Origin of the sequence: Comamonas sp. E6, assembly GCF_001010305.1 — a bacterium.
Taxonomy (GTDB): Bacteria; Pseudomonadota; Gammaproteobacteria; order Burkholderiales; family Burkholderiaceae_C; genus Comamonas; species Comamonas thiooxydans.
The window spans coordinates 1-49,188 of the sequence record NZ_BBXH01000034.1; the positions used below are offsets into that span (position 1 = coordinate 1).

A 49,188-nucleotide genomic window follows, 5' to 3' on the forward strand; every position below is an offset into this window, starting at 1 on the left:
TAGATGCTGGCCTCTTGCTCGGCCTGCTTGCCAGGCATTGCGCGACCAATCGCCATGATCAGTGCTACGGCTCCGTCAATCTTGTTGTCGTTGCCTTGCTTGATAGGGCGCACGATGTCGTCATTGCCGACCAGGTGCTTGCCGATCACATTACCCATGCACCAGCTCATGAGCGGGTTGCCGTCGTGATGAAAGCGCCCTGACATGATGGCGGCCTCCAGCTCCTTCATCGGATCGCTCATGTTGGTGTAGTTCTGCACGATGGTGATCGGCAGCAAGCCTTCGTCATCAAGCTGATGTGCCAGGTTGGTAGCCCCGTGCGGATCCATGGGCGAAGCTTCGACAGGATTGAGCCTTGCAGCATCCTTGGCTTCTTCCAGAATTTCGCGGTAGTCAATCTCGGCACCGTCGGTGGTCAGCAGGTGTCCTGTGTTGACCCACTTCTGCAAGCGCTCGGCCATCCGCCGGTTGTCGCTGTTGTGGACCGTATCCTCTGGCACCCAAAAGCGCGGCGCAATGCTGTAGTAATGGCGTTTACCGTCAATGTCGCGCCAGAACAGCCGGGCCATGCTATTCATGTCCAACTTGCGAGCCAAGTCGAACGACAACACCACAGACTGGCCCTCGAAATCCGCCAGGTTCAGCGTTTCATCCTCACACGCCTCCCACTGGGTCATGTTGAAGTAACCGGCTTTGGCCGTTACCCAGAGACCCAGGTGCTTGGTTTTGAAGGTGTTGGTGAAGCGTGCCTGCTGGATGGCCCTTCGCTGCTGGCTTTCCAAGTACTCCTGATAGACCGACACGCCGATATTGGGGTTGGCCTTGGCCAGCACCTTTGGATCTTTCCAGTCATCCTCTGGATCAACGGTCCAGATCCAGCCAAACAGCTCGTCGTTGGGAACGGTGCCGTCGAGCATCTCCACCACTTCGCGGCGTTTGTCGTAGCACGGGCCTTCGATGTTGTAGCCAGCCGTGGTGATGATGAACATCAGAGGCTGTTTGCGCGCGCCCATGCCCGTGAGCATGGTGGTGTAGAGCGCATCACTATCGTGCTCGTGGTACTCGTCCACGATGGAGCATGAGGGACTGGCGCCGTCACCGGGGTTGCCAATGATGGGCTCAAAGCGACTGCCGTCGCCTGGCTTGTTCAGGTTGGAGGCATTGACCTCGATGCCCGCAGCCTCCAGCAACATGGGTGATCGCATTGCCATCAGTCGCGCCGGCCTAAACACCTCCCATGCCTGCTTTTCTGTGGTCGCCCCAGAGTAAACCTCGGCGCCAAACTCGTTGTCGGCCGCAAACATGGCCAGGCCCACACCTGCGGCGATAACGCTCTTACCGTTCTTGCGATTGACCTCCCAGTAGCTTTCACGAAAGCGGCGAAGACCATCCTTTTTGCGCTTCCATCCAAAGGTGCAAGCCAGACCGAACTTCTGCCACGGCTCCAAAGTGATCAACTGGCGCTTGAAGCCCCATTCGCCCTTGGTGTGCGGCAGTAGCTCAATCAGAGCGATCTTCTTCTGCGCCTCCTTCGCATCGAACTCGTAGGGGTAAGTCTTGCTTTTGCTGGCCAGCAGATCATCCAGATGACGCTGGCAGGCCTGCCGGACATATCGACACGCCGGGATCTTGCCGGCAACAACGGCCTTGGCAAACTTATTGGCTGCATCCACCGCCGGATATTTAGCCATTGATGACCCCTGCAAATGGGTTGTCGCTCTGCTTCTTCTTGCCTGTCCCCATCATTCGCTGGCGACTAGACGGGTCCAGCCCCAGCATCCCGCCATAGCTGGCCATCATGGCCGTCGCCTCTTTGAGGGCTGTCGCTGCGGGGTTCTTGATCACGCCGCCCATGGCTCCAGAGACCGTCACTCCGTTCTGGGCAATATCCGCCTGGGCCATCCGAAACTGGTCATAAGCGGAGCAGTACACCTCGAGGTTCTGAATATCTGTCGCTGCCAAAATGCGCTCCTTGCACAACTGAGGCGCCACGGCTTCCCAGAGCATCCGGCCGTTGTCTCCCATCCAGTCGGGGCAATCGATATTCAGAACTAGTTCGAAGTCCGGTTCAGCTTGATTGAGAGCACGCTTGCCTGGATTACCAGCTAGCAGCTTCTTTGCCGTAGGTTTGGGGCGACGGCCAGAGCGCCCAGCAGCACCTGCCATCGGGCCTCCAGTTAAATTTCATATTTCGCGGGCGTAAAAATTCGACGAACCGGTCGGTCTAGAGGGCGGTGGTGCCCTGGTTTCGACCCTCCCCCTCCCTGCCAGGAACCACCCAAGCGGCACGTTGCAGCCTTCCGGCGAGGCGATCAGACCAAGAGCGAGGTGAACAACCCCTGTGACTCACGCGCCGTTTTGACGGAGTGACAAGCCTTGCAGATCGCCTGCAGGTTTTCTCTTGCGTCTACCTGTTCTCGGGTCCAGCCCAACCGCTTTGCCTGGGCCTTCGAGACAATGTGATCGACCTCTTGCGCGGCCGACACCGCACCGAGCTTGAGACATGGCTGACACAAGCCCGTGTCGCGTTGCATCACCCACTCTCGAATCTTTTGCCATGCATAGTCATAGCCACGCGCCTTGGCTGACTCACGCCTCGGATGATTCCAGCCGCTGGCTTCGGACTGATGGGCATCGCAGAACCCCGACGGCGAGCGCGACAGGATGTTGCAGCCTCGATGGCGACAAGGCTTGTTAGGACGCTGAGGCATTACCAACCTCTCCCGGATGCCGCATCGCCTTTGCGATGCACATCTCCACAAAACACGCAAGGGATAACACCTAGCGACCTCCTGCACCAAAAGATCAGAATGGAATCACTCATCAGAAGCTCCATCCAGAGAGAGATCACGACTGAAGTTCATTTACACCCTCTTCTATCGGCAAGTTTCAGTGAGTGAAGGGCCTACTTAGTAGGCCCTTTCTGTTGTTTGCCGCAGAACTAGGTGACGCCACCGAGTGATCCGCCCCTGAAGCAATGTGCGTGATCGTCGGGCGTGCTCGGTGGCAGCGAACCGGGAATAAAAAAGCCGCCGAGGCGAACCAGGCAGCAGATGCCGGCTTTCGGCCAGCAAGGAGACAAACGAAAAAGCCCCAGCGGCTAGGCTGAGGCTTCGGAAATTTTGGACGCAGTTATCCCGGTCCGCTTCGTATTCTGCCAAAAAATTGTGGGGCGTCAAGCATCAGAGCACGCCTTTTGCGATGAGCCCGCGCGTGAGCATGTTGCGGGCCTCCAGTAGCAGCACCTGCAGTTCCTCCCGCCGTGTTGGCAGGCGCGGGCTGCTCCAGACTTGGGCGCGGCAGGCCAGGTTGCGGGCCATGAAAGAGATTGCCGTGCGGTGTGGTTGCGGGATTGCGTCGATCACGGCATCCACAGCCTCCAGATCTGCGACCTCCCACACGCCGCCGCCTCCAGGGCCAAGGCTGCAGGACACCGACCTATTCCCGTAGCCAGACCCCACTCTGGTGTTCGAGCACCACTGGTGCCACTCTTGCAGGATCTCATTCACTACGGGGCTCGCTTCGCCTATGTCGATCTGCTGTGTTGCTGTGCTGCTCAATGCTCTCTCCTGCTTGTTGTGCTCATCTGCCTGAGACCGGGACTCGACCCATCTCGACAATGAGGCCGGCCACAGGCCAGCCTTCAGAACCTGCTCGCGCGTAAAGCGCCCGGCCTCCAGGCCGTACTCGCGGTGGGCCTCGCGCCCCCCACTCTCGAGCAGCCGGTAGTTGTCATAGGCCACATGGCAGCCCTCAATGCCAGGACGGCTGCAGCAGAGCGGGAACCCCGTTCGGTCGTCCGTCTTCAGTCCCAGGCCCTTGCCGTAATTGAGGTGGGCGTGCTGGCTGTAACCCTCAATACCGCACCACATGCATGGCAACTGCGCGACAAGACGGCGGTAGGGCTCGCTCTCGAGGACCTTCTCCTTGCGCACTGCAACGCCCGTGGCGCCAGCGCCGGGAACCATCACCACACTGGCTGGCACCATCTCTGCCGTGGCCCGGGCGCTCTCCAGCTGGCGCTGGGCACGCTCCTGCAGCCGCTGCTCACGACTGCTGGCCTGGCCGGTCTCGAAGTGGTGGCCCTCGTCCTGCTCATCACGGAGCCCTGCGCCAGCCCATGTGCCGCGAGACTTGAAACCCTTGCCGGGCTTGAGCGGGGTGCGGCGCATCAGCATGCCGCCTCCTGAAAGTCATGCACCTCCAGGCCCAAATCCAGCGCCAGCCCATGCTCGATGCGGGCGCCACGGGATCCGCGCCAGCCGGGCAGCATGTAGAGGCAGTCGCAGGCTGCGATCTGGCGCAGCGACATACGCATGTAGCCCTGCCATGTACCGCAGGCGGGCCGGGGGTTCTCCGCAGGGTTCTCAACGTGGTGCCCCTGGGCGCGCAGCACAGCAGCTGCAGCATGAAAGGCCGAGTAGTTGAACTCGGGCAGGCCGCTCATGGGCCCGGCGATGTAGATGCGCTTCACCACCATGCGCGCCCCCTGTCCTCAACTGCCACCAGGCTGCCGTAGTCATCGACCACGCAGACCATGCTGCTGCCCACCTGCACCCGGTTGCAGCATCGGTTCTCCATCCAGTGCTCGATCAGGTAGCGGCCATCGCTCAGGCGGTCATAGGTCGGCCACACCAGCCGCGTGATGCGCGAGGTACTGGGCGGCTTGCGCAGACCGGCCAGCGGCACGACCTTGCCAAAGAATGTGGGATTCAGTGCCTGGGTCATTTGATCACCCGCACTTCCCGCCCCAGCAGAGCCTTCATCAGATGGCGCTTGATCTTGAATTCAGGGGTCTCCACGCCCTTCACATCCTCAATCACCTCTGTGCCCTTCTCCAGGTACACGAAGTCTGCGATATAGCGAATGGCGGGCCGGGCGCGCCCAGCGCCAGCAAACTTCACCGACGGGACCATCTCGAACACCACCTGCCGGCGCAACTCACTGATGTGGCCGGCACGCTGCAGCATTTTCAAGTGACCCCAGCGGTTCAACTCGGCCAAGCTGTCGAACTTGGTGCCATCCGCCGTGATGACCTTCCTGTTGCCGTACTTGTGGCCAGAACGCTTTGCAAGCATCAATGCACACCCCCGTGCTGTTTGTTCATGCCCAGGGCATCCATCGCTGCCATGCGGGAGTGGCGCGTCACTGTTTGATCGCCATGATTGATGCGAGCAATGATCTTTCGAGCCCAGTCCTTGTCGTCACCCTTGAGCTCGAACGGTACGTCCAGCAGGCGCTCCACCTTGGGCGCGGGCAGCGCCAGCAGGCCGCTCTCTTCAAAGTAGGTCTTGCGGGGCGTCAGGGCCTCGCAGACCTTTTCAAACTGGGGGAGGCTCGGCGGAAACTCCGGGCATTCGCGCTTGATGCTCTGGAAAGCTGCCTCGATCACGTCATCCGTGAACTTCGCCAAGTCCGCATCCCAAACCAGCTGCGCAGCCCGCACCCCTTTGTCCTCACGGCGTTCGTTCAGTTCGCCGGAGCTGAACTTGGCCAGGAATGCTGTGCCGTAGGCGCCCTGCAGCACCACAAACAGCTTGCGGATGCGCTGCGATGCTTCGGGGCGCGGCGCCAGATGGCCTTGCTGCTGTCCGGCGCTGTGCACGGCACGAGATGCCAGGCTGGAGATTTCGTGGCTGCTTCTCATAGCTCAATCCCTTCAAAGATGGCCTTGCCGGCACCGGCGTATTTGCCGGCTGCTGCGGACGCAGGTGCCATGGATGGACGGCGCGCTGCGGGCATTTCGGTGGCTCGGCGGATCCAGTTGCGCCAGGTGGCGCCCCAGTCAGCCTTGCGCCCGTCCTTGCCCGCCTTGGCGCGCCAGTGGTCGGCAAACATCGCGGCCTGGCGGCGCACCTCTTCCTCGGTCAGGCCGGCATGTTCGGCAATGGCCCAGTCACCCCAGCTCTTGGGCAGCTTCCAGTCTTCGGGCAGACGTGTTCCTGTCGCTGTCTTGCCCCTTCCCTTCGCCTCTTCTGGCTGAGCCGGAGGCGAAGTGTCACGGTCAGCAGCACCTACAGCCTTTGAATAGTTAACTGTCTCTTCTTTATCTGTATCTATATCTGTATCTGTACGCGTGACATCCGTACCCGTCACGCGTGACTCATCCGTGACCTCATCGTGACCGCCCTCTTCTCCCTCTGAAACAGCATCTTTTTTGCGCTGGCGCTGGCGGCGTTTGCGCTCCGCTGCAGTGGTGTCGGTGTCGCTGCGCATCTGCAAAGCGGCCCACTTGGAGGGCTGCAGGGTGGCCTGTTCAATCAGTCCAACCTCAGCCAGGCGGCGGGCCACCTCTTCCAGGCTGCGCACATCCAGACCCAGCTTCACGGCCACTTTGCGCATCAGCAGCGCAGGGGCGTCGCCTTTGTCCAGCAGCCCTTCACCCTTGAGGCACAGCAGGGCAACAAAGTGCCAGCGATCCTCAAAGGCCAGCAGCTTGAGCTTGTCGTCATCGACCATCCGCGTGTAGGTTCGGAACCATGGGAGCTTGCTCATCGTTCTGACCTCGCGTTATCTGCTGCGTGCTCTGCATCCAGGGACTGCTGAACAGCGAGTAACGCAGCCACGGCCTCGGCGATCTCACGCTGCACCACGCGCTTGTCGTTGTCGCTGACGTTGTTGTCGGCCTTCGCCATCGTGGTTGCCATCAGAACGTCGGCGCATTCACGCACAGCGATGGCTGCGGATTTGGAGAGGCACTTTTCAGCACCAGGCTGGGCCTCGGGCAGCGCCAGCATGCCGGCGTTGAATGAGAAGACCGTGCCCAAGGCATGCGCTTCAGCGCTACCCGCCTCACGGCACATAGACGCAATCTCTTCAGCGTCAGCGAGGCCCATCTTGTGGCTCGGAGAAACGCCGCTCAGCTCCTTGCGCAGAACTTCATCGGATTTATTCAGACGGGTAGCTAAAGCAGCACGGCCGCCCGGGTAGTTGGCGACCATGCGTCGCAGTGCATCAAGAGCATTCATGTCGTCCGGACTCCGAGAAAAAGGACGTTGCGGGCTGTGCCGCCGAGAAAGACACTGCCTGCATGCAAACGAAAACAGGCCAGAAGAGAGGAAAAGGTGCCCGCCGCACCCTGGGCTATGCTGGAAGCTCCTACACAACCAACACCAGAGAGGGCGGACAAGAAAATGGACTGGACAGCAATCGGCGGCATTACTGCTTCAATCTCCGCGGCAAGAGACATCGCCAAGGGATTGAGTGCAACCCGCGACGCCGCCCTGATCAACGAAAAGACCTCTGCCCTGTTGGAGCAGTTGCTCAAGGCGCAGGAGGGACTCCTCGCTCACAACACCGCTCTTTTGCAGCTCCAATCGGATCTGGCCAAGTTGCAAAAGGAAAATCTGGAACTGAAGGCAACCATCGATGAGCGCGGCAAATACACGCTGGTCACGCTCGCTAGCGGTGCAGTTGCGCTGCGCAGCAATCCCGCCAACAACCCCGCTGGGGCCGCAGAGCCAGGAATCGATGAGGCGCCCCACTATGTCTGCCAGCCCTGCTTCTCCATTGGCAGATCTGTTGTGCTCCAGCGCACTTGGTTCATGGGTACCGACAACGGACTTGCCTGTCCCGTCTGTAAAGCCCAAGTCTTCGATAAGTGACATCACTCCACCTCCTTGGTTGAGGTGGATGGCTGCGCCAGCTCAGCTATTAGTTCCCGGATGTCGGCAGGTGCGGGGAACCTGCGACCGGTCTTCAGCCACTCAAAAAGTGCCTGCACTACAACTGCTTCATCGTCGCAGCCGACTGCCATGAAGAACAATTGCATCGGCTTGGCAGATGTAAAGGCTGCATGGCCAAAAATCTCACTACAGCTAGTCAGCAGCCCCATTGCCTTGGAGCGCGGGCTATTCAGAAATTCAGGAGCATTCATGGCTACATCTTTCAAAGATCACTCCGCTACGGAGATCGAAGAGACAATAAAAAAGGCTCTAGAGGAACTGCTTGGAGCACCTATTGCTGTGAACATCACGCACATAAGTCACCAGCGGCCAGAAGGTGCGGCAGCCTTTTTGACAGAATCAAAATGGAGTGCGCAGTTGGATATGTGCATCGCACATGCGCCGCCGGAGCTCTCCCCGCTCTGACATAGAGGCTTGGTCTCACTCAGCATGACGGCATGGCTGCGCCAGCTCATGGCCGGATGGTCGCGGGCGATGCGCGGCTGTAGCCTCTGCCAAGTCGATTCCGGCCAGTGCTTTGCGATATGCAGCCTTCAGATACATCACCCGAGCGCGAGGAATTCCATCCTTCTTCCAGTCGCTGACGCTGGGGGGCTTGATGTCAAAGATCCGTGCGACGGCAAACGTCCCGCCGAGCGCGTCAATTACCTTGGTTGCGGATGTGTTCATGTCTCAATTATTAGGAGTCGCTAATCACATGTCAATAGCCACTCCGAATACTCAACCTGTTAGCCTTTCCTAATGACACTTGCAGACCGACTATCTATCGCCATGGAGCACGCCAAGCTATCCCAGGCTGACCTGGCACGCGCGTGCGATGTGAAGCCACCCAGCGTGCATGGATGGCTCAATGGAAAGTCAAAATTTCTGCGTGGCGAGAATTTGCTGAAGGCTGCATCGGCGCTTGGAGTTAATCAGCAGTGGCTTGCGACGGGCGACGGCTTGATGGTTGGCGCGCGTGGAGATGCTCAACATCAGATTCATGGTCACGATGCCGACGTCAACGCTCGTGCTCTATCGGCCTATGGCGCAGTGCCCATGTATCACGCACCCGATGCTGTGATCGTCCCTCTCTTGTCGAACTGCGGCAGCATGGGCCCAGGCTCCGAATTGCTAGAGTCAGATGTCATCGTGGGTGACTTGGCTCTCTCGCCGCACTGGATTAATCAGCAAATCAGGCCGCAGAACCCCCAAGAGTTGCGCTTCATCCACGCTTACGGGGACAGCATGGCACCAACGTTCACCGACGGGGATGTCCTGTTAGTTGATACCGGTATCGGTGCGCGCGACCCCAGTTCTCGAGAGGGTGTATATGTGTTGCGCGCAAACGATCGCAATTTCATCAAACGTGTCACACCGACATTTGATGGGAAGCTGCAGGTGACCAGCGACAACCCCAGCGCAAAAACTGTTCAGACTCTCAATGGTGATCACCAAGTGGATGTTGTCGGGCGCGTAGTGTGGGCATGGAACGGGAAGCGACTGTAGAGATGTGTCCGCATTCCTGGCCCCGTCAGAGGGCGTAGCAAATTCAACCTGGCCAATTCCAAAGCCCTCCGGTGAAACACTCTGATACGATTCCCCTTAGTAACTATGGGAGATGTATGCAGAAATTTCTATTGATTGCCGCTGCTGTTGCGACCATGTCTGGATGTGCAACAAAGAACTATGGCCGCCAAGGCGAGCTGACTACATTCGAGCAGCAAACAATGACCTGCCGCGAGATTGAGCTGGAGACAGCCAAAGTTCATGGCTATCTTGATCATGTGGAGAAGGAAAGCCAGTTCGATGGCCGCTCGGTCTTGTCTTTCCTGGGTGATTTTGGAATTGGCAACACCATGGAAAAGAGTGCTGCGATGGAGGCTGCCCAAAAAAGGCTTTCTCAACTGCAACTGGCCAGATCCGCCAAGAGCTGCGGACAGGTTGCCGAGAAGTAACCACCGCCTCGGTACACATAGCCCGCCTAGAGCGGGCTTTTTTTCGTCTATGCGATTAGGCCCACGAAGCATAGGTAGCTAGTCCTTAAAAAAAAAATAATTAGCCACTCCTATTGATTTTATTCTTAGCTAGTCCTAATATTCGATCCAACGCCGCCAAACCGCTGCGCTGGGTGCCAAGTGATCGAGCCAGCACCTCAGGTCCTTAAAAAGCCAGAGATTCAATGCACGTCGTGAGACACGCTGCGCCCCGATGACTTTCCGGAACGCGCCGCGACTCTGCCGCCCCGAAGCGGTGGATGGTGCTAACCGGCGCAGATAGTGATCTGCATAAAGCTGCCAGAGCGAAGCGCAAGCCAGTGACAGTGGGAGATATGCGCCGCCACCCGGAGCGCATCCGGGGTTCAAACGAAAGCCTTGCTAGCAGCGCTTTCGTTTGAGTACAGTGAACCTATGACACGCATAAACACAACCGAAATCTGGGAGCGGCACGGCTACAAAGTCGAACGCATTGAGCAAGTGATGGGCGCGCCCCAGCGCAATGTATATGGGCCCGACGGCGTGCTGCTGATCGAGGACGCTGAGTACACCCAGGAAACCGAAGCGCTGCGTGACCTCGGTTTCATCGACTGATCTCGGCCACAGCTGCGCCAACATGGCTGGTGTCTATTTTTCAAGGGCACCGTTTAAGGTCATTTAAAAGAGTACGGTGGGACAAGGCAGTCAATCTTGACCAGCCACTTTAGACCGGAGGTCTATTTGTCAGGTAACCCCATTCCCATCTCTACCCCATCCTTTTGGGACACCTTGAAGCTGATGTTCTTTTTCACGGATGGGCTCCCTGCCCCACAGGAACAAGGCAAACCGCGCGTACCGAAAAAAAGGAACGAAGAAGAGCAGCGGCAGCAACGCAAACAGTAGCGATATGGACAGACGTTTTGTCGCGTCAGGGCTGGGATGGTTGCGTCGAGCAGCCGTTTAGAAAGAACGGCCAAGCCACCTTCTCGGTTGTTTTCCAGCAGCGTTTAAGGTCTTTAAAAAGCGTACTGTGGACACATGCAAGTCATCTTGATTTGCTGCTTTAGACCGGAGGTCTATATGTTTCCACTCCTTGTGTACCAGAGGTACGTCGCATTCTGGCGCGACATGTGGTCGATCATCCTCGAGCCCATCTCTGAGCTTCCGCCAAGCCCTTCAAGTTTCGAACAAGAGCCTTCCGCCAAGCCCGAAGCGCAGCAGCCCGCGCACCATGCAGAGGCAACCACGGACAAGGCCTGACTCCACGGCTGCTTAAGCCTGAAGAGCAAGAAATCCGGATCCTGAGCCACCTTTCAAGGTGGCTTTTTCGTTGTGGAAGCGACTGCGAATGACGCCCCGCGGTTCATTCCTGACGTGGGCTTTGAGCGCGCCGTTTAAGGGTATTAAAAGGAGTACTGTGGTGTGAGACGGCCTATCTTGGACCGCCAACATAGACCGGAGGTCTATATGTCTTTCATCGACAAAACCATCTTCAGCATCCGCTCCCGATGTCCCGACGTAAAACAGGAAGTCGAATCCCGGAACGTGGCGGATGACGACCGAATCTTTCACACGCCATTTCAAACGGATGCACAGTTGCAGGAGGACTCTCCTGAACAGATGCTGCGAAAAAAAACGAACCGCCTCTTGCTGCAAGCGGTCCTCAACAAAATCTCCGCCACTTAAGCAAGCATCTGATCGGAGGTTTATATGTTTTCACTACTTGGCTACAAACGACAGACCGAGTTCTGGCGCGATATGTGGTTGATGCTTCTTGAGCCAACCTCAAAGATTCATCCTATCCCATCCAATCTCGATCAAGCCCCTTCACCACAATCAAAAGCTCAGCAGTCCGGTCCCCAGGCGCCTACCATCAACGACATGACCTGACAAAAGAGTACTTGGAGATCTGGCGAGCGCCCATAGCTCGCAGTGATAGACCGGAGGTCTATATGTTAGTAAGCCGCATCCCATCGTCGTTCCTGAAAGTTTGGAAAACAGTCAAACGAGTTTTCGCCAGGGGCGAGGATTTACCCACTCCACCCAACATCGAGCAGTGCGGGCCTCCTGAAAAAGACAAGAGGAGGCAAGAGGAGAGGCAATCGCGCATGCGCCATAGCTATCGGTACTGGTAGCAAGAGTGCTCGACAGCCCCCACGATTAAGGGCTTCATTTTCAACAGCCACCTTCTAAGGTGGCTTTTTTGTGCCCGGAGATCTTGAGATGTGAGCATTCAGCCAGCATGTGGCATACATGTGCCCTCTCCCGCAGGGCTATAGCGGGGCCATCAAGAAAGAGCGCGGTACAGAAAACCTCAACCGGGCGTGGATTTGGGCAATCCGAGATGCCGCCTCCGACTGACCGCAAGCCGGGTGTTCTGCTCTTTTTCTTGATGGTGCCGGGGGTCGGCTCCCCGGCTCTTACAAACCAGGCCTGCAAGGGCTTGGCTGGAATACTGCAAGAGGGTAATCGCACCGGTCTTAGGTGCCCATCATGACCACCCCGGGAAAGTAGCGGGGGCTATCTGGCGTGACTGCTCGAGCAGGTACGGCAGTTCAGGAATGGGCCTGGGCTGGCGGCAATCAGGAACGCGACGCTTGCGTCGTGGCGACAGTGGTCACGCCAGATGGCGAAGAGCTCGTTTGTGACCCCACGCAGATATTGATTCTGTGACTCTCTTTGGGCAAAATTTTACGCAATGAACCTGTTTTGCCGGGCCTGGGGTCACAGACTCCTTTCACTTCCTCTACTTGCCCAGGCATGACCAAATAGGTCACCGGCTTTCTATTCGCGCCCGCTGCAACCGCTCGCGGGCTTTTTGTTTTTCCACATGAGCTTGCATGCAATCGACTCCAGCCGCTATTCCTACACAAAGCCGCTGCTCGCCGCGCAATAGGCACTCACCGGCCTTGACCTCGCATGCGCCTGTCCCAGCAGCAGGGCTGAAGCGGGTTCATCAAAATAGCAAATATGTATTAATTTGCTTCTATCAATAGAAAATACTGACAGCATCAGAAATTGGTGAAAGTATTCACCTTAATTGATGTCTTTGAATGAGCGCAGCTACTCAGGTGTGAGAGAAGCCTCCTTAAGCCACCCTCCGCAGGGTGGCTTTTTTTGCCCTGAATTCAGGGGCATCTGGCGTGACTGCTCGAGCAGGTATGGCATCCCAGGAATTCGCCTGGGCCACCATCTATTGGGAGCGCGGCGCGGCTTCAGCGTCGTGAGCGACAGTGGTCACGCCAGATGGTTCTACTCCTCTTTGCTGTAAGACGAGCTCCTATTGATCGCCCGAAAAGCATCATGCAGAATTCGACGCCATATTCCTGTTACGCCGGGTCTGGGGTTAACTCTCCCTCCCTTTCTGACCTCTTCCCCAGGCAGGGCCCGAAAGGGTCACCGGCTCTTTATTCAAGCCCGCAGCAACCGCTCGCGGGCTTTTCTTTTGTGGTCACGAGTGCTTGCGCAAGGTACTGAATCTTGATCAGTGAAATGCCTAGAGTGCGCCCCACAATTCGACGAGGCCGACCAAGTAAGACAGCCCAATCACAAGACAGATACCAGATGACACGAGCCAGAAAGTCTGCGTGTTTGCAGGGAACACCGGTTTGAGAAGTGGGAAAGCAACTGCCCGCGCAAGATACACGGCACAGATAGCGGTGAGAGCGAGTTTGGTCAGCGGCAGAGGCTCAATGACGCCAGCCCCGGCCAATGCGTAACCCGCCCAAATGAACAAAATCATTGCAATGAAAAGAGTTATCAATGCTGGCCGAGGTTTTCCTTGCTCGGCAGCTCGAACCATCCGCTCACTCGCTCCCATCACCCGGTATGCGGGAGTGCCAATTGCGATACACGCCAAGTGAGCTACTGCGGCAAACGCGCTCAATGCTCCGCCGACGACTAGCGCGATTGATCCCAAACTAGACATAGTCCTCCCCCCATTGATTCTGATGAATTGTCAGCATATCAAGTCGCTATTCCCGATTGATTACGGCAGCTTCAGCGGCGCTGATAGAAACTTGACCGCCTAATCACCACGAGAAGCACCTCAACTCAACCAAGGCCCGCAGCACCCGCTCGCGGGCTTTTTCTTTGCCCTCAGGAGATTCCATGCATTCGACTCCATCCCCTGCCCACACCACAAAGCTGCTGCTCGCGGCGCAATGGGCGCTCACCGGCTTCGGCCTCTTCTGCCTGGTTGGCGCGGCCGTAGTAATGGCGCTCACGCCGGAAGCATGGCCCCTTTAAGCAGCAACCGCTCTATTGAACAGGAGATCCTTATGCTAAAGACGATTCTTGACTCCCTGCTGGTCATCGTTGGCGCCCTGCTCCTCGCAGCCTGGCTGTCCGCGCCCGATGCCCAAGCCGATGAACCCCAAAGCATCACACAGAGCATGCGCGACGAGTTCGCCTGTCCGGGCATGCACGCCGAGTGGCTGGACGATAAGACTGTGCAATGCTTGAAGGAACGCCCGTAATTTGACATCCACAAGACCTCACCGAAGAAGGTGCTTACTTCTTCATCGCCCCAAAACATAGACAATAAACATTGAAGCATTCAGCGCAATAGCTTGGTTCAAACCTAATTTCTCAGCCCCTTGTCTGAGAACCCGCACTCAAGCAGTCCACTAGCGAGCTGTAGACCTCAAGGTGTGCGATGAATGCGATTGAGTTCACTCCAATTAAAAAGAGACAGAGGCTTATGACCAAGCCACCAATCCAGCTTGTGCACTTACCGTCGAGGCGAAGTAGGAAGCGCAACCTGTCCCTCGTTCGAGGCTTCATACTGAGCGGCCTCGCGATCCTTGCGACCTGCGTAGTTTTAGCAGGCTGCAAAGCTGAATCAGGAACGGGACTCGACAAAACTGCTGCGTCCTTCAAAAAGGCAGCCGTTAGTGCCTGGCAGTGCCCTGGAATGAAAGCTATTTGGCTCAGTGAGAATATCGTGAGGTGCGTCAGAGAAGAGCCATAAGCAAGTGAGTCGCGCGCCCTGGCGAAGCGCTGTATAGAAGGATTCGATCAGCAAGAAACCACCGGCACGACGATGCATGTCTCATCCGTTCTGCTTGATTCGGGCAGGAATCAATACACGCTATATGTTGCTACGAACAAAGAACGGACCATCTCCGCCAGTCCATGGCTGCCGATCAGGGCCATACATCCATCGACCAATGTCCCCTCCCATGTTCATGGATCCCATTGCACAACTGGATCGCTGATCAGCCATCGAGACAAATTCAGGCCTCGACAACGCTGCACAGCCAGTAAGCGTAGTGGCGAGGATGGAAATCACAAGAAGCACTTTCATGGCGTCCCCAAAGAAAGTTGAGCCTCTAGGCTACTCACTCCAAAGCCAGAGTGAGTTCTTGTTGGACCGCTTCTTGGCTAACTAGTTCATCTGACAGCTCGCATGCACGCGGGCTATTTTGTTGATGGAGGCCCGATGCTCAAGAGCATGATCATTGAACGCACAGCTGACAGTTAGAGAGTGGCTCAACGAAAAGAACTCCCGCAAATACAGCCGTGAGTTCATCGTGCGCGGCTGCCATTTCTGCCCCTCGGCATGCCGAGAGGCTGGGTGAGAATACCGTGCAGCGTCTGAGGTAGGCTCCTGCCGAGAGCTATTGACCGCTGTAGATCACCTTTTCCTGCTGGGTGCTCAAGATGCTGTCCATCATTTGCTCTACGGCATAAAGGTACTGGACATTGGACACAGGGCCTCGAGCATTCGGCGATAGCCATGCATGGGCGCGCTCCATGGATGCTGATGTGAAGAAATACTTGTCAAGCGCGGTATCTCTGCGGCCTCTAGTAGCCGCAATGCGCTGAGCTGCAACGTCCAAGTAGAGGCAAAAATCACGCGGCTGTAGCCAGCATTCAGCCACTGACTCTTTCAACCCGGCTAGTCCATGTAGTCGATAAGTCTTCAAAGACTCAGAGGCTGCTTTGTTGACTTCACTAGCGACAGCATTGGAGTTTTGCCCGAAGCACTCCAAAGCAAATGACGAAGCGCACATTGCCGCGACGCCAACCGCAATAGCTTTAGTTTTCATGGCCTGCAACGCCTCACTAAAACGCGATTTAACTATCTTATTTTGATAGCACCCAAGACATTATCTAAAGCCTAGCAGGTCGAAGCATCTCAATTCTTAGTGGAAAACCATTGCCCGCCATATGCGGGCTATTTTTTTGGAGCTTCAATGTTTAAGAACATGATCATTTACCGCATTGCCGAGAGCTGGCAAAGCGATCTGCAGGTGCTGGAGAATGCACTGCAAAAGACAGTCTTTGAGGAGTGCGGCGCCACACAGGAGCGCTCCGTGGGCTGGGTGCCGCCGCGCGGCGAGCAGCACGGCCCGCTGGTCGAGTCCGTGGCCGGTCAATGGGTCATGCGCTTCATGACCGAGGCCAAGGTGCTGCCGGCCAGCGTGCTCAATCGCAAGGTCAACGAAAAGGCCGAGCACATCGAAAAGACCGAGGGCCGCAAGCCCGGCAAGAAGGAAAAGCGCGAGCTCAAGGACGAGGCCAAGCTGGATCTGCTGCCCATGGCCTTCACCAAGCAAGGCAGCATGTGGGTCTGGATCGACCCTCAGGCGCGCACCCTGGTGCTCGATACCAGCGCCCAGGGCCGCGCCGACGAGGTGGTGACACTGCTAGTCGAGGGTCTCCCCGGCTTCGCCCTGGCACTGCTGGACACGCAAACCAGTCCACAGGCCGCCATGGCACATTGGCTGATGACCCAGGAGCCGCCCGCAGGCTTCAGCGCCGACCGCGAGACAGAACTGAAAGCCTGCGACGAATCAAAGGCCGTGGTGCGCTACGCCCGCCACCCGCTGGATATTGATGAGGTGCGCCAGCACATCGAGCACGGCAAGCTGCCCACCAAGCTGGCCATGACCTGGGACGACCGTGTGAGTTTTGTGCTGACCGAAGGCCTGCAGATCAAGAACATCGCGCTGCTCGATGCCGTCATGGACGGCAACAGCAAGGATGACAGCGGCTTTGATACCGATGTGACGATTGCCACCGGTGAGCTCTCGCGCCTGATTCCGGATCTGATCGAAGCACTGGGCGGCGAAGGCCGCAACCGCCTGGGCGACCTGCCCGCCTCGCTGGCTGGCAGCGCCAGCAACTGATCACCCATTCATAGATCTTTATGAGCAGGGCTAAGTGCCCACATCAATGAATCGACTGCTCGCCAATGAGCGGGCTTGTTCTTTGGAGGCCTCCATGAGTCTGACTTTTGTGAACCACAACGGCGATCCGATCTCTGCCACTCGTATGGCCACCATGCGAGCCCAAGGCGCGGAGCTCGAGCGCCAGCGCCGCCTGGCGGCCAAGGCGGATCCTGTGTCCGTACACAAGGGCTGGCGCGTCTCAGGTATCGCGCCTGGCCTGCTGGATGAAGCAAAGCAGGCGCACGAGCGGCTTTGCCAGATGGCGCAAAAGGCCGGAGGCAAACCGCTAGAGCGCCTTTGATGAACCTGCATGGCTGCGCACCGCCAAGCGCACTGCGGTGCGCAGCAAGCCCTACCTCCTTCAAGAAGCTGCGCAGCAATGCAAAGAGCTGGCCGTCAAGGCGGGCTGGCTTGAGGTGCAGATCCAAGAAATCAAGAAGGTTGTTTCTTAAGCGATGCCGCAAAAATCACAGCCCCGAGCAACGCTGCCGACACGGAAGACTTTTAGACCCTCATAGCACCTGCTAACTCCCATACAACAGACGAGTGTGCAGGTTCACAGCACAACATCTCGTAGGCCATTCGAGGTGGCATGTCAGCTGAGGTGAACCGGAATTCAAACTGTATTCATTCAGATGAGGATTTAGTGCATTCGCTTTGGCCACCGAAATAAGCGTTAACTGGCTGGGAGGCGCCAACTGGCAACACTTTGAGCAATCACAAAATCCAAACAAAAGACGCTTTTATCTAGTTCAAATCGATAGCACATCGTAGCCTGGCGTCACACTTCATATGTGAACGCCCGAGCTTGGACTACAACTCATGAAACTTCCATCGCTTACTCTGAACTCCCCCTTTGTTCAATCAGGAGTCCTTATGAAAGTTCAAAAAGAAAGTGCTGCAGAGCTTCCACGTGATGTAAACCGGTTACTTGATGATTTGCGGAACGTTCTAGCGTCGAATGGGCATGATGCAGATCCAGCGGCATCGATGCTTTTCAGCAAGGCTGCATCTACCTTGGAAAAGGTGAAGACGGCTTCTGCCAACGCCATTGGTCAATCAAAAGCCCTAGCACTATCCGCAGATTCCTATGTGCACGCGTCCCCCTGGCGGGTAGTCGGCGGAGCCTTGGCTGCAGGCACGCTACTCGGATTTGCGCTTACTAGAGGTAAAGCTGGTCAAGCCGAAAAAAGGTAGCCTCTATCGACTCACTTAGCTGCCCAGCAGTGCAAAGAGTAGGCAGTGAAGGCTTGATGGCCAGATCCAGGAAATCAAGAAGGTAGTCCCTTGAGCGTACGGATGATCCTGCCTATTGCTAGCTCTACATGCCATAGATGCAAACGTATCAATGGTCACAATTCCTATGTAAGTGTTTGCGTTAAAACGGTTTTTTCCATGAAATGGGCGTACCGTAGGGACAAGGCAATTGGTCAAATAACCTGCCTGTATAGATCCGAAACCTACAGCTCTCAAATCGATTGAGCGGCTTGAACTCTCCTGATTTCAAGCATGCCCGAAATCGAGCTAAATCAAAGATGGGCAAGACGTGGCGCAGTCAATTGACCATCTAAGTGAGCTTCTGCCTCTTGTGCTTGCTCAAGCCTAGTCCCCTTTCGGAACTGCTTTCTTTTCCACTGAAGCAAAGCGAATCCTTGAGGATTGCTCAACTGACAAGACCGGAGACTTAATGCAACGTGAAGATCTAGCAATCACTATTGCTCCAGCGCCACAGGCGCTGCAACCAGAAATCATCAGTCACTCGATTTCTCACGATGACCATGCACGGTCGCCGAATGTGCCTATGAAAAATAGCGATGTGGACATCGACGATCCGGACGCAAGGTCAGCGCAACCCTCCAATGCTATGCAGCTGGAGGCAGAGCATGGTTGGGATGTATATCCAGATCGAATGACGTAAGGAGTTTTTATGCATGAACTTTCTCAACGCAAAGTTCACGGCTTCTGGGCAAACCTGAAGTGCATGTTTTTCCCGTGGCCAAAAGAAGAAGAGCCGGAAACGAGCGCATCCCAAAAAACAGAAGGCAATAAGTTAGCCGGCTTTCAACCAGGAAACACTATTGCAGGAATCATGCTGACGCTTGCAATCTTTGGCATGATTGCTGCAGGCTACTTTGCTTACAGGTATGGGGCTTTCTGAAAAAGCCTTCTTTCTATTTCCAGGGAAATTTGCCATAAATAAGATAGCAAATATCTCCAATCTAGAGAGGCCCGCCATCGAGCGGGCTTCTTTAATGGAGCAGGGCTGAGAAGTCCTAAATTAGTGACAAGAGCAAGCGCTCAATGCCCATTCTTATTCTTTCAAGCCTGTCCCTGAAGCTCTTTCCCTCTTCCACAAGCCGCGCTAGATCGGACTGCAGCCTGGCCTCTTTAAGAGCCGCAAGATGCAGATCCAGCTTCTCCCGCCGCATAGTCGCCTGCTCTAGCAATCGCTCTATCTCCGCCTGATCAGACGCCTTTGCGCTCGCTTTCTGTGCACGCTTCATAAGCAGGTCGATATGGTCCAGGCTAGCTTCGGATTCGCGGATGTGTCTGTCAGCCATCTGCTCTATCGTTTCCATCACGACCTCCTTGCAGTGAACCCACTGCCTTGCGAATCCAGCTGGCCTGCCTAACAGAGCTGACTCCTTAAGAAAGAGCAGGTCAAAACTACCAGCAAACCTTTCCCATAAGGTACTGCAACGGACCTACTGATGCCAAGAGATGTGTTGCCATCCTTCAAGCAGCTGCCTAGCAATGCAAAGAGCTGACCATCAAGGCGGGCTGGCTGGAGGTTCAGCTTCAGGAAGTCAAGAAGCTTGTCTCTTGAGTTGCTCTTGCGGGAAGAGAGGCTGCAAAAGAAAAAAGCTCACGCTTTTGGCGTGAGCCCTTCTTACAGATCGAAGAAGATTATTTGCGTGGACGGGCCAAAGCCACTCCCAGTGCGCGACCACCAAGCGGCTGGTCATTCAGTGTTTCGATCGCTTTCTGGGCCTGCTCTTGAGTGCCCATTTCAACGAAGCCGAAACCGCGCGAACGGCCGGTGTCACGATCAATGATGACGTCTGCAGCGACCACATCACCGCAGCTGCCGAAATGTGTGCGCAGGGCTTCGCTGTCGATGGAATAGCCGAGATTGGTAACGTAGAGATTGGATTGCATTGTGTTCTTTCAAAGATTGCTCACGCATGTCAGCGATGAGCGGTTACAAGATTGATAAGGGTCAGCGGCGGCGCTTGAAGGCAGGTTTGGCCCCAGTAGCAGCACCAGTACGAGGAGGAAGATGGCGAAAGGTCACACGCCCTTTGTTCAGGTCGTAGGGCGACATTTCGACGGTCACTTTGTCACCAGCCAGAACACGAATACGATGCTTGCGCATCTTTCCGCCGCTGTAAGCAATGAGCTGATGGCCGTTTTCCAGAGTCACGCGAAATCGCGCATCCGGCAGCACTTCATCAACTCGTCCTGACATCTCGATTAGTTCTTCTTTTGCCAAGTTAGCTCCTGTGAGTGAAGGATTCAGCCGCTCAATTCAGACTGTGGTTCAAGACCATGTTTCGCCCTTCAGTCAGGGCATAGCTAGAGGCAAGCGACTCGTTAGAAAACTGGGGAACAAATCGAATGACGCGGTCATATGCACCGCGGCGAATGGAAACGGCAGCCAGGAATTGGCCGCTGGTGCTCGGCTGTGTCAGAGGTGTGACCACGTAGCGGCCAATCTGCTCTGTAATGTTTTTGTGCAGCATGAAAACGGACGGCCGCACGCACGATTGCGCAGACCATCAAGTGAGATAGGGAAGGCCCGCTGTGAATGCAGGGGGCAACGCAGATCCATAAGGATGTTCAGGATCTGGTGAGTTCGCCTAGAGGGGAGTGACCACCGCGTGCTTTGCTAGAAGAGCGGCTACCTGCGGCCAAGGGGCGGCATTGGTGTCAGACAGGCACTGTTGGGGCGAACGGCCTTAACAGCGAGTGAGGCCAGTATAGGTGAACCGAAAGACCTTTGGTTGGAAATCTTCCGCTCTCCCGGCCTGACGTCCCTCACATCAAAGCCTTCAAAAAATAAATTGATAGACCACTAAGGATTAACCATGTACTGTGGACCTAGCGTTCGGATATTTACAGAGAGCCTCACCAATGACGAAAACTAAAAAATCACCCGTTCACCATGTCGTGGAGGCCAAGCGATGGGAGCTCAGTCGCGAAAAAGAGCGCATCACCTACCCTCCTGAACATGCCGGCCCAGTGCAAATGGAATGGCGGAAGCGAGAAAACTACTCCGCCACAGACCTCGACTACCGAGGCCGCAGCAAGATTTAGAGAGCCTCCACAAAATTGCCTTTGCCCGCCATTGAGCGGGCTTTTTTATGAGTTTCACCAGCATGACAAACACCACCACCGATAAGCGTTGCGGAAGCTGCGGCGCGCCGCTGCCTCAAGACTTCAAAGAGGAACAAGGTCAGCCACTTCCTTGCGGCCACTGACAACCTCAACCTTGACAACTTTCCGGCCCGCCACTGAGCGGGCTTTTAAGACCAATAGCCGCCTTACTCGGGGCTTGGCGACTCAAGACACTGATCTACCCAATCGATTGGTAGCTCCTTCATTAGCAAGATGTATTCCGCAGCGAGCTGCTCAGCGTGCAACTCCGTCTCGGCTTCCCCGACTTGAAAGTAGTGAGTCTCTCCACCCTGAGAACAGACCCCTACCCTGGCCGCATACATCGAATCGATTCCTGTCAGCAAAGCCGATGAAAACACCTGTAGACCCTGAATTGTCCGCTCCATAACCACTCCTCCCCAAAAAGAGGTACATCCTACTGTGATTGCCCCAGCCACCGAAGTAAGTCCACGCGATCGCTGGCAAACCTTTCCGACCATCAAGCCCGCCGCCGCGGGCTTTTCTCATTCTGGGAACCACCTATATGCAAGACAAGACCTCCAACCACGCCCCCATTCCCACTGAACTCAACATTGCACCGCGTGGGAAATCGTGGCTTCATGGGCAGCTCATTGATGGCGAGCACGGCCATCCCACCAGGCAGAGCATGGAGAGCGCCGAGAGCGCACAACCGATCAAAGCGCCTGCAGCCGTGGCAGTGCCTGATGCAGTGCGCGACGCTGAAAAGCTGCTGCGAGCCGAAGCGGCTCGGCTGGATCGCATCTATGGCGCGGGCAAATGGTACGGATTCAGCGCAGAAAAGGCTTCGCACCTTGAGCACCTGCGTGTCGCTGACGCGCTTGCCGCCACCCCGGCAGCCGCGCCAGTGGTGCTGCCTGAGCCTGTGGCCTACAGCCTTGGACTCGCAAAGTACGCCCACTCGTCCAACATCATTGCTGCAAACGAGTTCACACCAGATGCCGAGCATGCCGACGAATGGGAAAACCTCTACACAGAGGAGCAGCTGCGCGCCCTGTTGGCTACTGCTACCGGACTTCCCGCGCAGGCGGATACGCCCGATAGCTTCCGCGAGTGGTTTGCAAAGAACTATCCGGCCGACACCATCATTGTTGACCCGGACTGGCATGCGAAAAGCATTTTCCGCATGGCGCAGGCCCATGCCCGGCTCGCAGCACCCCAGGCGCAGGCAGACGAGCGGGATGCGGATGTCATGTACTACCTGCAGGATGCTCGCTGGAGCGCAATGGTCGGAAACTGCCCGAGCTTCTGGCGCTCAGGTGGGGGCTACACGACGAGCTTGGACGATGCAGAGCGCTTCACCTTGGAAGCCGCAATGAAGCAGCACAAGTGCCGCGAAACCGATCTGCCTTGGCTCTGCTCGGAGTTGGATAAGTTGCGCCGCCCAACAGTGGATTGCCAATACATGCCGCGCAGCTGGGACGCTCAGCGCGCCGCTATCGCGGCCCAAGCAGCGACCAAGGAAGGAGCGCAGAAAGGATGAGCAAGCGAGCCCGCGACCGAGGCGACAAGCGCGACAGATGGCGCGAACCTATCAACCACCCCGAGCCCCGCTGATGCGGGGCTTTTTTATGGAATTAATGATCATGAGCACGTTCTTAACTCCAGATGAAATCAGGGAACTCACTGGCATCGCGCGCGGCAAGGCGGGGAAGACCCGTGAAATGCTTCAGGCAGCCGCGCTGCGCAGCATGAAGATTCCGTTCTATCTCAACGCTGTGGGCCGGCCTATCGTGACTCGTCACTCTATAGAAGGCCAAGCCATTCCAGAGGTCAGTACCGCAACATGGGAGCCTGCGTTTAGCCATGGTTAAAGCAATGCCAAACTTCCGGGCTCGCAAACAAAAGTCCGGCACAACCTACTACTACTTCGACACCGGAGCCAAGCCGCGCAAAGAGATTCCTCTGGGCAGCGATTACAGAGTCGCTGTGCAGAAATGGCTTGAGCTGTCTGCCATGCCTGCACGGCCAGTCTCTGAGAACTTCGCAGAGTTGGCGGACAAATACGAGGCAGAGGTCATCCCCCTCAAAGCCAAGTCCACGCAGGCTACCCAGCTAGGTGATCTGAAGAAGCTGCGCACCTTTTTCTGCAACCCGACGCCGGCCCCACTGAATGCCATCAAGCCCAAGCACATCTATCTGCTGCTGCAATGGGCCAAAGACACCCCCACCACAGCCAACCGGCTCAAGCGCGTGTTCTCACACATGTTCAACATGGCCCGGGCCTGGGGCTGGACGGAGAACGAGAACCCTTGCACGGGCATTGAAGGCCACTCGCTCGGCAAGCGCGAAGTCTACATATCCGATGAGGTCTATCGCCTGGTCTACGAGCATGGCAACGTGGCATTGAAGGACGCCATGGACCTGGCCTATCTGACTGGCCAGCGGCCCGGCGATACCCGGTCCCTTACCGACCACGACATCATTGACGGCTACCTCGTAATCAAGCAGAGCAAGACCTCCGCGGCGCTTCGATTCATCATCGAAGGCGAGCTCAAGGCCCTGCTGGATCGTATCGAGGAGCGAAAACGATCACACAAGACTTGGAGCGCAAATCTGCTGGTCAGCCAATACGGCAAGGCCATGTCCAAACAAATGCTTCGCAAAGCGTTTGAGACTGCGCGATCTGACGCCGCCGACGAGGCTGATAAGTCAGGCAATGCCGCGCTGGCCGCGCAGATCCGCGCCTTCTGGTTCTACGATTTGCGCGCAAAGGCCGCTGACGATGTTGCCGACGAACGCGGAGAACTGGCTGCGTCCAAGCAATTGGGGCACACGTCTGTGCAGACGACCAAGCGCCACTACCTGCGCCGAGGCACTAGGGTTCAAGCTACGAAATAGAGGAATTCTTGCTCCGCAAAGGCTTTAGCTGCAACACGTTTGCGTCATTTAAACACTGTTTAAACATACAGCAAAGCGGAGCATAAAACCTCGGGAAACCCGCTTGTGCGCTTGATTGTTGGGTGAGCTTAGAAGGCTGTTGCTCTATCCAACTGAGCTACGGGCAGATGATTGAAACAACCCAGCATGTGCTGGGTTGTTGGGAGATGGTGGACTGGCGGGAAGTGAACCCGCGCCCGTCCCTTATCCTAAGCGGCCCTCAAGGGGGGTGTGAAATCGGTGCGATTTTTCACCCCACCCACGACACGACAAAGCACCGACAGCGTCTCGTGCAGCACCATACCCATGGTTTTTTTGCCGAAAATCGAGCCTCAACAGCATGTGGTTGCAGGCTAGTTGCATCAAATTGCACATGAATTTCTGAATTCCGAGCCCAATTTCAAGTTACATTAACAGCCTTCGGAGCGTAGCGCAGCCTGGTAGCGCATCTGCTTTGGGAGCAGAGGGTCGCGAGTTCGAATCCCGCCGCTCCGACCAAATGACAAGGGGTTAGATCGAAAGGTCTAACCCCTTTTGTCTGTCCACACTTACGTCTCATGGACTTCAAAGCGCTCCCATCTACTTGTGAGTTGAATAGACTGAATCCATGCTCACCCCGCTTCTGCCTTATCGTCAGCATCTCAGACGGAGGCACCCTGACCACCCGATACGGAGACCAGGGCAACACGAACGGCTCAAGGCAAGACTGCAGGGCATTGACGCCCCTGAGCGCAAGCAACCTTTCGGGGAGCGTGCCCGGCAGACACTGGCCAAGCTGACATTTCAGAAAGAGGCTGAGCTGCGCAGCACCAAGACAGACCGATACAGGCGACAGGTCTGCTTTTGGGTCGCTCCTGCGTCAGCACCCATTGGGGCCACAAACTCTCGATGTTGGCCTGGCCATGATCACCCAAGGCATGGCTTGGTGGTACCACGCCTATGCCCACGAGCAGTCTCCCCACGAGAGTGGCGATGGCGTGACAACCACAGCTTTCCAGTTTCGGAGCGGGTGAACAACCTATTGGTACGTCATATCTAGCTGCACCAGTGTCAACTAACTGCATTAGCCGTCGTTCAAGTCGCAGGCTAACAATGGCCGCAACCGAGAGCCGCCAGTGATCTAAGGCAGCTCTCGACTGTGGATTCAACTAGTCAATGCAACACAATGACCGCCACTGGCGCAAGGAGTGTTGGCACGAAGCAAAGACCGCGGATTGGTGCACTCAAGCTCAGAAGGCCCTGATGTGGGATCGCTGGAAAGCTGGCGATACCTTGCACAAGATCGGCAAGCTGCTTGACCGACCACACACCTCCATTCACACCATCCTGAGCGCGACGGGTGGCATCCGACCAGCGGCTAGGCATCGCTCTCGTCTGGCATTGACCATGCCTGAACGAGAAGAAATCTCCAGGGCGTTGGCCGCAGGTGAATCTATCCGCTGCGTTGCCAGCCGCTTGAAACGAGCTGCATCTACCATCAGCCGCGAGCTCCTGCGCAATGGAGGCAAGACTGGCTATCGAGCAGCCAAAGCGGATGAGGCAGCCTGGACGCGAGCACGCCGCCCCAAGACATGCAAGTTGGCCAGCAATCCTGCATTCTTTTCACCATAATCTGCGAGGTAATGGACTGAGAGCAGCTCTGCTCAGATGCACCGCTCTGTGCGTTCAATATTTGGCCAGCACAGAAAAACCCGGATCTGGAGTACCCCAATTGAAATCGACCCCAACACCATGGGCATGATGATTGCGCTTGATAAGACGGAAATGCCTTTTGTGGAAAGCTACTGAGAAGGCAGCGGCATGAGCCCCCAGCAACAGTTGAAAACATGCAACCAGGCCCGCCGAGGCGGGCCTGGTTGCAGGATGTGAAGGAATTGCTAGCGCTTCATCTGATCACAGGTGCTTTTTTGTTTTGCTAGGGTCATGGAGCCCCATTTCTTCTTGAAGTCAGATGCGTAACCGGCATACATCTTGTCGTAGCTGACGGGAGCAACACCAAGATCTTTGATGGCCGCGTCGCGTTGCTTGATGCGGCCAGTCTCCACATCCTGAGAACTCATGTGCCCACAAGCCAAAGCGAGTTCATTCATGTTCGCGGCCATATTGATGGCTCCTGAAGCTATGGCTGCTTTTGCCTCGTCGGCATGTGCAGAAAAAACCATGCCTGCCGACATCAATGTGGCCAAGATCATCAGTGCTGCTTTCATGAGTATTCATCCCTTTGAGTGTGAGCAAGGATCGTACTGACTTCATCGCGTGCTGCTACCCCTCTCTAGAGGGGATAAGGTGACATCTGCGGCCTGACTGCCATGTTGGAATACAGAAAGCACCGAATGAAATCAATCTCCTCTGCAACAAACCCCACGCAGTAAGGATGATCCACCCAAAGTCTGATCCGTCACCTCCCAAGCAGCACCAGCCCCTGAGCGACATCAGGGCGCAAACCGGAGCGTCTTGAGTCTTGATTCAGGGCGTTGCGGTTTGTCTGACCATGGCACTCGCTAAGACCTGATCAGCCTGGAGACTGCGGCTGCGCCAGGTCCTTGATCCTGAGCCAGGTGCTGAATCAGACTGTCCCGATCAGCGGCTGTGCGCTGCTGGGATAAGAATCGCTTGCCGCATAAGTTTTCTATGTCCACCTCGAAGCCGATGAGCCGCGCCGCCACAAATCCCAGGAACTCGGGATCCGCTTGAGTTGGTGACCATGCCTCTTCCCTCAACACCTCTTGGGAATGGGTTAAGGCATCCAGGTGCTCGCGCATCCACAAAGCATCACCGATAAATCAAATGCGGCCTTGCGCTTGAACGGCCATGTAGTTCCAGCTTGGTGCATTTCGCCCGCTTCGCTGCCCATTGACATACCACTGAGGAGAGATATAGGCATTCGGGCTTTGGAAGATCGCAGTCACGGTCTGTATGCTGCGGCCCTTTGAATACAAGTTATGACTCTTGCTCACGTGTCCGGTGAGCCGCCCCAACGAGCCCGCCTTCACCAACAGCAGTGGCAGCAGATTGATTTCCACCTCGCCTGCGCCTCCAGCAATCAGTGTTGCGAGCGGATAGCTATTCATGACCTGCTGCAACTCACTGACCTCAGAAATGGCAAAAAGCGGCTGTATGTACATACCATGTAGCTTTCCTCAAGTGCAGCGATCAGCGTCAAGCATTCACTTGTATCCGAAAGTCGCCTCTGCGTCAGTCTTAGTGGCAGCAGTTGTTAAAACCAAGGCCTTGCTTGCAGGGCTTCAATTTGAGTAAAGTGAACTAATGACACGCATCAACACCACCGAGATATGGGAGCGGCACGGCTACAAAGTCGAACGCATAGAGCAACCCATGGGCGCGCCCCAACGCAATGTGTATGGGCCTGACGGCGTGCTGCTAATCGAGGACGCTGAGTACACCCAAGAAACAGAAGCACTGCGTGAACTCGGCTTCATTGATTAACCAATACCTGCCCTGAGCGGTCTTTCTTTGACCGGCCACCTTTGAGGTGGTTTTTTTGCACCCGGAGATTTTGAGATGCGAGTTTTTAACCAGCATGCGGCATGCATATGCATTTCCCTGTAGGGCTCAGCGAGCCACGCGGAACACATCCGGGTTTAAAACTAGAGCCTTGCATACAGAGCTGCAGTTTGTTTCAATCTCAGCTTTATAGCTGCGAAGGAGGCGGCTCGATTTGAAGTTATCGAAGAAACACAAGACCAGTTTGGCAGCGGTAGCTGCTGCCTTTGTATTAGCGGCATGCGGTCAAAAAGTGGAGGTTCCGCCTGCGCACGTTGGCAAGATCATGACCAAAGACGGCTATCAGGACAACCTGATCCCAACCTCCAAGTTCCGTCTGGGCAAGTGCTGGGCCTACTGTGATCGACTAGTCTTGCTGGATGTGTCTGACAAGGGCTATGAAGAGTCCATGAGCATCTTTATTCCCGAAGACAAGCTCAACCTGGATGTGACCATTCGCGCAACCTTGAGCATCAACTCCAAAAAGACGGCAGAGCTTTTTAATGCTGTCGCGCCAAAAGAGGTTTCGGACTATGTGTCCACGATTGCCAATGAGCAGGTGTACCGCACCTATGCCAGCCAGATTATCCAAGCCGAGGTACGCGAATATTTGAGCAAACTGTCGATCAGTGAAATCGCCTCGAGCAACGAGAAAATCAACTCTGACTTGCGCGTACAGCTGGGCAAAGCCATTGAAGCGCTTACACCTTTCTCGGTGCGCTTTGTTGGTATTACCAACCTGCGATACCCAAAGATCATTACAGATGCTCAGGAGTCCGCTGCTGAACGACGCGAAGCTATCCAAAAGGAAGAAGCGCAGCTGGCCATCTCCAAGGCTCAGTTAGAGCGCGAATTGCAGGAAGCTCGTCTGCAACGTGCGATTGACAAGGAAAAGGCAGAAACCGAAGCCATGTCTCAGTCCGTACTGGCTCAATCCGTCGATGCGCGAGTGCTGCAACTGCGCAAGCTGGAAAATGAGCGCGCCTGGATTGAAAAGTGGAATGGCCAGCTCCCCACTACCTCCCTGGGCGATGCCGTTCCAATGGTTAACATTGGCAAATGACCCTGCTCATCAACCTGATCCCACTCTTGATCGCTGCCATAGGCTTTGGCTTGAGCTGGAAGCTTCGTAAGCTATGGGTTGCTGCAGTCACTGTGGCCACCCTATTCCTCTACTTCCAGACTCAGCCTTCTTATATGCCTAAAGGGCAGGTTACACGCTCGGAGCCTCCGGCCTTCACCGAGTCTGAGGCCAGGATCGAGGATCGCAATAGCAAACCAATGCCCGGGGATGAGCGGGACCAGCGTATGCGAGATGCCGTCAGACAAGGACTGGACTTCAAGCAGTAGCCCTATCTAATCACCGGTAAAGCCACCTACGGGTGGCTTTTTTGTGCCCGGAGATCTTGAGATATGAGCGCTTAGCCAGCATGCTGGCATACATGGGCCTTCCCACGCAGGGCTTTAGCGAGGCCATCCGGCGCGACCACTCAAGCAGGTTCGGCAGTTCAGGAATTCACCTGGGCTGACGTCAATTAGGGGCACGGCGCGACAGCCGCGTCGTGGCAACGGTGGTCACGCCAGATGGTGTATCACCACTTTTAGGTAAGCAGAATTCGTCTTGTTTGCGCCAAAAGCGTCATGCAGAATTCGACGCAATCCACCTGTTACGCCGGGCCTGGGGTTTGCTCCTCCCCCTTCTGACCCCTCCCCAGACACGACCCGAAAGGTCACCGGCTCTTTATTCAAGCCCGCAGCAACCGCTCGCGGGCTTTTTCTTTACCTACAGGAGACGCCATGCATTCCCCCCTTCAACAAAACTGCTGGTCGCTGCGTAATGGGCACCAACCGACTTCGACCCCTTCTGCCTAGTCGGAGCGGCCGTGGTGATGACGCTCACGCCAAATGCATGGCCGATGTAACGCGAGCAGCCATCAATACTGATAACTACTCGCGCTTTCCACATAAGCGCTACGAAGCAAAACCATGACAAAGCTACTTGAGGGCCTGATCTTGCTCGTTGCTATCTGCGCGGAGACTGGCCTGACTGGCCGTGCCAGATGCCCAAGCCGATGAGCCACAAGGCTTCACCCAGAGCCTGCGCGACGAGCTCGTCGCCCGGGGGCATGCATGCCGAGTGGTCGGAAGACAAAACAAAGCAGTGTCTGAAGGAGGCACCTACCAAAACTACTGACCGCTGTGAATCATTTTTTCCTGATGGGAGCTCAAGAGGCTGTCCATGATTTGCTCTACCGCCTGCAAATACTGAACATTGGCCTTGGCACTTCGCGTATTCAGCGACAGCCATCCATGGCCCCGCTCCATCGCTGTGGATGTGAAGAAATACTTGTCAACAGCAGTGCCACTGCGATTCGCGGTTGCTGCAATTCGCTGTGATGCCACGTCAAGGTAAAGGCAGAAATCACGCGGCTGTTGCCAGCATTCAGACACAGCACCCTTCAGCCCCGCCATGCCATGTCTTCGATAAATCTTCAAAGATTCTGAAGCTGCTCTATTGACTTCACTAGCGACAACATTTGAGTTTTTCCCGAAGCAGTCCAAAGCAAGTGAAGTAGCGCAAATAGCCGCGATACCAACTGCTATAGCTTTAGTTCTCATGACCTCTAACGCTTACTTAAAAACTCGATTCCACCATCTCATTTTGATAGCACTCGGATCATTTTCCAAAGCCAATCCGGTCGAATTATTTCATTTCTTAATGAGAAACCATTACCCGCAATCAGAAGGTTATTTTTTGGAGACTCAATGTTCAAGAACATGAACACTTATCGCATTGCATATATCTGGGAAGGCGCTGCAACGTGCTTTGCAGTAGCAGGTTTCGCCATGCTTGAGCTCGCCACCTACAAGCGCCCTTGACGCTGAAATGTGTCCCTTGCTCACATGGCCCAGGATTCCCTCCATTCAAATATGAGGGGGCACTACCTTGTTTCGATTGATCATCTATGCACTGATTGCTATTGAAGCCTGGAAGGCCTACGCAACCTATCAGGCGCGGCAGCAGCAAGCCGCAGCAATTCAGCTCCTCATCAACGAGCCGCGCGCTCGTGACATTGACATGGGCCGCAGCGTCAATCCCAGCAAGCCAAAATACCAGTGCGATGGGCGCACCCATTGCTCTCAGATGACTTCATGTGAAGAGGCAACCTACTTCATACGGAACGGCCCCGGGACCAAGATGGATGGGGACAACAACGGTATCCCTTGCGAGCGCCAGCTCTGCTAGCAAGACACCTCTTCTATTCAGCCGACCGAAGCCCTCCCCACGGGCTTTTTCTATTTCTGGGGCCCTGATGTTCAAGCGCATGATCATTTGTCGTCTCGCCGAAAGCTGACAAGGAGATCTGCAGGTGCTGAAGGACGCCGTGCGGAAGAAGGCCTCCACAATATGGGTATTCCGCTTGGGTAGGCCATCCAAGCCGACTAGAGCTGACCAGTCCGCTTGTTGTGACCGGCTACGCTCTTTCACATGCGATCCTTGAACCGTTTACCAACGCCTATTCACGGTGTCAGCAACAGCACGCGATGGTTCAAGCGATCGGCAAGATACAGCACTCCTTCGTTCCCCACGCGCAGGCGCGCCTGCCGCAGGTTCAAGCGCATAGGTGCTTGCTCAGGCAGCCTAACCCAGGTCTCGGGTGGTAACACAGTCACAAAGCGACCTGTACTGGCATCAAGCTTGGCTAAGCGTCCCTCAACGGAGGCCTCATATACATAAACCTGGCCTTCGGGGTCCAGCGCCAAACTGGTGATGTATCCAAGCGAGCTGTTTGTGGATGGGCGGTCAGTTTGCAGAACGCCCAATGTGCCATTGCCAGCCAGCACAGTGGCCGCAGGCATGCGTGGATTGGCAGGCGGGCCGCTCCATGCATCCAGCCGGAACAGGCGCATATTCGCGTTGTCAGCGACGTAGATGCGCCCTTGTGCATCTGCTGCTAGATCTGCCATGTAGTCGCCCCCTTCATTGCCACCCCATTGGAGGCTCGCCTCCTTGGGGTCATAAGCCACATCAAGTCGTCCGGTTCCGGGCTCCAGGCGATAGACCTTGCGTGAGCGATGCGGGCCTGCAATAAACCACAAGGCACCATCTGGCGTGCGTAGCAACGACTCCGGCTTGGCCAGCGAATCGGCGTCGCCTTCTTTGCCATCACCAGCCACGGAGCGAATGCGCCCGGTCTCCAGGTCCAATGCGCGGATAACGTGATTGCCTGTGTCAGCCACATACAGAGTATCGTCAGGTGCAAAAGCGATGTTGTCAGGCGATTGAACATTCGCACCCAGAGCTTGGCCACGATCACTTTCACGCGCATCCGTGCCCACCACAGTAACCCAGCGGCCGTCCAGCTCGCGCCGCGAAACACAATCACCGCCATACTGCTGCAACAACCACAGCCGCCCTTGGGCATCTGACAAAGCCAGAGATGGACTGACTTTGTCGTTTATCACCTCCAAGGCACGAATCGGTACGATTGAGTGAGCAACCTGCCCATCGTCCTGCGCATCAAACTCGCCGCGCGCGTCGCCGCCACTAGCCCGCGATAGAGCCCAGCCTACAGCGACCAGCCCCAACACCATGCTCAACATCACTGACCACTTGCGCATCGCGATTTTTCCTCTATCCGCCCCTGCGCTGCGTATTCTCCGGCATGCGTTGCAGGTCACCCGTGAGCTGGCCGATGTCTGCCAAACACCGCGCGACACAGGAGCGCCCAATGGATCGAGCGAAGTGACCACAAAATGCCTCAACGAGAAGCCTCGGAGGGATAGCAATAGGTCAAGTAAGTAGTTGCCTGACATCCTTCCGAAGACACAGCGGTAATGGGTTTTATTTGTTTTTGGAAATGAGTATCGACTGCGTCTACTTCTCCAAATTCGAATCCGGATGACACAGATCTGGCATTGGGCATTGCAATAGCTCTTGATGCCGCACACCAAGATGTACGAATAGCTGCCGAAAGCTGTCGCTTTGCAATCGAGGAGCAGGCAACGCTAAACCGTTTCGATCTTTGATCGAGGAGGCGATAGTCAGATGTTCGCGAATAACGACCTTATCCTGGTTCTGACGCCTTCGCTGGCGATACTGGTTCTGGCAGCCATATTGATCGTTGCCTGGCTTGTCCAACGATCCCAGCGCTTTCTGCTTTGGCAAGCTTGCGCCTATTCACTCACTGCTCTGACTCTCGGGGCACAGACTCTACTTACCCTGGAGGAGCTGAATCGCTACGCACTACTGATCGGCAGCTGCTACCTGCTGAGTGCGTGGTGTCTTGCCAGAAGCTGGGCAGAACGATGGAGTGTATCGACCCAACCACAAGTTGCATTGCTTATCGCCATAGTCACCTTGGCTGCGCTCTATCAATTCAGCCAGATCGAGCCAAATGTCTGGGCTCGAGTGAGCTCTTTCAGCGTGGGTTCCAGCCTTGTTTTACTGCTCCCCATCCTGCAGGTCTGCTCGAAGAAAAGCTCATTTGACTGGCTCGATAAATCGCTGCTCTGGCTGAGCATCCTCTTCACCGCCTACACCTTCACTCGACCCGCCTTGATCTGGTTGCTGGGATACACGGATCTACGGGCCTTGCCAAGGTCACCCTATTGGATCCTGACGCTGCTGAGCATTCTGAATTTCTCGTTGCTCTTCACTGTGGTGATGGCCGCGATTGCCGTGAAGGAAACAGTCGGCAAGCTGCGCATGGAACGAGACATTGATGCTTTGACGCTGATCCTGAATCGCCGGTCTTTTCAAGAACATGCCCAGAAGCGTCTCGCCGACATGAGACGCTATCCCATGGCAGTGCTGGCCTGCGACATAGACCATTTCAAACGCATCAACGACACCTGGGGACACGAGCGTGGCGATATGGTGCTGCAACTGGTTGCCTCAACTCTGCAAAACAATGTGCGAGAGCACGACCTGGTTGCTCGGTTCGGTGGCGAAGAATTTGTGCTGCTATTGGCAGACATAACGCCGGAAGATGCAGAACTCATTGCGCAGCGAATCCAGCGTGATCTCGGGTCAAGAAATACCGTTCTTCCAACCGGCCCCAAATTGACCATGAGCTTCGGAATTTCATTGATCACCAGGTCCTTCCAGTTTGAGCAAGCCATGAAGGAAGCCGATCGACTCCTTTACCAAGCCAAGAATGCGGGGCGTGATCGGGTTCATGTATCGGGGGTTTCCTATCCAGACATATCTGTAGAAACTCATCAGCTATGGAACAGGCCTGCCGCTTAAAAGACTCAGATAACAAGAGCCGTTCAATTGCCCAACCTAACGCCAGCTACTGAACGGGTCTTGCCAGCTTGCGGAATATCCATAATCAGGCGCTCTTCAAGTCTGCTGCCTATTGCAGCCCCGATTCCACTTTCAAATCCAATGGTGTGGACACACCGCCCATTCAGTAAACGAGTGGGCTCGGCACACCAGTCTCGGAAACTGATGTGATCGCTTGTACGACCTGGATTGGTGCTGCTTGCGCGGCCTCCAAGGACGTAAAAGTGTGCACAGTGATCACTCTGAAGCGCTTCGTGCCGACCTTGCAATCTATCGCCTTCGTCAAGACGAACGTACCAGCCAGCTCGGCACCCTGCTGACTGACTTCAGCCCACACCTGAAAGCCATCTACTTCACGATTGCCCATCGTCCTCTCCCTAGGCAAGTGCAGCGCACATGAAATAAAGCGCCCGCGTCAACAAACGCACTACTGAAAAATTTCACCACAACACCCCAGCCCGCCACGCGGGCTTTTCTCATAAAGGGAGAAAATATGCATGCAAAGATTGATCCCGAAGGCTAAGCAACATCGTGCGCAATGCCCCAGACGACTGCATGCGGCTTCAGCGAAGCGCAAACAGGGCCGCCATCTCCCATCGTCCCTTGAACGCGTGCCTCAATGACTCCTCCAGAGGAGAGCGCGGCGTCAACGACTTCCTGGGGAATAGACGCCAGCTTCAGCTTGGCGCGACGAGTCCAGGGCGAGCCAGCCTGCCCCGCAAGGGTGCCGGAATTGATGTAAACGAAACGTTCGGAAGATGGGCCCTGAGCGAACTCACCCAAGAAATTGACTGCACCTGTCGAGAGGGGCAAACCCAGGCGAAGTGAGAACTCGAACCGAAGAGGCTCGTGCTGGCCATCCATTGGATCGAGCAAACCCGACCTGCCGCGTTGCACTGCGAACCGAACATCAAGCGGAGTATTCACCACCAGTATTCGTATACGAACGGACTGTGCGGATTTTGCATTGTTCATAAGGGCAATCTGTTGCTAACGCCGAATTTCAGCGGCCACCAAAGGCTGTCCGCTGAGAAGAATATGCAGCTGTTTCCCGCCTTCAGGCAACGGCGCCAAAGCGCCAATATTGGTTGACCTCAAAGTCGTCAATCACAACCACGCAGAAAGGGAAAGTCCGTAAACAAGAATACTCAAGTTCCAGCTGCTCCACACGCCCACATGCCCACATGCCCACATGCCCCTGAGACCCAAGACACTCGAGAAACCTACCCGTTAGAACTCATCAACCTCACTCAAGCCCACGGCTGCGGTTTTTTCATTCTGGGAGCCAATACGCAAGACAAGAAGCAAATCACCGCAGAAGTCAACCAGCAGTTGACGGCTGAACGCGACACTCATTTCTTCCTGACCGGCTGGAACAGATGTGTCCTCGCGCTGAATACCGAGGAGCGGCCCGCCGTCCTCTTTCTCCGGTCTGGTGCTCTTCATCCTTTCGCTGGGAATGGTCCACAGGCCTGCGTCCAGATCCAGCTCGGCCCACTCCATCATGCGCAGGTTGCCGGGACGCTGGTACAGCAAGGGAACCAGCAGCAAGGCGGTGCGTTCTAGCTGTGAACCGTCAAAAGGTCGTTTGCAGATTTGAGCCTGAGCATCGGAGCGATGTGACCGATGCCGCTGTACGGCCTGTGCCAGTTGTAGTAGTGCTGCCAGCTCGCCAGGGCATGGGTCCGCTCAGCTGAGCTCTGGTACGTCCAGCCATAGGCCCACTCGCGAAGCGCTGACTGGATGAACCGCTCGGCCTTGCCGTTGGTCTGCGGCCGGTACGGTCTGGTGAACTTGTGCTGCATGCCCAAGGCTTTGCAGGCAGCAGCAAACTCCTTGGACCGGAAGGCTGCACCGTTGTCAGTCAGCAGGCGTTTGATGCGCACGCCCAGCCCCGCGTAGTACGCCCCGCGTTGTGCACAAACGCGACGGCTTCGTGCTTCTTCTCGTCGCGATGCATGGCGGTGAAGGCGATGCGCGCGTGGTCGTCGATGGCCACAAACAACGCCTCCCAGCCTGCCCCCTCGACCGAGTCGCGCCGGTTGCCAGTCACTCGATGGCTGGGTCTGACGATGCGCCCGAGCTTCCTGGTGTCAATGTGCAGCCTGTCACCAGGAGCCTCGTGCTCGTAGCGAATCACCGGCTCAGCAGGCTGCAGGTCACTGGGGCGAGACAGGCCAGCACACGGCTGACGGTGGAGGCCGAGACACCTGCATAACGGGCAATGCGCGACTAAAGCATCCGACGGCGGCGCAACTCGACGATGAGCAGTGCCTTGGACTGGTCAATAGTCCGGGGCGAGCGTGCTGGGGTGTTCATCCGGTTGGGTGTCCTGAGTAGGTTGGGTGTTTGGCGACTTCCAGTCTCTCAAATCCAACCCGGATGAACACCGGATACAACCTATTGAAGCTTCACATCTAGCTGGCGTTCGGTGGCCGGCACTCCAGCCAGACACCTGCTTGCCGTGCCATTCCATCGCCACAGCCTTGAAGCCCCCCCTCGAGCCCGCCTTTGAGCTTTTCCAGCTTGCGTGCCTCTATAGGGTCGCTGTCCTTCGCACGTTGCAGCTTGGCGACATCACGCGCCTTACGGAATGTCGTCAGCCCCACGCCGGGGTAACTAGCTGCTTTCTTTTCCGTCAGGACGGTACTTGCAGAACCAGCGCTTGGAGCCGCTGGGCTGACTTGCAGGGCATGGCCGCCAAGCTGCATGGTTACTGGATTTGGGCTGAAAGTGAGGGTACAACTTAGCCAAAGCATAGGCGTTTGGCAAGTTGCGCCCCCACTTGTACCCCCACTTCGCCTCGGATGCCCTTGAACCTTGGCGGGCGACCATGGAATGCAAGTCATTGATTTACAAAAAAATGGCGTTCGCTGGACTTCAGTGAACGCCCTTGGACGTTACTGATGGAAATTGAACCCGCGTCCGCACTTGACTCCATGCGGCTCTCAGGGCATCGGTGCGATTTTCCCCCTTCACACGACACGGCATGACACCGGCAGCGCTTTGTGCAGATCCCCCTGTGCTTTATTGCCAAAAGTAGAGCCTTCCGGGCATGTGGCCGCAGGTTATTTGCATCATCTTGAAACACCACAAACACTGCTCGAGCAAAGCAAAATAGCCCATCCCTCCTCTGCATCGTCATGGGCATCTCAGATGCCGATCTGACGGCTTCATCAACCCACGCGGCATAACAATTGGCCTTGCCATTCCGCGGTGGTGCTCGCGGCTGAAACTGGCGTCGGCGGACATAGCGTCCATAAATATCATCTATCTGTCAGAAGCTTCATGTCGATGCGCAATATGCATCCAATTACTGTAGCCATATGCAATAATTTTCAGACCCACGTAATAAATAACAAGTCTGGAAGCACTGATGCAGGCAAGAAAGACAGTAGAGGGTCAAGGGGGAAGGCGAGAGCGGGGCTTCACCCTCATCGAGCTGATGGTCGTCGTAGCCATCATTGGCATTCTGGCGGCCGTTGCCTACCCGTCGTACATCAATTTCATCACCAAATCGAACCGACGCGCAGCTCAGTCGTTCATGCTAGAAGTCAGCAGTCGCCAACAGCGCTATCTGCTTGACGCTCGCAGTTATGCCAACGCTTCATCGCCCGACGCTACCCAAGACAGCAGCATTGCCAAGCTGCTTCTTATCAGCCCCTCATCAGATGTCGCCAGAAATTACGACATAACCTCACCAGTCAAAGCTGGCAGTAAACCACCCGGCTTCACAGTTGAAGCCACCCCCAAAGGAGCTCAAGCCACACGTGATAGTGGCTGCGGCAAGCTGACCATCGATGAGGCAGGCACCAAATCAGTGGCTGGCAATCAGGGGGTGTCGGTATGTTGGTGAGGAGAGCCTCTCAACGTGGCTTCACGCTGATCGAGTTGATGACTGCGGTCAGCATTCTCGTCATTTTGAGCATGGCTGCGGCGCCTTCCTTTCGGGAATTTATCGCCAATCAGCGCGTGCGCAATGCCTCGTTCGAATTGATGACGGCACTCACGTTGGCACGCAGCCAAGCCATTACCCAGAACGCTAGTGTTAGCTTGAAACTCAAGCCTGGTAGCAGAGCTTGGAATCAAGGATGGGTTGTGACCGATGGCACCTCGACCTTCAGCAGTCAGGAGGCTATGGGCAGCCTCAACATAACTAACGATGGCAATGTCACCAGCATCACATATGGCCGAGATGGCCGTATCGATACATCAGTCTCGGCCACTCAATTCACCATAGGTTCGTCTGTGGCGATGAATGGTGTCACTAAGCGCTGCATCAGCGTCGGGCTAAGCGGCAAACCTTCCAGCGCAAATTGCCCCGCATCTACATCATGAAACGCCCTCAGCACCTTCAGGCTGGAGCAACGCTGATCGAAATTCTGATCACGCTGATCATATTGATGTTTGGCCTGCTGGGACTGGTTGGCGTCAGCAGCCGCTCCCACATGGCCGAACTAGAGTCACTTCAGCGAACTCGTGCTCTGGAACTGGTGCAAGACATGGCCAGTCGCATCAATGCCAACCGCAAGGCAGCAGCCTGCTATTCCGATGGGGCTGTAGGTCTCCAACTGGGGACCGATGCGTCCACCGTGCCGGATTGTCCTGCCGATGTCGTTGCTACAAACCCGCAGAAAACTCAGGCCAAAAACGACCTGGACGCATGGGACAAGCTGCTAAAAGGCGCGGATATGCGCAATGACACCCAAAACGTCGGCGCCCTCATCAATGCCGTCGGTTGTGTCATGCAAACAGCCGAAGACGCCGATACGGTGTATCTCATTGCCGTGGCTTGGCAAGGCCTGGTAAAAACGGCTGCGCCAACTCTTAGCGATGGCTCGGCCTTTCCCTGCGGCTCGGCAACGACTTTCGGGGCCAACACGCAGCATCGCGTTGTCACTACAAAGGTGCACATTGGCAACCTATCCGGGGGCGTCGCACCATGACTATGGATTCCCGTTCAAGACGCCGGCATAGTCAAGGCCTTACGTTGATAGAGCTCATGGTGGCTCTAGCTTTGGGCTTGGTATTGCTTGTGGCGCTGATTGCGCTTATCACTTCAACCATTGCCAACCGTAACGAACTAGACAAGAGCTCCCTTCAGATTGAAAACGGGCGCTACGCGCTGCAGGTCCTGGGCGAAGACATCGAAATGGCTGGGTTCGTTGGCATGGTCAACCCACAGGTTTTGAGCCGAACCGCAGCACCTGCCGTACTGTGCCCCGATGCCGAGACAACTCCTGCTCAATTAGGCTACAACGCTGCTGCGCGCCAGCTTCCTCTAGCGATTCAAGCACAGACAACAGCACCTTCCTGTGTTAGCAATGCCAAAGCTGGGACAGGCATGCTGCTGATCACGCGTGTTTCCTCCACCGCTCAAGCCTCCAGCGCAGTCACCGGAAGCACCGATGAAATGTTCATGCAGGTATCTGCTTGTCCGAAAGACCTTCAGCGATTTGCTGTGGCCTATGGAGGCAGTGATGCTTTCACTCTTCGGCAAAAGGGAAGCGACGACAACTGCACATCTGCAGCATTGGCTCCAGTACGGAAGGTGGTTCAGCGTATCTATTTCATCAGCAATACCGAGCCACCTACGCTGAACGTTGCCGAATACGTAAAGAGTGCCACTCGTGTTGTGACATTGGTGGATGGTATCGAGGGTCTTCAGTTTGATTTCGGAGTGGATACCGATAGCGATGGAGCACCGGACAGTTACACCGCGACCCCCACAGACTGGAATGGCGTGATGGCTGTACGCATCAATGTGTTGGCACGCAGCATCAATGCCACGGGGGGGTGGAAAGACACCCGGACCTACGACATGGGACTGGGCGGCACGGTGGGGCCGTTCAATGACAGCTACAAACGTAGCGTCTACAGCACCGTCGTGCGTTTGAACAACATCGCTGGCCCGAAAGAATAGCCATGAATTTTCATCTCTCGCGCCAACGGGGCGCCACCTTGCTTGTAGCAATGATTTTCCTGGCCATTTTGATGCTCGTGGTCGCGTCATCGGTACGTACGACCAATATCAACACACGGATCGTAGGCAATCTGCAGACGCAAAAGGAAGCGGAGTCAGCCGCCCAACTTGGCATTGAGCGGATGATTTCCGGAGGAGCATTCACCACGGTTCTCTCGCCCCAAACCAACAAGGTAGACATCAACAATAGCGGCCTGGATGGCGCAACTTACACCGTCACGGTCACGCCTACCTGCATTGCCGCACAAAAAGTGGAAAGCCAGCAACTCGATCCTCTCGCGAATGCAGAAGACGCGGAGTGCACTATCAGCTCCAGCATCAAGGACTCCGGCATCGTCAATACAGGGGATGGTACTGATTCGCGCTGCAGGGATGCCATGTGGGATCTTGAAGCAGTCACTACAGCCCCCAATACGGCCCAACCGGTCACTACGATTCACCAGGGCGTCAGTCAACGTAACCCCAGCGTCAGTTGCTGACTCGGCGGCAATCTAGGCAAGGAAAATTTGTCATGCACACTCCGCACTTTTCTCGCACGTTGCTGCATGCTGCCTGTGTGGCAAGCACAGTATTGGGCCTTGCCCACGTCGCTCACGCGGAAGACATCGACATCTATAACGGCGCAGCCAGTGGCAGCAGCTCGAATCTCGTCATCGTTTTGGACAATGCGGCTGCATCCAGTGCCAACGCAGCTTTTACCTGCGGGGCTCTGTCTGTCAAAGATCCCGGCACCTCTTTTGGTTTTGAGCAATGTGGCTTGTATGGCGCATTGACAGGCCTTGAGAGCTTGCTTGCCAGAAATCAGGCCGCTACCCCATCCATCACGCAGTTGCCACTAAAGCTGGGGCTGATGTACTTCCCCCAGGATACAAGCAAGAACGGCGGGCAGTTCGTACTGCCGGTGGGCAAAAATGGCCTGAGCTCCGGCGATCTACTTCCTCTCAACAGCACCAACATTCAAGCCTTTAAGACGCGAGTGGCCCAATTGAGCTTGGCGACGGATAAAGGGGCTGGAAACCTGTTCAGTCAGACTCTCCAAGAAGGTTTTGCGTTCTACAACGGATTGACAGGCTTGTCGGGAACGCGATATGGCTCAGCCACTTCCGCAGATAGTTGCGCCAGTAATTTCATTGTCTATTTGACCCTAGCCACCAATAGCAATAAACCAGGCGGAGCCAACGACGGGCAGAAATCACTGGCGAGCATCACCGGCAAGCCCTTTGTGGATGTTCCCATGGGCAGTTTCAAGTCCCCTTACTCGCCCTATAACTCCGCCAAATCCCAGTGGAAAAATGATCCGGCTGATGAATGGTCCACCTTCATGCTCAAGCCAACGGTCGGCTCAACCCAATATCAGCCAGTCAAGACCTACACAATCATTCTCTATGACGGGTCCAACCCGGACTATGAGCAACTGATGGACTCAACGTCGCGTCGCGGTGGCTCGCTGCCTATATTTGTTCGATTGGGTGATACCGACGGACTGACCGCGGCGATCGACAAAATTGCTCGCCAGATCATGGCGACGAACAGCGTATTTGCCGCGCCAGTGCTTCCCGTCAGCACCAACACCCAAGGTGTCTATGCCAACCAGGTGTATATCGGGATGTTTCGTCCCGCCGACGGGGGGCTACCTCGCTGGATGGGCAATCTCAAACAGTACAAGTTCGGGCTGGATGAAACCAACCCTAACGATCCACAGGTCTACTTGGGCGGTGCAGAGTTGCTGAGTGGCAGCGCATACCAGCCGAAACCGGTGCTTAGCTCTGCCGGAACAGGCTTCTTGGACCCGAGTGCCGTTAGTTTTTGGACCTCGAAGGACACCGCCAAGTTACCTGATAGTGCGGGAGGGTTCTGGCTCAAAGCAACAGACACTGAAGAAGGTGTGGACGGCTATGATCGTGCGGATGGGCATCGCGTTGAAAAAGGCGGCGTTGGTCAGCAACTGCGCTTAAGTGGCTTGACGAATCTCAGCAAACGCAACGTCTACACATGCACAGGCAGCAGTTGTATCCAGAACGCAGCCTTGAGCAGTATGAAGTTCGATACTAGCAATGCTGCAAATTTAGGTGGCGTGTCAACTGACACGACACGGCGAAACAACATCATCCGCTGGACACGCGGCGAAGATGTGGCGGTTACGGTGACAGGCTCAGGTGCGGGTCCTGAAACAAGCGCCCCTCCTGACAACACCATCATTGTGCGAGGTTCTGTGCATGGTGATGTGCTGCACTCAAGACCATCAACGCTGAACTACACCAAAAATGCTCTGAATCCGAACGTTGAAGGCACCGTAGTGTTTTACGGAGCCAACGATGGCTTGTTTCGAGCAATCAATGGCAATCAACCAAATAACCCCAGCAACACCAGCAAGCCACTAGGTGAGTGCGAGATTTCAGCTACTTGTGCCATGGCAACCAAGGATGCCGGTGGGGCTAACATCAATGTCCTTCCCGGCGGCGAATTGTGGAGTTTCATTCCTGAAGAGTTCTATGGAGGGCTTCAGCGCATTTATGACAATAACGTTGGCCTGACCTTGGGCGAAGCACCTAGCTCGACTCGCCAGCCTAAGACCTATTTCTTCGATGGATCTCCAAGCGTCTACCAGAACGGCAATACGGCCTGGCTTTTTCTGTCTGCCCGCCGTGGCGGTCGCTTACTTTATGCACTAGACGTCAGTGATCCCACGAATCCCAAACTAATGTGGAAGATCAATGAGAAAACCTCCGGCTTTGGAGAGCTTGGTCAGACTTGGTCACAGCCCAAGGTAGCAATTGTTAATGTGGGTAAAGACGCCAGTGGCAAGCCTATAGGGAAACCAGTATTAATCTTTGGTGCAGGCTATGACGTGAACCAGGACAACGATCTAGTTTCTAGCGCTGATGCAATGGGGCGAGGCATTTTCATCGTTGAAGCTGAGACTGGAAAGCTGCTTTGGCGAGCGGGCCCCGGAGGGTCTAGCACTCAATGCACAGGCAACCCATGCTTGCTATCGAGCATGACCTATTCCATGCCATCCGATATCACTTTGATGAACCGGATCCCCGATGGGGATGCAGGCATGAGAATCGACCGTCTATATGCAGCGGACACAGGTGGGAACCTATGGCGCGTGGACTTGGAAGCTCAAGGTCCAGCCGACTACGGCCCAAGCACCTGGCAGGCCTATCAGTTGGCAGCACTAGGAGGTTCAAGTACGCCCAAGCGCAAATTCTTTTTCCCACCGGATGTGACGATTTCAAAATCGGTAGACATTGTGGTGGCTGTGTCGGGTGACCGTGAGCATCCTATGTATGCAAGTCAGGCAACTAGCGTGCAAAACCGCTTCTACATGATCAAGGATACGCAAATAGGCGCCAACGGTCTGAGTGGAGGCAGCTGGGGCGTGGTCAACGATACCAATACGACTCATCTGAAAGATGCCACCTCTGTACCCTACACCCCTAGCTTGGCAGATAGCTGGAAGGGGTTCTATGTCAACCTTGCGTCTAGTGGTGAAAAAGGAGTGAATGCGCCAACCATCATCGGCTCCTCAGTGGCATTCGGTACCAATCAGCCCCTGCCTCCGGACTTAAAGACCTGCAAGGCTAACCTCGGCAATGCACGCGGATACCAAGTGAGTTATCTGACTGGCACAAGAAGCAACGTATTGTTCGACGGTGGCGGCATGCCGCCCTCCCCCTGGTACGGTCCCGTACAAGTACGTGACAAAGAAGGTAACAGGCGCATTGTCAATATTAGCCAGGGCACTGGTAAACCGGGTTGCAACACACCGGATTGCAAATCCTCCTTAGGTGCAAATATGCCTCCAACAAGCAAGGCAAAAAAACTGCGTCGTACATACTGGAGTCGGAGCCAAGACCGATAACCCCAAACGACCAACCTGACTCATCAGGACGGTCGTTTGGGAGCACCGAGCAAATCTAGGCAGACGGAAGCGCGTCGTTGGCTCGGCCCAAAAGAGCCAGTCATCGAGCGCTCAGCGCTACGCCCAAGCACCCCATAGCGTTTACAGGCATCCAAAAGCGCCTTCCCGCTCTCCTTTTCCTGAGCTACATTCCCCTTCACAGGAGGAATGAGAGGATGAAAGCTGTTCAGGGCGCCGCCGCTCTGCTGGTCGCATTACTCTGTGGACCATATTTGCATGCGCAGCAGATCACTGGGTATGAACTGCATCAATGGCTCTCTGAAATACAAAAATCCCAAGCGGGTATCGCTTCGGACCACCAACAGGTCAATATTGCTCGCGGGTATGCACTAGGAGTTGCCGAAACACTGGTGTCGTCCAAAGTCATTTGCATACCAGACGGCATCACACGCGACCAAGTCTTGGACATCATTCCTATGATGCTTTACGCCCAGCCACAGCTCAGGCACATGAATGCCAACTCACTGGTCTCAAGGGCGTTGCAAGATGTCTTCCCCTGCAAGCCAAGATAGATTGCAGTTGCTCTGCTGCATTCCTTGACCAGCTTGCGTTCGACTGCATCGAGTAATGCTGCTAGATCGCTGCGATCTGGTTGCAGGTATTCGCGGCTCCGGCCAACCCAGCCTGGGCGCCCGCGTCTCCTAAACTCATTCCCTCCCCACCACAAGTTTAGAAACTGGCGATGCGCTCGCCCAGGATCACGGACAGCTCGCGCATCACGTCGAGCTGGCGGCGCATACGGGCCTGCTCGTCCGAGTCCAGTTGGCGAAACAGGGCATTGCGCTGAATGAACTCATCCAGCCTGGTGATACGGATGTCCAGCTCTTGCTTTTCATCCAGCACGCGCTGCTGGTCGGGCGGCAGCGCACTGGCGCTGGCAGCAGCTCACAGTGCCGCCGTTGATGCAGTGCTCGAGCATCGCCTTGGCCTGGCCGAAGTGCAGCAAGTTCGTGCCCGTGGGGTTCATGCCAGCGTGTGGCGAGCGGGTAAAGGCGATGCCACAGTCAGGCGCAAAGTCAGCCGGCAGCGGCCAGGACAAGAAGCGGTCGACCATCTGCTCAGTGATCGCAATTTTGCTCATTGGGTTTCCTTGGTTTGGGGTATCACTGGCCAGGCTGCGCGGCAGGTTACGGCATCAGCTGCGTGGCCATCAGCTCGGATTGCCAGCTCCGTGTATCGCTGGCTGCACTGTCCGAATACGCGGCTGAGGGCTCGGGCGTACTCGATGAGGGCGGCGGGGGAAGCGTCGGCAAGTCGCTGCTCGGCTTCGGACAGTTGCTTGCGCAGGCCGTCACGCTCGCGGCGAGCGCGATCAGCAGCAGCCTGCAAAGCGGCCTGCTTCTGGATGGCGTCATTCAGGGCTCCTTGGTATGTGGCATTGACCGTGCGTTCGACGGCCAGCACGCGCCGGCCGGCGGCCGTGCGTTCATCAGCGATCTGCTCGCGGTACTGGCTGGCCTGCAGGCGCTCGTCGGCCAGCTCGGCCCCCAGGCGCGCAGCCTGAAAGGACCAGGCCAGCGCCGCGCCGGCAGCTGCGGCTGCCAGGGATGTGTAGACGATCAGCCGCGCCATGACAGCCCCCACTCGCAGAGCTCGGCATTCGCATCGCCGCGGATCTTCAAACCGGGCAGCACCATAGACACGCCATTGACCGTGCCCTTGTTCCAACGCACGTTTTCACGGCAGGCCTTGACCCAGTTGCCCGCGTTTGCATCGCGCTTCATGGTGCTGGTCTGGAATTTGCCGTCGCCCTTGTTGTGCAAGAAGTCGTAGAACGTGGCCTGCTGAAAAGGGTTGTAAGTGCCCCAGTAAATCAGCGAGCGCTTGGCGATCTGCTCATACTGCACATAGCGCTTCTTCTCCAGGCGGAAGCATTCGGCCGGGCTGTACCACTTGCCAGCGATCACATCCTTGCCGGTCAATCCGTTGCAGACCGTCAGCGGCTGGCCCTTGCCCAGCTTGTCCACGTAGGGCGTGCCGATGTGGCGATTGCTGGATTCATAGAACGCGGCCATGACCATGGCAATACGCATGCCATCGGGCATGTCAGGGTCGGCCGCTACTGCCTGGATGTATTGATTCTGCTGGGCCTCAGCCGTCGCGGCCTGATCCACGTAGTAGGTGCCACCGCCCAGACCGGTCAACACCAGCAAGGCACCAATGCTGGCGCGTAACTGCGCTGGAATCTTGCTCATGGCGTGCCCCCTACGGCAGCCTTGGCCCTATCGCGCAGCTCCTGGCGCGCCTGCTCATGCACATAGTCACGGCGCCATTTCCAGACCAGGTAGGCTGCCTGCAATGCCACAAAGGCAATCGATGCCAGGACCAGCCAGTCACTGAGGGGCAGGCCTGCGAGCCGGAAGCCCCCGGCAGTTACCGCCCGGCGTGGCTTGTGCGGCCGCGACCACAATGTCTTGTTTTTGCTCGGCACTCATATGCTGGTGAATGCCCAGCAGCGCCAGCATTGATGCGAGAGCTTTTTTCATGCCCCGAAGTTTTCCGGGGCAGGGCTCGATGGTCGAACCCTAGAGGGGTGCTACGAATATCGATCTAAGGCCAGAAGTAATCCTTATCGTTTCTAGACATACCGCAACAATGCGCTGCAAATCAGTTGGGAATGTAGAACGTCTATCTAGCACCATGCTAGCCTTACCTTGATCAGTCTTGAACAAGCTCGAATGTGCTGGAGCCGCCTGCGGTGAACGAACCAGAGCTATTGCGTGCATCTGTTTCTGCACTCTGGTTCTGCCGGCCATTGAGCCAACCGGAGTGCTGTCTTGCGCCGTTCCATTCTTCTTGTCCTGGCTTCTTTCTTTGTGATTTGGGCAGTGGAGGCTTTTTGGCTCTCACCATCGCCACCTGGTGACCTGCTGTGGGTGATGCGGCAAGAAGGCATGCTGCTTACCGGTATTCTGGCTTTGGGGGCCATGACTGCCATCATGGTTTTGGCCTTGCGCCCTCGGTGGGTGGAGTCGCCTTTGGGCGGCATGGATAAGGCCTACCGTTTGCACAAATGGCTGGGCATCATTGCCATTACGTTGAGCTTGGCGCACTGGCTGGCCAAGCAGTCCAAGCCCCTTATCGCGACGGCTATTGGTAGCACTGGCAGGCTGGCCAAAGTACCCGTACCCGAGTGGGTCAGCCTCCTAAAGCCCTATGCCAAAACCTTGGGCGAATGGACCTTCTATGCATTGATCCTGATGCTGGTCATTACGCTTGCTCGTCGCGCAGTTCCATACAAGCACTGGTACTGGTTTCATCGATTCATGCCTCTGGCGTATTTGATACTGGTGTTTCATGGCATTGTGCTGACTCCTCCTGGCTATTGGAGCGGAGTGGGCGGCTGGCTGCTGACGTTGACAATGGCCCTCGGCGTCGTTGCCGCCGTGATGCAACTGGTGCGTGACCTGCGATCGCGCTATCCCCATGCGGGCACCGTACTGTCATGCACGCAGCTCGGCAATGTGCTGGAGGTGCAATGCCGTATGGATGATTCCTGGCCAGGCCATGCTGCGGGGCAATTCGCCTTTTTGCGCCTGACAGGGGAGAAAGAGGCGCACCCGTTCACGCTGTCCGATGCGGAACAGCAAGATCATGTCGTGCGCTTTCACATCAAACAACTGGGCGACTGGACTCGCAGCCTGCCCGAGCGTCTGCAGCCCGGCATCGTTGTGGAGCTGGACGGTCCTTATGGCCGCTTTGTGCCTCCAGATCACGACGATGGTGCCGTGCACGTATGGGTTGGCGCAGGCGTTGGCGCGACTCCTTTTCTTTCCTGGCTGGGCCAGCTTCACCATGACGGCCATGCCCCGCAGGCCTGGCTGCAATACGCCTGCCAGCATGCGGCCGATCCTCTTGCTCAAGCTCTGGAAGAGGCTGCGACGCTTCATCCCGATGTACATCTGGACATCTTTGCTGATGGCCGTCGCTGGTCGCCCAAAGAGGTGCTTCAACGTTATCGAGCCAATAAGCCGCTGCGGGTGTGGTTCTGTGGTCCCGCCGCCATGGGCAAGCAATTAGAGCTGACCCTCAAGCAATCGCTACCAGCGGACTCCTGGCAACTGCACAGAGAACACTTTGAGTTTCGGTGAGCACGATTTAAAGCTATCGTGGAGGAAATTCACCGGACCTACCAAAGCTTCAACCTGGATTGAATCGTCACCAGGCCCTCTTCACTGATCCAGCGAACCGCTATAGCGCCAGCTGCTTGAGCCCGAAATACCAGCCGACGCAGGCACCCTGCTTCAGGCACTTGCCACGCGCCGCGCCAAAGTCGTGAGGCCAATCTTGGCTACCTCCAAACGCACGGCATTGCTCTGGATGGCCACATCGTTATTGAGCTTGGCCGTCTGCAGGCTGATGTTGCTGCCGGCCTCGTACTGCTTGATGTCAGCTTCCCAGCGACGCGAAGCTCGCGGCCTTGGCCTCGATGGCATTGGCGCTCACCTTGTAGCCGTCCACCAGAATGGCTGATTGCTTGGCTGCGGCGTCCATCTTGGCCACGGCGGCCGACAGGCGCGCCTTCCAGCTACAGGTCCGAGAGCTTGTCGTGGAACTCACGGCGGGCATCGGCCAACTGGCCGACCAGCCCCCGACGGCAGCGGAAAGCCCAGCGCCTCGGCCGCGCGCATCACCTCCAGCTCAAGCGCCAGTGCCACCTGAGTTTCGCGGTCGCGCGAGCGGTCCCAGATGACCTGCTCTGCTTCGGGCTTCAGCCCGGTTCCGCCCTGAATGCGGGCACTGATTACGGCCTGCAAATTACTCAGCAGCTGCGAGGCATAGCCCGGCGCGCGCTTAACTCAAAGGGCGTGGGCTCCAGCAGTTGCAGCTCGGGCATGCGATATGGGTACAGTGGGTTGATGACACGCATCAACACCACCGAGATATGGGAGCGGCACGGCTACAAGGTCGAACGCATTGAGCAAGCCATGGGCGCGCCCCAGCGCAATGTGTATGGGCCCGATGGCGTGCTGCTGATCGAGGACGCCGAGTACACCCAGGAGACTGAAGCCCTGCGCGATCTCGGATTTATCGATTAGCCGTGGCCCGCTCTGCGGGGATGTTTTTTAGCAACCACCCATGAGGTGGTTTTTTTGCGCACGGAGATTTTGAGAGATGAGTCGGCGGCCTGCATGCACCTTCCCTTGCAGGAGTTTTGCCGGGCCAAACAAGAGCCTTGCATGCTGCGCTGCGGTTTGAGGGCTCGCGCAACCAAGACTGACATTCTTCTTATGAGGTGCCGTTTAAGGTTATTTAAAAGAGTACTGTGATTTCCGGCGATCGATCTTGATTCGCCAACATGGACCGGAGGTCTATATGTCAGACAGCTGTTGATTTCCACCCAGAAGTGACCCACTGGGGATGCGG

Annotated in this window: 63 protein-coding genes, 1 tRNA gene and 2 pseudogenes; 34 read left to right on the forward strand and 32 right to left on the reverse strand. The window is 56.1% G+C overall.

Features of this window, described 5'->3' with window-relative positions:
• The 10 genes from CSE6_RS23525 to CSE6_RS23570 all read right to left on the reverse strand — a co-directional run.
• A partial coding sequence (locus CSE6_RS23525) for a terminase large subunit (protein ID WP_059441623.1) occupies positions 1-1,691 on the reverse strand: 1,691 nt, incomplete at its 3' end.
• A complete protein-coding gene (locus tag CSE6_RS23530) occupies positions 1,684-2,166 on the reverse strand; it encodes a phage terminase small subunit P27 family (RefSeq protein ID WP_003063500.1) in 483 nt (160 codons plus the stop codon). The genes CSE6_RS23530 and CSE6_RS23525, both read right to left, overlap by 8 nt.
• Before the next feature lie 146 nt (positions 2,167-2,312).
• Entirely contained in the window at positions 2,313-2,711 is a 399-nt protein-coding gene (locus CSE6_RS26340; protein ID WP_202967610.1) for an HNH endonuclease, read from the reverse strand.
• A gap of 471 nt (positions 2,712-3,182) precedes the next feature.
• On the reverse strand, positions 3,183-4,172 hold the full coding sequence (locus tag CSE6_RS26590) for a hypothetical protein (protein WP_238585788.1): 990 nt from the start codon (positions 4,170-4,172) through the stop codon (positions 3,183-3,185).
• Positions 4,172-4,480 (reverse strand): DUF4406 domain-containing protein, encoded by a 309-nt coding sequence (locus CSE6_RS23545; protein ID WP_059441625.1) that lies wholly within the window; start codon positions 4,478-4,480, stop codon positions 4,172-4,174. Before CSE6_RS23545 ends, CSE6_RS26590 begins: the two co-directional genes overlap by 1 nt.
• A complete protein-coding gene (locus tag CSE6_RS23550) occupies positions 4,471-4,728 on the reverse strand; it encodes a hypothetical protein (protein WP_059441626.1) in 258 nt (85 codons plus the stop codon). The genes CSE6_RS23545 and CSE6_RS23550 overlap by 10 nt, the downstream gene beginning before the upstream one ends.
• Positions 4,725-5,078 carry a DUF1064 domain-containing protein gene (locus CSE6_RS23555; RefSeq protein WP_059441627.1) on the reverse strand — a complete coding sequence of 118 codons (354 nt, stop codon included), beginning with the start codon at positions 5,076-5,078 and terminating at the stop codon, positions 4,725-4,727. Before CSE6_RS23555 ends, CSE6_RS23550 begins: the two co-directional genes overlap by 4 nt.
• Positions 5,078-5,647: a hypothetical protein gene (locus CSE6_RS23560; RefSeq protein ID WP_059441628.1), complete on the reverse strand. Its 570-nt coding sequence runs from the start codon at positions 5,645-5,647 to the stop codon at positions 5,078-5,080. Before CSE6_RS23560 ends, CSE6_RS23555 begins: the two co-directional genes overlap by 1 nt.
• On the reverse strand, positions 5,644-6,495 hold the full coding sequence (locus CSE6_RS23565; RefSeq protein ID WP_152668633.1) for a hypothetical protein: 852 nt from the start codon (positions 6,493-6,495) through the stop codon (positions 5,644-5,646). Before CSE6_RS23565 ends, CSE6_RS23560 begins: the two co-directional genes overlap by 4 nt.
• Positions 6,492-6,968, reverse strand: coding sequence for a phage regulatory CII family protein (locus CSE6_RS23570; protein WP_034358852.1), 477 nt, complete (start codon positions 6,966-6,968; stop codon positions 6,492-6,494). The genes CSE6_RS23565 and CSE6_RS23570 overlap by 4 nt, the downstream gene beginning before the upstream one ends.
• Before the next feature lie 165 nt (positions 6,969-7,133).
• On the opposite strand from CSE6_RS23570, the gene CSE6_RS23575 reads away from it, so the two are divergent.
• Entirely contained in the window at positions 7,134-7,604 is a 471-nt protein-coding gene (locus CSE6_RS23575; RefSeq protein WP_059441650.1) for a hypothetical protein, read from the forward strand.
• A 2-nt stretch (positions 7,605-7,606) separates the two neighbouring features.
• On the opposite strand, the gene CSE6_RS23580 is transcribed toward CSE6_RS23575, so the two are convergent.
• Complete coding sequence (locus CSE6_RS23580; RefSeq protein ID WP_059441630.1) at positions 7,607-7,876, reverse strand: hypothetical protein; 270 nt, start codon at positions 7,874-7,876, stop codon at positions 7,607-7,609.
• On the opposite strand from CSE6_RS23580, the gene CSE6_RS23585 reads away from it, so the two are divergent.
• Positions 7,875-8,090, forward strand: coding sequence for a hypothetical protein (locus CSE6_RS23585; RefSeq protein WP_059441631.1), 216 nt, complete (start codon positions 7,875-7,877; stop codon positions 8,088-8,090). The genes CSE6_RS23580 and CSE6_RS23585 overlap by 2 nt on opposite strands.
• Before the next feature lie 15 nt (positions 8,091-8,105).
• On the opposite strand, the gene CSE6_RS23590 is transcribed toward CSE6_RS23585, so the two are convergent.
• Positions 8,106-8,354, reverse strand: a complete 249-nt coding sequence (locus tag CSE6_RS23590; protein WP_059441632.1) for a hypothetical protein — start codon at positions 8,352-8,354, stop codon at positions 8,106-8,108.
• A gap of 72 nt (positions 8,355-8,426) precedes the next feature.
• On the opposite strand from CSE6_RS23590, the gene CSE6_RS26345 reads away from it, so the two are divergent.
• The 7 genes from CSE6_RS26345 to CSE6_RS23640 all read left to right on the forward strand — a co-directional run bounded on the left by CSE6_RS26345 (position 8,427) and on the right by CSE6_RS23640 (position 14,118).
• Positions 8,427-9,173, forward strand: a complete 747-nt coding sequence (locus CSE6_RS26345; RefSeq protein WP_083994802.1) for a helix-turn-helix transcriptional regulator — start codon at positions 8,427-8,429, stop codon at positions 9,171-9,173.
• Between the two features lie 116 nt (positions 9,174-9,289).
• Positions 9,290-9,622: a hypothetical protein gene (locus CSE6_RS23605; RefSeq protein WP_059441633.1), complete on the forward strand. Its 333-nt coding sequence runs from the start codon at positions 9,290-9,292 to the stop codon at positions 9,620-9,622.
• Positions 9,623-10,075: 453 nt separating this feature from the next.
• Positions 10,076-10,255, forward strand: a complete 180-nt coding sequence (locus CSE6_RS23610) for a hypothetical protein (protein WP_057091911.1) — start codon at positions 10,076-10,078, stop codon at positions 10,253-10,255.
• An 852-nt stretch (positions 10,256-11,107) separates the two neighbouring features.
• Positions 11,108-11,326 carry a hypothetical protein gene (locus CSE6_RS23625; RefSeq protein WP_034377706.1) on the forward strand — a complete coding sequence of 73 codons (219 nt, stop codon included), beginning with the start codon at positions 11,108-11,110 and terminating at the stop codon, positions 11,324-11,326.
• A gap of 24 nt (positions 11,327-11,350) precedes the next feature.
• Positions 11,351-11,530 carry a hypothetical protein gene (locus CSE6_RS23630; RefSeq protein WP_080747090.1) on the forward strand — a complete coding sequence of 60 codons (180 nt, stop codon included), beginning with the start codon at positions 11,351-11,353 and terminating at the stop codon, positions 11,528-11,530.
• A gap of 2,220 nt (positions 11,531-13,750) precedes the next feature.
• A complete protein-coding gene (locus CSE6_RS26255; protein WP_165571722.1) occupies positions 13,751-13,888 on the forward strand; it encodes a hypothetical protein in 138 nt (45 codons plus the stop codon).
• Positions 13,889-13,920: 32 nt separating this feature from the next.
• Positions 13,921-14,118, forward strand: coding sequence for a hypothetical protein (locus tag CSE6_RS23640; RefSeq protein WP_034383909.1), 198 nt, complete (start codon positions 13,921-13,923; stop codon positions 14,116-14,118).
• A 1,143-nt stretch (positions 14,119-15,261) separates the two neighbouring features.
• Here CSE6_RS23640 and CSE6_RS23650 read toward each other — a convergent pair.
• Entirely contained in the window at positions 15,262-15,693 is a 432-nt protein-coding gene (locus CSE6_RS23650; RefSeq protein ID WP_238585790.1) for a hypothetical protein, read from the reverse strand.
• 147 nt (positions 15,694-15,840) lie between these two features.
• Here CSE6_RS23650 and CSE6_RS23655 point away from each other — a divergent pair, with 147 nt between their 5' ends.
• The 5 genes from CSE6_RS23655 to CSE6_RS23675 all read left to right on the forward strand — a co-directional run bounded on the left by CSE6_RS23655 (position 15,841) and on the right by CSE6_RS23675 (position 18,976).
• Positions 15,841-16,776, forward strand: coding sequence for a recombination-associated protein RdgC (locus CSE6_RS23655; protein ID WP_059441635.1), 936 nt, complete (start codon positions 15,841-15,843; stop codon positions 16,774-16,776).
• 94 nt (positions 16,777-16,870) lie between these two features.
• Positions 16,871-17,119, forward strand: a complete 249-nt coding sequence (locus tag CSE6_RS26595; protein WP_238585791.1) for a hypothetical protein — start codon at positions 16,871-16,873, stop codon at positions 17,117-17,119.
• Positions 17,120-17,694: 575 nt separating this feature from the next.
• Positions 17,695-18,015 (forward strand): YqjD family protein, encoded by a 321-nt coding sequence (locus CSE6_RS23665; RefSeq protein WP_080745923.1) that lies wholly within the window; start codon positions 17,695-17,697, stop codon positions 18,013-18,015.
• 490 nt (positions 18,016-18,505) lie between these two features.
• Positions 18,506-18,736 (forward strand): hypothetical protein, encoded by a 231-nt coding sequence (locus CSE6_RS23670; RefSeq protein ID WP_131421512.1) that lies wholly within the window; start codon positions 18,506-18,508, stop codon positions 18,734-18,736.
• 9 nt (positions 18,737-18,745) lie between these two features.
• Positions 18,746-18,976 carry a hypothetical protein gene (locus tag CSE6_RS23675; RefSeq protein ID WP_003061322.1) on the forward strand — a complete coding sequence of 77 codons (231 nt, stop codon included), beginning with the start codon at positions 18,746-18,748 and terminating at the stop codon, positions 18,974-18,976.
• Between the two features lie 115 nt (positions 18,977-19,091).
• Here CSE6_RS23675 and CSE6_RS23680 read toward each other — a convergent pair whose 3' ends face one another.
• The 3 genes from CSE6_RS23680 to infA form a co-directional block, all read right to left on the reverse strand.
• The gene (locus CSE6_RS23680) at positions 19,092-19,397 is read right to left on the reverse strand and encodes a hypothetical protein (RefSeq protein ID WP_034383901.1); all 306 of its coding nucleotides are present in this window, start codon (positions 19,395-19,397) and stop codon (positions 19,092-19,094) included.
• A gap of 328 nt (positions 19,398-19,725) precedes the next feature.
• Positions 19,726-19,977 carry an RNA-binding protein gene (locus CSE6_RS23685; protein ID WP_034383899.1) on the reverse strand — a complete coding sequence of 84 codons (252 nt, stop codon included), beginning with the start codon at positions 19,975-19,977 and terminating at the stop codon, positions 19,726-19,728.
• Between the two features lie 61 nt (positions 19,978-20,038).
• Entirely contained in the window at positions 20,039-20,311 is a 273-nt protein-coding gene (gene infA / locus CSE6_RS23690) for a translation initiation factor IF-1 (protein WP_034383896.1), read from the reverse strand.
• A gap of 1,428 nt (positions 20,312-21,739) precedes the next feature.
• On the opposite strand from infA, the gene CSE6_RS23710 reads away from it, so the two are divergent.
• From CSE6_RS23710 to CSE6_RS23735, 6 genes and pseudogenes are all read left to right on the forward strand, one after another.
• Positions 21,740-22,717: a hypothetical protein gene (locus CSE6_RS23710; RefSeq protein WP_052088558.1), complete on the forward strand. Its 978-nt coding sequence runs from the start codon at positions 21,740-21,742 to the stop codon at positions 22,715-22,717.
• Positions 22,718-22,820: 103 nt separating this feature from the next.
• A complete protein-coding gene (locus CSE6_RS23715) occupies positions 22,821-23,048 on the forward strand; it encodes a DUF4224 domain-containing protein (RefSeq protein WP_238585792.1) in 228 nt (75 codons plus the stop codon).
• Between the two features lie 178 nt (positions 23,049-23,226).
• A complete protein-coding gene (locus CSE6_RS23720) occupies positions 23,227-24,075 on the forward strand; it encodes a tyrosine-type recombinase/integrase (protein ID WP_238585793.1) in 849 nt (282 codons plus the stop codon).
• Between the two features lie 460 nt (positions 24,076-24,535).
• Positions 24,536-24,612 (forward strand) — tRNA-Pro (locus CSE6_RS23725).
• Between the two features lie 109 nt (positions 24,613-24,721).
• Positions 24,722-25,153, forward strand: a complete 432-nt coding sequence (locus tag CSE6_RS23730) for a thermonuclease family protein (protein WP_238585794.1) — start codon at positions 24,722-24,724, stop codon at positions 25,151-25,153.
• A gap of 203 nt (positions 25,154-25,356) precedes the next feature.
• A pseudogene (locus CSE6_RS23735) lies at positions 25,357-25,704 on the forward strand (helix-turn-helix domain-containing protein); the annotation flags it as partial.
• 287 nt (positions 25,705-25,991) lie between these two features.
• Here the strand turns inward: CSE6_RS23735 and CSE6_RS23740 are convergent.
• Both CSE6_RS23740 and CSE6_RS26600 read right to left on the reverse strand, forming a co-directional pair.
• Complete coding sequence (locus CSE6_RS23740; protein ID WP_034390069.1) at positions 25,992-26,321, reverse strand: hypothetical protein; 330 nt, start codon at positions 26,319-26,321, stop codon at positions 25,992-25,994.
• Positions 26,322-26,897: 576 nt separating this feature from the next.
• Positions 26,898-27,239, reverse strand: coding sequence for an FMN-binding negative transcriptional regulator (locus CSE6_RS26600; protein WP_238585795.1), 342 nt, complete (start codon positions 27,237-27,239; stop codon positions 26,898-26,900).
• A 142-nt stretch (positions 27,240-27,381) separates the two neighbouring features.
• Here CSE6_RS26600 and CSE6_RS23750 point away from each other — a divergent pair, with 142 nt between their 5' ends.
• From CSE6_RS23750 to CSE6_RS23760, 3 genes are all read left to right on the forward strand, one after another.
• On the forward strand, positions 27,382-27,561 hold the full coding sequence (locus CSE6_RS23750; protein ID WP_034407284.1) for a hypothetical protein: 180 nt from the start codon (positions 27,382-27,384) through the stop codon (positions 27,559-27,561).
• Positions 27,562-27,793: 232 nt separating this feature from the next.
• On the forward strand, positions 27,794-28,681 hold the full coding sequence (locus tag CSE6_RS23755; protein WP_224650313.1) for an SPFH domain-containing protein: 888 nt from the start codon (positions 27,794-27,796) through the stop codon (positions 28,679-28,681).
• A complete protein-coding gene (locus tag CSE6_RS23760) occupies positions 28,678-28,968 on the forward strand; it encodes a hypothetical protein (protein ID WP_059441637.1) in 291 nt (96 codons plus the stop codon). Before CSE6_RS23755 ends, CSE6_RS23760 begins: the two co-directional genes overlap by 4 nt.
• An 837-nt stretch (positions 28,969-29,805) precedes the next feature.
• Here the strand turns inward: CSE6_RS23760 and CSE6_RS23765 are convergent.
• Positions 29,806-30,237, reverse strand: a complete 432-nt coding sequence (locus CSE6_RS23765; protein ID WP_224651244.1) for a hypothetical protein — start codon at positions 30,235-30,237, stop codon at positions 29,806-29,808.
• A 460-nt stretch (positions 30,238-30,697) separates the two neighbouring features.
• On the opposite strand from CSE6_RS23765, the gene CSE6_RS26745 reads away from it, so the two are divergent.
• Positions 30,698-30,865: an excalibur calcium-binding domain-containing protein gene (locus CSE6_RS26745; protein WP_152668635.1), complete on the forward strand. Its 168-nt coding sequence runs from the start codon at positions 30,698-30,700 to the stop codon at positions 30,863-30,865.
• A 275-nt stretch (positions 30,866-31,140) separates the two neighbouring features.
• Here CSE6_RS26745 and CSE6_RS23775 read toward each other — a convergent pair whose 3' ends face one another.
• Positions 31,141-32,241, reverse strand: coding sequence for a hypothetical protein (locus CSE6_RS23775; RefSeq protein WP_059441638.1), 1,101 nt, complete (start codon positions 32,239-32,241; stop codon positions 31,141-31,143).
• 427 nt (positions 32,242-32,668) lie between these two features.
• On the opposite strand from CSE6_RS23775, the gene CSE6_RS23780 reads away from it, so the two are divergent.
• Positions 32,669-33,871: a diguanylate cyclase gene (locus CSE6_RS23780; RefSeq protein WP_034358072.1), complete on the forward strand. Its 1,203-nt coding sequence runs from the start codon at positions 32,669-32,671 to the stop codon at positions 33,869-33,871.
• Between the two features lie 163 nt (positions 33,872-34,034).
• Here CSE6_RS23780 and CSE6_RS23785 read toward each other — a convergent pair whose 3' ends face one another.
• The 4 genes and pseudogenes from CSE6_RS23785 to CSE6_RS23800 all read right to left on the reverse strand — a co-directional run.
• On the reverse strand, positions 34,035-34,277 hold the full coding sequence (locus CSE6_RS23785) for a hypothetical protein (protein ID WP_059441639.1): 243 nt from the start codon (positions 34,275-34,277) through the stop codon (positions 34,035-34,037).
• A gap of 152 nt (positions 34,278-34,429) precedes the next feature.
• Complete coding sequence (locus CSE6_RS23790) at positions 34,430-34,885, reverse strand: DUF5990 family protein (protein WP_034358068.1); 456 nt, start codon at positions 34,883-34,885, stop codon at positions 34,430-34,432.
• 255 nt (positions 34,886-35,140) lie between these two features.
• Complete coding sequence (locus CSE6_RS26845) at positions 35,141-35,461, reverse strand: hypothetical protein (RefSeq protein ID WP_059441640.1); 321 nt, start codon at positions 35,459-35,461, stop codon at positions 35,141-35,143.
• Positions 35,462-35,472: 11 nt separating this feature from the next.
• A pseudogene (locus CSE6_RS23800) lies at positions 35,473-36,220 on the reverse strand (DDE-type integrase/transposase/recombinase); the annotation flags it as partial.
• Positions 36,221-37,286: 1,066 nt separating this feature from the next.
• Here CSE6_RS23800 and CSE6_RS23805 point away from each other — a divergent pair.
• The 7 genes from CSE6_RS23805 (at position 37,287) to CSE6_RS23835 (ending at position 44,333) form a co-directional block, all read left to right on the forward strand.
• Positions 37,287-37,766, forward strand: coding sequence for a type IV pilin protein (locus CSE6_RS23805; protein ID WP_052057652.1), 480 nt, complete (start codon positions 37,287-37,289; stop codon positions 37,764-37,766).
• The gene (locus CSE6_RS23810) at positions 37,757-38,248 is read left to right on the forward strand and encodes a GspH/FimT family pseudopilin (protein WP_059441642.1); all 492 of its coding nucleotides are present in this window, start codon (positions 37,757-37,759) and stop codon (positions 38,246-38,248) included. The genes CSE6_RS23805 and CSE6_RS23810 overlap by 10 nt, the downstream gene beginning before the upstream one ends.
• A complete protein-coding gene (gene pilV / locus CSE6_RS23815) occupies positions 38,245-38,856 on the forward strand; it encodes a type IV pilus modification protein PilV (protein WP_034358059.1) in 612 nt (203 codons plus the stop codon). The genes CSE6_RS23810 and pilV overlap by 4 nt, the downstream gene beginning before the upstream one ends.
• A gap of 2 nt (positions 38,857-38,858) precedes the next feature.
• Positions 38,859-39,833 (forward strand): PilW family protein, encoded by a 975-nt coding sequence (locus CSE6_RS23820; RefSeq protein ID WP_274522635.1) that lies wholly within the window; start codon positions 38,859-38,861, stop codon positions 39,831-39,833.
• A gap of 2 nt (positions 39,834-39,835) precedes the next feature.
• A complete protein-coding gene (locus tag CSE6_RS23825) occupies positions 39,836-40,372 on the forward strand; it encodes a PilX N-terminal domain-containing pilus assembly protein (protein ID WP_052057651.1) in 537 nt (178 codons plus the stop codon).
• Between the two features lie 32 nt (positions 40,373-40,404).
• A complete protein-coding gene (locus CSE6_RS23830; protein WP_083994805.1) occupies positions 40,405-43,761 on the forward strand; it encodes a pilus assembly protein in 3,357 nt (1,118 codons plus the stop codon).
• A gap of 215 nt (positions 43,762-43,976) precedes the next feature.
• Positions 43,977-44,333, forward strand: a complete 357-nt coding sequence (locus CSE6_RS23835) for a Rap1a/Tai family immunity protein (protein WP_059441645.1) — start codon at positions 43,977-43,979, stop codon at positions 44,331-44,333.
• 157 nt (positions 44,334-44,490) lie between these two features.
• Here the strand turns inward: CSE6_RS23835 and CSE6_RS26610 are convergent, their stop codons facing one another.
• The 5 genes from CSE6_RS26610 to CSE6_RS26260 are packed head-to-tail and all read right to left on the reverse strand — an operon-like array spanning position 44,491 to position 46,252.
• Positions 44,491-44,664, reverse strand: coding sequence for a hypothetical protein (locus tag CSE6_RS26610; RefSeq protein WP_238585796.1), 174 nt, complete (start codon positions 44,662-44,664; stop codon positions 44,491-44,493).
• Positions 44,654-44,902, reverse strand: a complete 249-nt coding sequence (locus CSE6_RS26615) for a hypothetical protein (protein WP_238585797.1) — start codon at positions 44,900-44,902, stop codon at positions 44,654-44,656. The genes CSE6_RS26610 and CSE6_RS26615 overlap by 11 nt, the downstream gene beginning before the upstream one ends.
• The gene (locus CSE6_RS23845) at positions 44,899-45,393 is read right to left on the reverse strand and encodes a hypothetical protein (protein ID WP_059441646.1); all 495 of its coding nucleotides are present in this window, start codon (positions 45,391-45,393) and stop codon (positions 44,899-44,901) included. Before CSE6_RS23845 ends, CSE6_RS26615 begins: the two co-directional genes overlap by 4 nt.
• A complete protein-coding gene (locus CSE6_RS23850; RefSeq protein ID WP_059441647.1) occupies positions 45,381-46,016 on the reverse strand; it encodes a lysozyme in 636 nt (211 codons plus the stop codon). Before CSE6_RS23850 ends, CSE6_RS23845 begins: the two co-directional genes overlap by 13 nt.
• The gene (locus CSE6_RS26260) at positions 46,013-46,252 is read right to left on the reverse strand and encodes a hypothetical protein (RefSeq protein WP_238585798.1); all 240 of its coding nucleotides are present in this window, start codon (positions 46,250-46,252) and stop codon (positions 46,013-46,015) included. The genes CSE6_RS23850 and CSE6_RS26260 overlap by 4 nt, the downstream gene beginning before the upstream one ends.
• A gap of 346 nt (positions 46,253-46,598) precedes the next feature.
• Here CSE6_RS26260 and CSE6_RS23855 point away from each other — a divergent pair, with 346 nt between their 5' ends.
• Entirely contained in the window at positions 46,599-47,912 is a 1,314-nt protein-coding gene (locus CSE6_RS23855) for a ferric reductase-like transmembrane domain-containing protein (RefSeq protein WP_059441648.1), read from the forward strand.
• Positions 47,913-48,065: 153 nt separating this feature from the next.
• Here the strand turns inward: CSE6_RS23855 and CSE6_RS26620 are convergent, their stop codons facing one another.
• From CSE6_RS26620 to CSE6_RS26630, 3 genes are read right to left on the reverse strand one after another with little or no spacing between them, the layout of a single operon-like run.
• The gene (locus tag CSE6_RS26620; protein WP_238585799.1) at positions 48,066-48,257 is read right to left on the reverse strand and encodes a hypothetical protein; all 192 of its coding nucleotides are present in this window, start codon (positions 48,255-48,257) and stop codon (positions 48,066-48,068) included.
• Complete coding sequence (locus CSE6_RS26625; protein ID WP_238585800.1) at positions 48,211-48,381, reverse strand: hypothetical protein; 171 nt, start codon at positions 48,379-48,381, stop codon at positions 48,211-48,213. Before CSE6_RS26625 ends, CSE6_RS26620 begins: the two co-directional genes overlap by 47 nt.
• Positions 48,378-48,578, reverse strand: a complete 201-nt coding sequence (locus CSE6_RS26630) for a hypothetical protein (protein ID WP_059441649.1) — start codon at positions 48,576-48,578, stop codon at positions 48,378-48,380. The genes CSE6_RS26625 and CSE6_RS26630 overlap by 4 nt, the downstream gene beginning before the upstream one ends.
• 102 nt (positions 48,579-48,680) lie before the next feature.
• Here CSE6_RS26630 and CSE6_RS23865 point away from each other — a divergent pair, with 102 nt between their 5' ends.
• Complete coding sequence (locus CSE6_RS23865; RefSeq protein WP_034358043.1) at positions 48,681-48,860, forward strand: hypothetical protein; 180 nt, start codon at positions 48,681-48,683, stop codon at positions 48,858-48,860.
• The last annotated feature ends 328 nt before the right edge of the window (positions 48,861-49,188 follow it).

Excerpts from the sequence above, each read along its gene's own strand:
- CSE6_RS23530 (WP_003063500.1), bottom strand. The coding sequence starts at position 2,166 with ATGGCAGGTGCTGCTGGGCGCTCTGGCCGTCGCCCCAAACCTACGGCA.
- CSE6_RS26340 (WP_202967610.1), bottom strand. The coding sequence starts at position 2,711 with ATGCCTCAGCGTCCTAACAAGCCTTGTCGCCATCGAGGCTGCAACATC.
- CSE6_RS26590 (WP_238585788.1), bottom strand. The coding sequence starts at position 4,172 with ATGCGCCGCACCCCGCTCAAGCCCGGCAAGGGTTTCAAGTCTCGCGGC.
- CSE6_RS23545 (WP_059441625.1), bottom strand. The coding sequence starts at position 4,480 with ATGGTGGTGAAGCGCATCTACATCGCCGGGCCCATGAGCGGCCTGCCC.
- CSE6_RS23550 (WP_059441626.1), bottom strand. The coding sequence starts at position 4,728 with ATGACCCAGGCACTGAATCCCACATTCTTTGGCAAGGTCGTGCCGCTG.
- CSE6_RS23555 (WP_059441627.1), bottom strand. The coding sequence starts at position 5,078 with ATGCTTGCAAAGCGTTCTGGCCACAAGTACGGCAACAGGAAGGTCATC.
- CSE6_RS23560 (WP_059441628.1), bottom strand. The coding sequence starts at position 5,647 with ATGAGAAGCAGCCACGAAATCTCCAGCCTGGCATCTCGTGCCGTGCAC.
- CSE6_RS23565 (WP_152668633.1), bottom strand. The coding sequence starts at position 6,495 with ATGAGCAAGCTCCCATGGTTCCGAACCTACACGCGGATGGTCGATGAC.
- CSE6_RS23570 (WP_034358852.1), bottom strand. The coding sequence starts at position 6,968 with ATGAATGCTCTTGATGCACTGCGACGCATGGTCGCCAACTACCCGGGC.
- CSE6_RS23575 (WP_059441650.1), top strand. The coding sequence starts at position 7,134 with ATGGACTGGACAGCAATCGGCGGCATTACTGCTTCAATCTCCGCGGCA.
- CSE6_RS23585 (WP_059441631.1), top strand. The coding sequence starts at position 7,875 with ATGGCTACATCTTTCAAAGATCACTCCGCTACGGAGATCGAAGAGACA.
- CSE6_RS23580 (WP_059441630.1), bottom strand. The coding sequence starts at position 7,876 with ATGAATGCTCCTGAATTTCTGAATAGCCCGCGCTCCAAGGCAATGGGG.
- CSE6_RS23590 (WP_059441632.1), bottom strand. The coding sequence starts at position 8,354 with ATGAACACATCCGCAACCAAGGTAATTGACGCGCTCGGCGGGACGTTT.
- CSE6_RS26345 (WP_083994802.1), top strand. The coding sequence starts at position 8,427 with ATGACACTTGCAGACCGACTATCTATCGCCATGGAGCACGCCAAGCTA.
- CSE6_RS23605 (WP_059441633.1), top strand. The coding sequence starts at position 9,290 with ATGCAGAAATTTCTATTGATTGCCGCTGCTGTTGCGACCATGTCTGGA.
- CSE6_RS23610 (WP_057091911.1), top strand. The coding sequence starts at position 10,076 with ATGACACGCATAAACACAACCGAAATCTGGGAGCGGCACGGCTACAAA.
- CSE6_RS23625 (WP_034377706.1), top strand. The coding sequence starts at position 11,108 with ATGTCTTTCATCGACAAAACCATCTTCAGCATCCGCTCCCGATGTCCC.
- CSE6_RS23630 (WP_080747090.1), top strand. The coding sequence starts at position 11,351 with ATGTTTTCACTACTTGGCTACAAACGACAGACCGAGTTCTGGCGCGAT.
- CSE6_RS26255 (WP_165571722.1), top strand. The coding sequence starts at position 13,751 with ATGCATTCGACTCCATCCCCTGCCCACACCACAAAGCTGCTGCTCGCG.
- CSE6_RS23640 (WP_034383909.1), top strand. The coding sequence starts at position 13,921 with ATGCTAAAGACGATTCTTGACTCCCTGCTGGTCATCGTTGGCGCCCTG.
- CSE6_RS23650 (WP_238585790.1), bottom strand. The coding sequence starts at position 15,693 with ATGAAAACTAAAGCTATTGCGGTTGGCGTCGCGGCAATGTGCGCTTCG.
- CSE6_RS23655 (WP_059441635.1), top strand. The coding sequence starts at position 15,841 with ATGTTTAAGAACATGATCATTTACCGCATTGCCGAGAGCTGGCAAAGC.
- CSE6_RS26595 (WP_238585791.1), top strand. The coding sequence starts at position 16,871 with ATGAGTCTGACTTTTGTGAACCACAACGGCGATCCGATCTCTGCCACT.
- CSE6_RS23665 (WP_080745923.1), top strand. The coding sequence starts at position 17,695 with ATGAAAGTTCAAAAAGAAAGTGCTGCAGAGCTTCCACGTGATGTAAAC.
- CSE6_RS23670 (WP_131421512.1), top strand. The coding sequence starts at position 18,506 with ATGCAACGTGAAGATCTAGCAATCACTATTGCTCCAGCGCCACAGGCG.
- CSE6_RS23675 (WP_003061322.1), top strand. The coding sequence starts at position 18,746 with ATGCATGAACTTTCTCAACGCAAAGTTCACGGCTTCTGGGCAAACCTG.
- CSE6_RS23680 (WP_034383901.1), bottom strand. The coding sequence starts at position 19,397 with ATGGAAACGATAGAGCAGATGGCTGACAGACACATCCGCGAATCCGAA.
- CSE6_RS23685 (WP_034383899.1), bottom strand. The coding sequence starts at position 19,977 with ATGCAATCCAATCTCTACGTTACCAATCTCGGCTATTCCATCGACAGC.
- CSE6_RS23710 (WP_052088558.1), top strand. The coding sequence starts at position 21,740 with ATGCAAGACAAGACCTCCAACCACGCCCCCATTCCCACTGAACTCAAC.
- CSE6_RS23715 (WP_238585792.1), top strand. The coding sequence starts at position 22,821 with ATGAGCACGTTCTTAACTCCAGATGAAATCAGGGAACTCACTGGCATC.
- CSE6_RS23730 (WP_238585794.1), top strand. The coding sequence starts at position 24,722 with ATGCTCACCCCGCTTCTGCCTTATCGTCAGCATCTCAGACGGAGGCAC.
- CSE6_RS23740 (WP_034390069.1), bottom strand. The coding sequence starts at position 26,321 with ATGAAAGCAGCACTGATGATCTTGGCCACATTGATGTCGGCAGGCATG.
- CSE6_RS26600 (WP_238585795.1), bottom strand. The coding sequence starts at position 27,239 with ATGTACATACAGCCGCTTTTTGCCATTTCTGAGGTCAGTGAGTTGCAG.
- CSE6_RS23750 (WP_034407284.1), top strand. The coding sequence starts at position 27,382 with ATGACACGCATCAACACCACCGAGATATGGGAGCGGCACGGCTACAAA.
- CSE6_RS23760 (WP_059441637.1), top strand. The coding sequence starts at position 28,678 with ATGACCCTGCTCATCAACCTGATCCCACTCTTGATCGCTGCCATAGGC.
- CSE6_RS23765 (WP_224651244.1), bottom strand. The coding sequence starts at position 30,237 with ATGAGAACTAAAGCTATAGCAGTTGGTATCGCGGCTATTTGCGCTACT.
- CSE6_RS26745 (WP_152668635.1), top strand. The coding sequence starts at position 30,698 with ATGGGCCGCAGCGTCAATCCCAGCAAGCCAAAATACCAGTGCGATGGG.
- CSE6_RS23775 (WP_059441638.1), bottom strand. The coding sequence starts at position 32,241 with ATGCGCAAGTGGTCAGTGATGTTGAGCATGGTGTTGGGGCTGGTCGCT.
- CSE6_RS23780 (WP_034358072.1), top strand. The coding sequence starts at position 32,669 with ATGTTCGCGAATAACGACCTTATCCTGGTTCTGACGCCTTCGCTGGCG.
- CSE6_RS23785 (WP_059441639.1), bottom strand. The coding sequence starts at position 34,277 with ATGGGCAATCGTGAAGTAGATGGCTTTCAGGTGTGGGCTGAAGTCAGT.
- CSE6_RS23790 (WP_034358068.1), bottom strand. The coding sequence starts at position 34,885 with ATGAACAATGCAAAATCCGCACAGTCCGTTCGTATACGAATACTGGTG.
- CSE6_RS23805 (WP_052057652.1), top strand. The coding sequence starts at position 37,287 with ATGCAGGCAAGAAAGACAGTAGAGGGTCAAGGGGGAAGGCGAGAGCGG.
- CSE6_RS23810 (WP_059441642.1), top strand. The coding sequence starts at position 37,757 with ATGTTGGTGAGGAGAGCCTCTCAACGTGGCTTCACGCTGATCGAGTTG.
- pilV (WP_034358059.1), top strand. The coding sequence starts at position 38,245 with ATGAAACGCCCTCAGCACCTTCAGGCTGGAGCAACGCTGATCGAAATT.
- CSE6_RS23820 (WP_274522635.1), top strand. The coding sequence starts at position 38,859 with ATGGATTCCCGTTCAAGACGCCGGCATAGTCAAGGCCTTACGTTGATA.
- CSE6_RS23825 (WP_052057651.1), top strand. The coding sequence starts at position 39,836 with ATGAATTTTCATCTCTCGCGCCAACGGGGCGCCACCTTGCTTGTAGCA.
- CSE6_RS23830 (WP_083994805.1), top strand. The coding sequence starts at position 40,405 with ATGCACACTCCGCACTTTTCTCGCACGTTGCTGCATGCTGCCTGTGTG.
- CSE6_RS23835 (WP_059441645.1), top strand. The coding sequence starts at position 43,977 with ATGAAAGCTGTTCAGGGCGCCGCCGCTCTGCTGGTCGCATTACTCTGT.
- CSE6_RS26615 (WP_238585797.1), bottom strand. The coding sequence starts at position 44,902 with ATGAGCAAAATTGCGATCACTGAGCAGATGGTCGACCGCTTCTTGTCC.
- CSE6_RS23845 (WP_059441646.1), bottom strand. The coding sequence starts at position 45,393 with ATGGCGCGGCTGATCGTCTACACATCCCTGGCAGCCGCAGCTGCCGGC.
- CSE6_RS23850 (WP_059441647.1), bottom strand. The coding sequence starts at position 46,016 with ATGAGCAAGATTCCAGCGCAGTTACGCGCCAGCATTGGTGCCTTGCTG.
- CSE6_RS26620 (WP_238585799.1), bottom strand. The coding sequence starts at position 48,257 with ATGCCATCGAGGCCAAGGCCGCGAGCTTCGCGTCGCTGGGAAGCTGAC.
- CSE6_RS23865 (WP_034358043.1), top strand. The coding sequence starts at position 48,681 with ATGACACGCATCAACACCACCGAGATATGGGAGCGGCACGGCTACAAG.